This is a genomic window from Streptomyces zagrosensis (assembly GCF_014203645.1).
Taxonomy (GTDB): domain Bacteria; phylum Actinomycetota; class Actinomycetes; order Streptomycetales; family Streptomycetaceae; genus Streptomyces; species Streptomyces zagrosensis.
In genome coordinates this window covers 1-56,501 of the sequence record NZ_JACHJL010000020.1, presented here as the reverse complement: position 1 = coordinate 56,501, position 56,501 = coordinate 1, and the positions used below count along the sequence as shown (strand labels likewise).

The window sequence follows — 56,501 nt, the reverse complement described above, 5'->3', positions numbered from 1 at the left end:
GGCAGGCCCTCCAGAGCGCGCCGGATGGCGACGCCCAGCCGGCGGCAGCGCTGCGCGGTCGGCAGCGGCCCGACCATGCCGTTTATGTAGACCGGGACCACCGGGACCCGCTCCTGGTTGACGAAGTGCAGCGGTACGACGACGGAGTGGTCGACCGTGCAGCCCTGCGACAGCACCGGGTCGAACTCCTGGCGGACCAACTGCCGGTGCAGATGCCGGCCGACCCGGGCGTCCACCGGTAGCTCCGCCGTGGCGACGCCCGGCACCTCGTCATTGGGGCCGTTCACCACGTCGGCGGCGACGATGGCGAAGGTCGGCCAGGCGTCCAGGAAGAAGGTGTTGATGTGGTCGCAGCTCAGCACAACCACCACGTCCGGGTCCGCCCCGGCCACCACCCGCCGTACGGCCTCGTAGCGGGCGGCGATGTCCTGCCCGGCCGCGGTGTCCTGACGGGCGAGCGAGGGGAAGACCGGCGTGTGCGGCACTCCCGCCGCGGCGACGATGTGCGCCATGATGCGTCCTCCCCGTTCAGCCGGCCGTTGCCGGCTGCGGCACCACCGCGTGGCGCCGACCGGTGCGGTACAGGTCGGCCAGCAACCGCAGCGTCTCCAGCCCCTCTCGGCCACTCGCGGTCATCGGGCTTCCGGTACGCACCGCCCGGCAGAAGTCGGCCGCCTGCCGGCGGTGCGAGATGCCGTAGTAGTCGATGCCCGATGGCTCCTCGCGGGTGGTCCGCGCCCGCTCCGCCTCCGCCTCCCGCAGCAGCTCCGGACCGCCCTCCACGAAGTGCAGGGTGCCCGGGTGGTCCAGGTCGAAGACCACGGTGCCCGCCGTGCCGACCACGGTGACGCGGGTGCGCCAGGGCACCACGCTCGCCACCGTCACGCCGTACGTCACCAGGGCGCCGGAGGACCCGCTGAGTACCGCGGCGAGCGTGTCTTCGGTCTCCATCACCTCCCGCAGATGGGCGGTGCCGGTCATGGCGCCCACCACGCTCAGCCCGCCGCACAGCGAACGCACCACGTCCAGCGCGTGGTAGCCCTGGTTGACCAGGGCCGATCCGCCCTCTCCCGACCAGGTCCCACGCCAGTAGCTGTCCCGGTAGTACGTTGTGGTGCGCCCACACTGCAACACCGCGTGCACCGACACCAGCCGGCCGAGCAGCCCGCTGTCGAGCCAGTCGTGCACCGCCCGCACCAGCGGGTCGTACCGGTGCTGGGAGACCACGGAGAGCACCCGGCCGGCGCGCTCGCTCAACTCGATCAGCTCGGTGCCATCGGCCACGGTCATCGCCAGTGGCTTCTCCACCAGCACGTGCTTGCCCGCGCGCAGCGCCGCGGCGGCCAACTCGGCGTGCTGCGCGTGGTCCACGGCCAGCGACACGCTGTCCACCTCGGCGTCGGCGAGCACCTCGGCGACGCTGGTGGTGACCGCGGGGACGTCGTAGGCCAGGGCCAGCGACCGGGCCTTGGCGGCGTCCCGGTCGCAGGCCCACCTGACCGAGATGCCCGGCTGCGCCGCGAAGGCGTCCACATGGTTTGGGGCCACTCGGCCGCAGCCGATGATGGCGTGAATGAGAGGCGACGTCATTTCTTTATCCCTCACTGCTCGGACGGAAATTCCGTGGCGGTAGGTCAGTCGCCTTTCGAAAGTAACGCAGTGCGGCGCGTGTGCGCACCGACGTACTTCGGAGTGCGTTTCGCCGCCGTTCGCGCATTCACCCACGAACTTCAAAGTACATACTTGTGGGCGCCGTTCGCGGAATTCCACACTGATGCTGCACTCAAGGTTGGGGCCTGTCTGAGGAGTCACGGTGTCTTCGTCCGCCGAGCAGCCTTCCCGTCATTCACCGTCAGCGGAACACCGACCGGTTGGGCCAGCCGACGTCCTCGCGTTCGCTGACCGCGCCCGCCTGCGGGTGCTGCGGCTGGCGGCGGCCAAGCCGCTCCACGTCGGCCCGGCGCTGTCCGTCATCGATCTGCTGGCCACACTCCGGCTGACGGTGCTGCGCGACCGCCCGGGCCGGCCCGACTGGCCGGACCGGGACCGCCTGCTGCTGAGCAAGGGCCACGGCGCCTACGGGCTGTACGCCGTGCTCGCCGAATCTGGCGTGCTTACCGGCGACCTGGACCGGCTGCCGGGGCACCCGGCCGACGGACTGCCCGGCGTCGAGGCCGCGACCGGGGCGCTGGGCCACGGCCTCTCCTTGGGCTGCGGCATGGCGCTGGGCACCCGGCTCGCCGGCCGGCCCGGCCGGGTCGTGGTCGTCACCGGCGACGGCGAGCTGGACGAGGGCACCAACTGGGAGGCCGCCCAGTTCGCGGCGCACCACCGACTGGCGAACCTGGTGGCCGTCGTGGACCGCAACGGCCTTCAACAGGAGGGCTGGACCGAGGACGTGCTGCGGCTCGAACCCCTGGCCGACAAGTGGCGGGCGTTCGGCTGGTCCGTGGCGGAGGCCGACGGCCACGACCCGGCCGCCGTGCGGTCCTCCGTCACCGCTCTTCTCGACGGCCCCGGACCGGGGGTGCTGCTGGCGCACACCGTCAAGGGCCGGGGGGTGTCTTTTATGGAGAACGACCCCGGATGGCACATGGGGCGGCTGACCGCCGAGCAACTGAGCACGGCGACAAAGGAGTTGGTCGCGCGCGCTGCAGCCCGTCCGCAGGTGGTGGGGGCGTGAGCGCGCGCGGCGCGGCCGGTGCCCGGCCGGCGTCGATGCGCGCGGCGTGCGCGCCCGTCATTGCGGCGGCGGTGCGCTCGCACCCCGACGTCATCACCGCCGGCGCCGACGGGCAGGCCCTCTTCGGCCCCGTCATCTGCGCCGACCCGCGGCGGTACGTCGAGGCGGGCATCGCGGAGACCAACCTCGTGGCGATGGCGGCCGGGCTGGCCCGCACCGGCTGGCGCCCGGTGGTGGGCGCGATGGCCCCGTTCCTTATCCGGCGCGCCTACGAGCAACTCCGGCTAGACGTGTCGCTGCCCGGCCTGCCGATAGTGCTGCTCGGCGTCGGCGGAGGGCTGAGCTATGGCCCGCTCGGCCCCACCCACCACGCGGTCGACGACATCGCCCTGATGTCCGCGCTGCCGCGGATGGACATCTACTGCCCGGCCGACGCGACCGACGCCGCGCACGTGCTGCGCGCCTGCCTGCCACCGGGCCGGCCGGCCTACATCCGGCTCACCGCGCGCGAGGACCCTCCGGTCATCGACCCCGGGGAACCGGGTGACGTGCGCGCCGTCCGCACTCTGCGCGCCGGGAGGGACGCCCTGGTGCTGGCCACCGGGCGGTGCGTCGCCGAGGCCCTGGCGGCGGCGGAGCACTGCGCCGGCGCCGGCCTGGACGTCGCAGTGGCCGCCGTCACCTGCCTGCGCCCCTTCCCGGTCGAGCAGGTGCACAAGCTCGCCCGGGACTACCCGCTCGTCGTCACCGCCGAGGAGGCGGCGGGCCCGGGCGGGCTCGGGGACCGGGTGGCCACCGCGGTGGGCGGCCCGCCGGCCCGGGTGACCCGACTGTGCGTAGACAACCGCTACCCGCCGGTGGGGACGCACGAGGAACTACTCGCCTTCTACGGCGTGGACCGGAGCGCGATCACGTCCGCCCTCACGCGGACCCTCATCCGGAAAGGTGACCATGAAGATCCTGTCTAGCGCCCAGGCCTGCGGGTTCGGGCCGGTGTCCAAACTCGTGGCGGTCACCACCATGGTGGGCGGCGGCACGGTCGACTTCGTCGGCCAGGGGGTCGCCCTGGACTTCGTCCGACGACACGCGGACCGCTTCGGCCGCGTCACCGCCGGCGACACCGCGCACGGCACGGAGATCTCCCACCGACTGGTCGACGCCGACTTGGTGCTCAGCGTTATGGACGCCGACCTGGTGTTCTGGGCGGTACGCCAGCAGCGCCGGGTGGTGTTCTTCGACAGCCTGCTGCACTTCTGGGCCACCCGGCTCACCTTCGCCGAACTCGCCCGGTGCGCCCGACTGGTGCGCCAGGCCGACACCGCCACCGCCTGGAGTGCCTACCAGCGCTTGGCCCCGCACGAGCGCATCCTCGTCGCCCACCTGCTGGCCACCAGATCCTTGGTGCAGAACTTCCCCGGCGTGCGCGAGCGCATCGCCGAACTGGCCGCCGTCGGGGCCGACCACGTCCGGCTGTGCGGTCCCATCGTGGACACCACCACCCTGCGCGCCCTGCGGACCGTGCCCCCGCGCGGCGACGGTGCGGGACTGCTGATCAACCTCGGCGGCTTCAAGAACTTCTACCTCGACTACGAGTCGCGCAACGCCTACCTGGACCTGGTCCAGCGCTGGGTGGTCGACCTCGCCCGGGACATGCCCGAACTCGGCCACATTCTGGCGTGCTGCGGCGCGTTCGCCCGGCCGGAGACGATCCGCGTCGGCGACGTACGGGTGGAGTTCCGGTTCCTGCCGCACCGGGAGTTCCTGGACCAACTGGCCGCCACGGCGCTGTACGCGGTGCCGCCGAGCCTGACGTCGCTGCACGAGGCAGTCATCGTCCGCCGCATGCCCTTCCTGCTGCCCGAGCAGCACTACGGCCACATCGTCAACCGGCGCATGGTCGCCGACACGGCCGTGGGGCGGCACGCCGCGAGCCTGCGCCGGTGTGGCCCGGAGTTCGAGGTCCCCGAGGACGACCTGGAGGGCACCCGCGAGCTGGACCGGCTTACCCGCGAGCTGGTCGATGACGAGCCTCGCTACCAGCGGCTGCGCGCCCATCTGGGTGACCGGTTCGGTGCCTACCGGGCCCTGACCGCTAGCCAGCGCGACGATGCGATGGACGAACTGGCCGACCTGCTCGACGGGCCTCCATTGACCTCGCTGTTGGCGGACCTGGACATGACACTGCTGGAGGCGGCGGAGCGATGACCGACACCACCCACCCGAGCGCCGAACGGGCCGAGGCCGAGCGCCACGGCATCGACATCGACACCGTGGCCGGTCAGATGCTCCGCGCCCATCGGGCCCGTACCGGCGCGCCGGCGCCCGCACCACACGACCTGGATGTGCGCGTCTGGATTCCGGCCGGGGCGCGCAAGTCCCGGCGCCGGCTGTTCGTACGGCTAGATGTGGCCGGTACCCCGGCCGCTGTGGCCAAGGTGCCGCTGTCCGCCCACGATCCCAAACTGGCCTACGAGTTCGAGGTGCTGAGCGGGCTGCACCCCTCGTTCCCCCTGGCCCACCCCGCGCCGCTGGACCGGCTCGGCGGCGGGTTCACCATGACCTACCTCGGCGGCAGCGACCTGCCTGCCGTGCCAGGCCTCACCGCGGGACCCGACGCGTGCTGGCGGGTGCTGCGGCCGGTGGTGGACAGCGTGGCAACCCTGCACCTGGCCCCGCTGGACGACAACGCCCCGGCGCTGACTCCGCACCAGGCGGCGGCCCAGTACGTGCGGCGGCCCGAGTTCGGCGCGGCCCACGCCGACCGCGCGCTGCGCGCAGCCCTGCTCGCCCGCACCCACGGCGACCTCGGGCCGTGGAACGTGCGCTACGACGTGGACGACGGGACGGTGCGGCTCCTGGACTTCGAGGACTACCGGCCGGTGGGCGTCGCCGGCATCGACGTGGTCAACCTACTCCTCACCTGCGGACTGCTGGTCTTCCCCGACTACCCGGAGCGCGGCTTCGACTGGCTGTACGACCAGGTCTTCGAGAGCGACCACTGGTTTCGCGCGGTGCTGGGCCGGGCCCTGACCCACTACGCCACCGCCACCGGACAGCGCCCCGCCAGCGTCGCCGACCTCACACCCCTGATGTGCCAGTGGCTCATCGAGCGGATCACCGCGGAGGGGCGCGACACCTCCGGCATGTTCTACCGCACGTTCGCCGACCGCTACCTGAGCACCCGTCCGTCCCTGACGAGGAGCCTCGATGCCTGACCCGACCTCACACGACACGGATGTCCTGGTCATCGGCGGCGGCCCGGCCGGCCTCTTCGCCGCGCTGCGGGTGGCCAGGGCCGGCCACCGGGCCGTCGTCCTGGAGGCCGGCGGCGACATGGGCGAGAGCCTGTGCCCGCGGGTCAGCGCCCGGCTGCGCGGCCGTACCGTGCGGGACGCGGAGAAGTTCCGCCTGCAGTGCCCGCGCTGCGACTGCCTGACCGGACTGGGCGGCGCCGCCTTCCACTTCGACACCAATCTCGGCTACATCTCCGCGCTGACCCGGTCCAAGATCGAGGCCGCCGAGGACGGCACCTCCCGCTCCTACAGCGGACTCGAACGCGCCCTCGGCTCCTTCGACCGCGCCCGCCGACTCGTCGCCGAGGTGTACGACATCCTTTTCGGGCTCGGGCTGCCCAGGGCCGAGGCGTCCGAGGCCGCGCGGCCGTCGGCCACCGCCGGCGACCCGGCAGCCTCCGGCGCGCCGGAGGTCTTCCAGCACGTCGACACCGCGCCCTCGCAGAGCGTTACCGTCGACGTCGCCCTGACCGTCATCGCCAATCTCCGCGCCGAGTTGGAGGCCGCCGGCAGCCGGGTGCTGCTGCGCCACACCGCGACGCGGGTGCGCCCGCTACCCGACGGCGGGTTCGAGGTGGCCGCGACCACCCCGGGGGGCGGGGCGCGCCTGCGGGCCGCCGCCGTGGTGGTGGCCACCGGCAAGCTCGGCCTGCCCTGGGTCGGTGACCTGGTGCGCGACCAGCGCGTCGCCCACCGCCCGACACGCCGGGTGGACGTCGGGGTCCGGCTGGAGACCGGCCGCGCCGACATGGCCGCGCTCCTGGACGGGTGCCACAACCCCAAGCTGTCCTTCCTCAACGACCGCGGCGAGTCGGTGCGCACGTTCTGCGTGTGCGAGGGCGGCCGGGTGATGCAGTACGCCTTCCTGGACGCCGTGGCCCTCGATGGCCAGCACTGCCTCAACCAGCCGACGTCTCGGTCCAACATGGGCATCCTCACCACCGTCGACGTCCCCGAGGGAGAGGACGGCACCGCCTACGCCCGCCGGTTCGCCCGCCGGGTGGCCGAGCGCGGCGGCGGCCGGCCCGTGGTGTGCACGGTGGACGAGCTGGCCGGTCGCCCGGCGCCACCGGGCCCGCCGTCCACCAGCCTCATCGACTACACCCACGCCCCGCTGCGCGGCTGCCTGCCCGAGCCGATCGTGCGCGACGTGCTGGAGATGGTCCAGCGGCTCAACGCGCTGCACCCGGGCATGATCCCCGGCTCCGCGACGGTCGCGGCTCCGGTGGTCGAGCGACTCTTCCCGGACCTGGCCCTCACTCACGACATGGAGTCCTCCGTCCCCGGCCTCTACTTCACCGGCGACTCCTCCTCGAAGATCATCGGCATCACCTACGGGGCGGCCACCGGCATCGCCGCTGCCGACTCGGCCATCACCCGCCACGTGCCGCTCACCGCGGGAGGCCGGCGGTGACGCTCACCCTGCCGCGCGTGCGCCCCGCCGGCCCCGCGCGCCTCCGCACCCTCACCCTGCCGCTGTCCGCCGGGCCCGCCGGCCTGCTCGCCGGGCGTCCGGACACCGCGCCGCTGCTGGTGAACTTCCTGGCCGCCCTCCAGGAGGGCTACCAGATCGCCTGGCCCGTGCTCGGCATCGCCGGCGGTACCGCGGTGCGGTACACGATCGCGCCCCGCACCGCGCACACCACCTTCGCCGACCTAATCCGCACCCCGCCGCACACCGGCGGGAGCCGGACCGACTTCCCCCACCAACCGTGCCTCGCCGTCCTCCTCGCCGATGCCGCAAACCCGCCGACGGCCCCGGACGGGGTCGTGTGGGCGGTCGCCGCCGACGGCGGAACGCTCCGCGTCCACCACGACCACCGCGCCGTCGACACGCCGACCGCCCGCCGCATGGCCGAACACCTGCTGCTCCTGCTCGGCGCGGCCGCCCGGCGCCCCGAGGCCCCGGTGGTCTCCTGCGAACTACTGCTGCCCGCTGAACGGGAGGCGCTGGAGGCATACCAACCGCCCGCACCCCGCTGGCCGGACACCACCGTGCACCGGATGTTCCGCGAGCAGGCGGCTCACACACCGGGCCACACCGCACTCGTGCACGGCGGGCGCTCCCTGACCTACGCGACCCTAGACCGTTTCTCCGACACACTCGCCCGACGCTTGCGCCCCGCGGTCTGTGTCCCCGGCGATCTGGTGGTGCTCTCCGGCGAGCGGGGCTTGGAGTTGTTCGCCGCGATCCTCGGCGTGTTCAAGGCCGGCGCCGGCTTCGTCTACCTCGACCCCGCCCTGCCAGCGCCCCGCGCCGCGACCATGCTCCGCCAGACCGGGCCCGTGGCCGTGCTGCGCACCGCGTCGGGCCACCCCGGTACCGCCGGGCCGCACGCGCTGTCGGTGGAGGCGCTGCTGGCCCACCCGGACGAGGACACCGAGCCACCCGACGACATCGCCCACGCGGGCTCCACCGCGTACGTCATCTTCACCTCGGGATCCACCGGCGAGCCCAAGGGCGTCCTGCGCCCGCACCGGATGCATACCTCGCGGATCTTCCTCGAACAACGGCTGTACGACATGGGGCCGGACGACCGGCACCTGCTGAAGTCACCTGTCAGTTTCCGCGAGTTCATCTGGCCGCTGGCGAGCGGCGGGACCGCAGTCGTCGTCGACCCCGGCGCCGAGCGCGACGACCGCGCACTGGCCCGGCTCATCGACCAGGAGGGCGTCACCACCGTCAGCTTCGTACCGTCCATGCTGCGCCTGCTGCTGGAGCAGCCGGAGTTCCGTCGGGCGTCCCGGCTGCGGCACGTGTTCGTCGGCGGCGAGGCGCTCGGCGCCGACCTGGAGGCCCGGCTGCGCGACTGCGGCTTCGCGGTGCACAACACCTACACACTCACCGAGGCCGACTACGTCAGCCACCGGCAGGGGCCGGTCACCACCCAGGCGCAGGGCAGCGACGGCGGCACGGTGATCGGCCGGCCACTGGACATGCGGGTCCACCTGTGCGACCGGCACGGCCGCCGGGTACCGCCCGGCGTGATCGGCGAGATCCACACCGGCGGCCCCGGACTGGCCGACGGCTACCTGGGCCGACCGGACCTGACGGCCGACCGCTTCGTGCCCAACACCCTCGACGCGGACGGCCCGCCGCGGCTGTTCCGCACCGGGGACTTGGCCCGGCACCGCCCCGACGGCCAACTGGAGTACCTGGGCCGCGACGACGCCCAGGTTAAGGTGCGCGGGCAGCGCGTGGAGCCCGCCGAGGTGGAAATCGTGCTGCGCACGCACCCCGCGGTCGCCAACGCCGCCGTTACCGGGATCGCCGACCCGGACCAGGGCGCCACGCTGGTCGCCTACGTGGTGGCCCGGGACGGTGAGCCCGGCATGCGGGAGCTGCGCGAGTTCATCGCCGGGCGACTGCCGGACTTCATGGTGCCCGGCTACCTCACGCTCGTCCCCGCGCTACCCCTGCTCGACAGCGGCAAGGTCGACCGCGCGGCACTGCGCGTAGACCACCGCCGGCGCCCGGACCTGGCAGTGCCCTACGCACCGGCCGGCACCGCCCGCGAACGTCGGATCACCGAGCTGTTCGCGCGGGTGTTGGGCCTGGACACGGTGGGACTCGACGACGACTTCTTCGCACTCGGCGGGGACTCGCTGCGCCTGATGCTGCTGCGCGGCGCCGTTGAGGCCGACGCCGGTGGGGAGGTCGACCTGGCCGACGTGCTGCGCGCGGCCACCCCGCGCGGCGTCGCCGCCCTGCTGGCCGACGACGGCACCGAGCCCGGCCAGTCGGCGCCGCCCCAGAAGGCGGCGACGGAGCGCAGGTCGGCGCTGCTGCGGCAGCGCGCCGCCCTGCGGGACCGGCGTGCCGGCGCGGGCGCCGAGCCCGGAGCGGAGGAGGCCCGGTGAGCGCCGACGACCTGGCCGTCGCCATCGTCGGCATGGCCGTTCGGCTGCCCGGCAGCGACGACATCGACCAGTACTGGGACGGGCTGCGCGCCGGCACCACCTGGATCACCCGGCGCGGTCCGGTCAGCGGCGCGTACGTGCCCGCCTACGGGGCACTGGCCGCCGCCGGCCACTTCGACCCCGACCGCTTCGGCATCTCGGAGGCCGAGGCGCTGCTCATCGACCCGCAGCAGCGGCTGCTCCTCGAGACCGTGGACGAGGCGCTGGCCGCGGCCCACCTGGACCCGGCCCGCACCGGCCCGGTCAGCGTGTACGCCGGCGTCGGCCGCAACGACTACGAGCGCTGGGTGGCACACGCCCTGGCCGGCCGGCCGGGAGTGGACGAGATGGCACTGGAGATCACCAACGGGCGCGACTACGCCGCCACCCGCGTCGCCTACCGGCTGGGCCTGACCGGCACCGCGCTCACCGTGCAGTCGGCCTGCTCCACCTCGCTGGTCGCGGTGCACCTGGCCTGCCAGGACTTGCTGACCTACGGCTGCGACGCGGCGATCGCGGGCACCGCGGCGGTGCGGGTGCCAACCCCACGCGGCTACGCGGCGCCCAGCGGCGGCATCGGCTCCCCGGACGGTGTCTGCCGGCCCTTCGACCGGGGCGCCAACGGCACCGTGCCCGGCGACGGCGCCGGGGCCGTGGTCCTCAAGCGCCTGGCCGACGCCCGGGCCGACGGCGACGACATCTGGGCCGTGGTGCGGGGCTCGGCGGTCAACAACGACGGGGCCGCCAAGTCCGGCTTCGCCAATGTTTCCTCCGCCGCCCAGCGCGATGTCGTCCGGGCCGCCCTCCAGGTCGCGGGCTTGGCGCCGGAGCAGATCGACTACGTGGAGGCGCACGGCAGCGGCACCCTGCTCGGTGACGCCGCCGAGTGGGCGGCGTTGGCGGAGGTCTTCGCACCCGCCGGCCACCGGCTGCGGGTCGGGGCCGTCAAGGCCAACGTGGGCCACCTCAGGGAGGCCGCCGGCCTCGCCGGCCTCGCCAAGGCCGTGCTGTGCCTGCGGCACCGGCAGTGGGTGCCCACCCCGCACTTCGAGGCGCTCCCGGCCGACCTGGCCCGCCGCTCATCGACCCTCACCCCGTTGAACCGGGGCAGGGAGTGGACGGCGCGGCCGGACGGGGTGCGCCGCGCGGGCGTGAGCGCCTTCGGGCTCGGCGGCACCAACTGCCACCTGGTGCTGGAGGCCGCGCCGAGCACCGAGTGCGCTCCCGCACCCGTACGCGAGCAACTGCTGCTGCTCTCCAGCCACCGCGAGGAGACCCTGGAGAAGGACGCCGACGCCCTCGGCCGGGCCGTCGCCGCGGTGCCCCCGGACCACCTGGCCGACCTGGCCCTCACCACGCAGGTGGGCCGTCGCAGGCTCAGCCGGCGCCGCTTCGCCGTCGTCCACGACCCCGCCGCCCCGCAGGCCGCGTTCGGGTCCGACCGGACCCGGGGGCAGAGCGCCACGGCTCCGGCACACCCCCCGCAGGTCGGCTTCCTGCTGCCCGGCATCGGCAGCCACTACCCGCGCATGGGCGCCGGGCTCGCGGCCACCGAACCGCTCTTCGCCCGCCGTCTGGCCCCCCTGCTGGACATCGCCGATGAACTCACCGGCGGCGCGGTCGGCGTGCAGTTCGCCGGGACCGGCGCCGCGCCGCCAGCCCCGGCACACCCCGGAGTGGACCGGGTGGACCTGCGGGCGCTGCTGCGCCGCCGCACCCCGGTCGGCCCCGACCACCGCCGGCTGCGCGAGGTGCACCTCGGCCTCTTCTGCTTCGAGCACGCGTTGGCCGCCACCTTGATGGACCTCGGCATCCGGCCGGCCGTCCTGGTCGGGCACAGCCTGGGGGAGTGGGTCGGCTCCGCGCTGGCCGGCGTCATCGGTGTGGAGGACGCCATGGCGGCGGTGGCCAGGCGGGCGGACCTGGTCACCCTCGCCGGCCCCGGCGCGATGCTCGCGGTGCTGGCGTCGGCCGCTCAGGTGGCGCACCTCGCCACCGACGGCGTCTGGCTCGCTGCGGACAATGGCCCCATGCACTGCGTGTTCTCCGGCCGACCCGAGCGCGTCGACGCACTGGCCGACACGCTGCGCCGGGAGGGGTTCTCCGTACTACCGGTCGACACCTCGCACCCCTTCCACACCCCGCAACTGGAGGAGGCGGCCCGGCGGCTGGGGGACGACCTGCGCGGCGTCGACCTGCGGGCGCCCAGCATTCCGCTGGCCTCCAGCGTGCTGGGCCGGTGGCTGGACGAGCAGGTGATCGACCCCGAGTACTGGCGCCGGCACCTGGTCAGCACGGTCCGCTTCCGCGACGCCGCCGCCCTCGCGCTGAGCCGCGTGCGAGTGCTGATCGAGGTTGGACCCGGCACCGCGCGCCCCTGGGTGCTACAGGCCGACCCGGACGCCGTCGTGGTACGCACCGTACGCCAGTCCTACGAGCAGGTCACGGACCGGCAGACGCTGTTGGAGGCGCTGGGGCGGCTGTGGCTGCAGGGTGTGGAGACGCGGTGGACCGCACTGCACGGCCCCGGCCGCGCCAAGCACGCGCTGCCGAGGCCGCAGCTGAACCGGCGCCGGTTCCTGCCCGACACCGCGCCCCCCGCCACGGACCTTGCACTTGCGGCCCCCGAGACCGCGCCGCTCCCCACCGGCGCCGCCCCCGGGGCCGCACCGCCAGCGGATTCGGGCCCCGGCCCGCACCGGGCGTCGGCCATCGCGGGCACGCTGGAGGAGCACCTGCGTGAGCAGTGGCGAGCCCTGCTCGGCCTGCGCGAGGTCCACCCCGACGACCACTTCTTCCATCTGGGCGGCGACTCCCTGATGGGCGTTCATCTGATTTCCAGCCTCCAGCGGCTGACCGGTCGGTCGGTGCCCTCACCGGTGGTGTTCGCCTCGGCGCGGTTCGCCGGGATGGTCCGAGAAGTCGCGCGGTGGCTGTCCGAAGACGATGCCACCACCACCCCTGGCGCACCCCTCACGGAAGGAGGAGAAGCCCGTGTCTGAGCACACCCCCGAGCGGAGCCGGCCCGGCGCCGGCGACGAGCCGATCCGTACGGTCGGCGTGGTGGGAGCCGGCGTCATCGGCTCCAGCGTGGCCCACGCCGTCGCAGCGTCCACCGGCCTGCCGGTGACGCTGGTCGACTCCGAGGCCGAAGCCCTGCGCGGCGCCGCGGACAGCGTTCGCAGGCACCAGCGGCTGGCCCGGCTGACCGGCGGCCGGGGCCCCGCGAGCCCGCTGGACCTGACCATGACCACCGACCTCGACGCACTGGCCGACGCCGACCTCGTGGTGGAGAACATCACCGAGTCCCAGACCGCCAAGTCCGCCCTGTACCGGGAGCTCGACCGGGTGCTGCGGCCCGAGGTCGCCATCGCGGCGAACACCTCGGCGATCCCCATCGGCCTGTTGGCCCCGGCGCTGGCCGATCCCGGCCGGCTGGTCGGCGCGCACTTCATGAACCCCGTGGACCGCATCGGCACGGTCGAGATCGTCCGCGGACCGCTCAGCTCGCCCTCGGCCATGGCCGCCATCACCGGACTCCTCCGCGCTATGGGCAAGGAGTGGTTCGTCGTGCAGGACGCCGCCGGTTTCGTCGTCAACCGGGTGCTCATGGTGATGGTCAACTTGGCTGCCGCCCTCGTGCACGAGGAGGTCGCCACCCCGCAGCAGGTCGACGGGTTGTTCAGGGGCTGCCTCGGACACACCTCCGGACCGCTGCGCACGGCCGACCTCATCGGCCTGGACACTGTCGTCCGCACCCTCGACGTGCTGCGCGAGCACCACGGGACCGCCGAGTACGCGGCCCACCCAGCGCTGCGCGAACGCGTCACCCGGGGCGAGCTGGGCTGCAAGAGCGGCGCCGGATTCTTCTCGTACGGCAGGAGTTCAGCATGACCGACATCCAGCAGACCGCGACGTACAACCAGGTCCGCACGCGCATCCGGGAGCATGTTCTCGCCCTGGTCGGCCTGCCCGACATCGCGGACGACCAGCCGCTGATCACCGACCACGTCATGGACTCCATCGCGGCCGTCCAGATGGTCGCCTTCGTGGAGGGGGCCTTCGGGCTTCAGGTGGAGGACGAGGACCTGGAGCTGCGCCACTTCGACACCATCGACGGGCTCGTCGGCCTGGTCACCGGAAAGCTGGGGCTGCGATGACCGGCGCCTCCCGCGACCGCTCGCATCACCGGCTGCCCGACGACCTACCCGCCGCGGCCGACACCTGGGAGCGGGCCGGCGCCGTGGACCGGGCGGGGGTGCGCGCGGTGGCCGCACACGGCTTGCTCGGCCTCACGGTGCCCGCCGGCTACGGCGGCGGCGGGCTGTCCCTGCGGGAGAGTGTGGAGGCACACCGCGAGGTGGCGGGGCACTCACCCAGCCTACAGAGCCTGCTGGTGGTGCATGGCATGGTGTGCCACGCGGTGCGCCGCTGGGGACGGCCGGAGCTGCGCGAGGACCTGCTGCCCCGGCTGGCCCGCGGCGAACTGCTCGGTGCCTTCGCCCTCACCGAGCAGGAGGCCGGCAGCGATCTGCGCGCCCTGCGCACCCGGCTGCGGGAGCAGGACGGCCAGTTCCTGGTCACCGGACGCAAGCGCTGGGTCAGCTTCGGTCAACTCGCCGATGTCTTGCTGGTGTTCGGGGTCGGTGCGGGTGGCGGGACAAGCGTCCTGGTGCCGGTCGGCGCGGGGGCACGGGTCCGCCCGGAGCAGGTCACCACCGGGCTGCGCGCCTCCCGGCTCGCCGACGTCGTCTTCCACGACACCCCCGTACCGCCGTCCGCCATGGTCGGACGGCCGGGGTTCGGCGTCCCGCACGTGGCGACCGACTGCCTGACCGTGGGGCGGCTATTCGTCGCTGCGGCGGCGGTCGGGGTGGCCGAAGCGGCGATCGGGCTGGCCGCCGCGCACGCCGCCGCGCGCGTGGTGGGCGGTAAACCGCTCGGCTGCCGCCAGTTGGTGCGCGCCCTGCTCGCCGAGGCGTCCGTCGCCGCCGAGGCCGCCTGGCACACGGTGTGCTCGGCCGCCGACACCCTGGACCGCGCGGAGCCCGCGGCGGCCCTGGCCGCAAGTCGGGCCAAGTTCGGGGCCGCTCAGGCGGCGTCGCTGGCCACCGCCCACGCCTCCCGGGTGCTGGGCGCCGGCGGTCTGACCGAGGAGCACCGGCTGACCCGGCTGGACCAGGCCGCCCGCACCTATCAGGTAATCGAGGGGCCGACCGAGGTGCTCAAGGACCTGATCGGCGCCGCCGTGGTGAACCAGGCCCGCGGGGCCGCCCCGCACGCCGATGGCGCGGTGCGCGCCCAGGAGGAAGACGACCGTGCCCGAACTGCCTGAGCTGGTCAAGTGCGTGATCTGGGACCTCGACGACACCCTGTGGGACGGTACGTTGATCGAAGGCGACACGCTGAGCGTCCCGCGGCGCAACCGCGACCTCGTCCGCCGCCTGGACACCCACGGCATCCTCCAGTCGGTGGCCAGCCGCAACGACGAGGAACCAGCCCTGGCCGTGCTGGAGGAGACCGGCCTCGCCGAGTATTTCCTGTACCCGCAGATCGGCTGGGCCGCGAAGTCCGCGTCGGTGGGCGCGGTCGTACGGGCCCTGGACATCGCACCCTCGGCCGTGCTGTTCGTGGACGACTCGGACTTCGAGCGCGCCGAGGTCGCCAGCGAACTGCCCGAGGTCGGTTGCGTGACTCCGGGGCGGCTGCACGAGCTGGTCGACCAGGGCCGGGTGCTGCCCGCCAGCGTGACCCCCGACGCCGCGCGCCGCCGTCAGCTTTACCGGGCCGAGCAGTGCCGCCGAGACCACGAGGCCGCGTTCACCGGCCCGGCCGAGGAGTTCCTGCGCTCGCTGCGCATGCGGCTCACCATCCGCCCCGCCACCGCGCCCGACTTGGTGCGGGCGGCCGAACTGACGCAGCGCACGCACCAACTGAACACCACCGGCATCACCTTCAACAAAGCGGAACTGGCCGCGCTGTGCCGGGACGGCAGCCACCGGGTGCTGGTGGCGGAGCTGGAGGACGCCTTCGGGACGTACGGCACCATCGGGCTCGCGGTGATCGACGCCGCGCCGCCGGACTGGACCGTCCGGTTGCTGCTGATGTCCTGCCGGGTTCTGGGCCGCAACATCGGCACTGCCGTGCTCGCCGCCGTCGGCCAGCTGGCCGCGGCAGACGGGGCCGGGCTGCGCGCCCATTTCCGGCCCACCGAGCGCAACCGGCAGATGCGCCTCACCTACCGCTTCCTCGGCTTCCGGACCACCGAGACCACGGCCGACGGGCTCGTCGTCCTTGAACTGCCCGACCCGGCCGAACTGACCCCGCCTGCCTATGTCGACCTGCGCGTCGAGGCGGCGCCGGAAACCCCCACCACCGAAGGCATGGAGGTCCCCTCATGAAGGCGTTCACCGACAGTTGGGTCGACCGCTTCTCCACCATTTACGCCGAAGCACCCCTGGCCGAGTTGTCATGGTTCACCGCGGCGCCCGGCCCGGAACTGGTCAAGCTGGTCATCGACGGCGTGATCCGGCGCGGCGACTGCGTCGTGGACCTGGGTAGCGGCCCCGGCGTCGACGCCGTCTTCCTCGCCGCCCAGGGCATGAAGGTCACCGGCGTCGACCTGTCGGCGGCGGCCTTGGAGCGAGCGCGCGCCTGGGCCGCGCTGGCCGGCGTGGAGGTCGACTTCGTCCACGGTGACGTACTGGACGTGCCGCTGCTCGACGGGCTGGCCGACGTCGTCACCGACTCGTTCGTCTTCCACAACATGCGCGACGAGGCCCGGGCCGCCTACGCGGGGCAGGTGCACCGCCTGCTGCGGCCGGGCGGCCTGTTCGTCCTCAACTCCTTCTCCGACCACATGGTCGCCGGCACCGGGCCGCGCCGAGTGACCAGCGCCGAGATCCTGGCCACCTTCGACTCCGGGCGTTTCGACTGCGTCGACCTGCGTCTGTACCGCAACCTGCCCACCGCCGACAAGCCCGACCAGATCCACTGGATCGGCCAGTTCCGGGCCCGCCGATGAGCGAGCGGTTCGCCGGCGCCCGCGTCGTGGTCACCGGCGGTGGGCGCGGTATCGGCCGGCAGGTGGCCCTCGGCTTTGCCGCCGAGGGCGCGGACGTGGCCATCATCGCCCGCACCACCTCCCAACTGGGCGCCGTGCACGCCGAACTCGCCGAGACGGGCGGCAAGCACCTGGCGGTCACCTGCGATGTGGCGGACGAGGCGCAGGTGGCCGACGCCCAGCGGTGCGTCGCCGACGCCTTCGGTACGGCCGACGTCCTGGTCAACGCGGCCGGCGTGTTCACGATGGGTGCCTCGGCCGACTACGCGCCGGCAGAAGCCCGCGCCCTGCTTGCGACCAACGTGCTCGGCACCCTCCAGTGCTGCCAGAGCTTCGGGCGTCCGATGCTGGCCAGGGGCCGCGGCAAGATCGTCAACTTCGCCTCGCTGCTGTCCTTCACCGCCTTCCCTGAGCGGGCCGCCTACGCCGCCAGCAAGGCGGGGGTCACCCAGCTCACCCGGGTGCTCGGGGTGGAGTGGGCCGCGGCCGGGGTCAACGTCAACGCGGTGGCTCCCGGCATGATCAGGATCGAGACGCCGCACCCCGCGGCCCTGGCGGAGGACGACATCATCCGGCGCATCCCCGCCGGCCGTCGCGGCAGGCCTCAGGACGTCACGGGCGCGGTCCGCTTCCTGGCCTCCCCGGACGCCGACTACATCAACGGCCAGACCATCGTGGTCGACGGAGGGTGGCTCAGCTATGGATATCTCTGACGCCGGCCGCCCCGGCGGCCCCCGCGTCTCCCTGTGCGTCTTCTGCGGTGTCTCCGGCGGGCGCACCCCCCGCTACGCGCGGGCTGCGGACGAACTGGGGGAGCTGATCGCGCGCCGGGGCCACCGGCTGGTCTACGGCGCGGGCGGCATCGGGCTGATGGGCGCGCTCGCGCACGGCGCCGCCCGCCACCGGGGCGACATCCTCGGTGTCATCCCGAAGTTCCTGCGCGCGCGGGAGATGGGTGACGAACTGCCCCGGCAGCAGGTCTGGCTCACCGAGGACCTGCTGGAGCGCAAGCGCGTCATGATCGACCGCTCGGACGCCTTCATCGCCCTGCCCGGCGGCTACGGCACGCTGGACGAGGTGCTGGAGGTGATCTCCATGGCAGCGCTGGGGCTGCCGGTCGGACCACTGGTTCTGGTGGACGTGGACGATGACTGGCGGGTGTTCACCACCCTGGTGGAGGACCTGTTCCGGCGGGACTTCACCCGCCGCACGGACCTGTTCCAGCGGGCCGCGACGCCCGCCGAAGCCCTCGACCTCGCGGAGGCCGGGCTCGCGCCCGGTCTGGCCGCGACCACCACGGGCTGAGGCGGGACATGGACAGCGATACCACGAAGCCGGCCGCGCGCCGCCGCTACCTGGTCGGCTGGGGGATCAACACCCTCGGCGCGGGGCTGGTCTTCCCGCTGACCGCCGTCTACCTGCGTGACCATCTCGACCTGTCAGTCTTCGGCGTATCGCTGTACTTCGGCCTGTTCGCCGTCTCCGGCCTGGTGGTGAACCCGGTGGCCGGCGCGCTGTGCGACCGCGGCAGGCCGGACTGGATCGCGCTGCTGGCCACGGTGTTCCAGGGGGTGGGCCCCGCCGTGCTGGTGCTGCCGGTGCCGGGCGCCCACGTGGCCGCCGCGCTGGTCTCCGGCGCCGGCACCGGCATTTTCTACGCGGTGCTGACGCCACTGCTGATCACGCTGTTCGGCAGGGACGGGCTCAGCCCCATGCTGGCGGCCCAGTACCGCGTCAGCGCGGGCACGGTGGGCGCCGGGGCCCTGGTCGGCGGCGTGCTCGTCGGTTCGCTCGGGGTGTCCGGGTACCGGGTGTGCTTTCTCGTCAACGGCCTGAGCTTCCTGCTCTTCGGACTCGTCCTGCACGGTGTCGTACGCCGCAGCCGGACGGCCGTTCGGCCGCTGCCCGCCCCACCGGCGTCCCCTGCCGACTCCCCGGCCACCGACGCCGGGCCGGCCTGGGCCCGCGTCCTGGCCCCCTTCACCGACCGGGTGTTCCTATGGGTGCTGCTCATGCAGGGCATGGTGGTCACCTTCGGCCTCGGGCAGGTCGAGTCCGTCACTCCTATCGTGCTGCACGACAGCGCGGACCTGACCGTGACAGGCATCGGCGTGGTGCTGACGGTGAACTCGCTCGCGGTCGTCGTGCTCCAGGGACGGGTGCTCAGGGCGGTCAAGCGCCTAGGCCACCTGCGCTCGGTTCAGGTGGCCGTCGCCTTCTGGGCCCTGAGCCTGGTGGTGCTCTGGCTGTCGACGGCCGTCACACCCTGGCAGGGCCGGCTCGCGCTGGCGGCCGGCTACGCGGCGGTGTTCGCCGTCGGCGAGTGCCTGGTGTCACCCAGCATCCAACCCATCGTGGTGGACAACGCCCCGCCGGGCAAAGTGGCCTCGTACTCCGCGTCCACCTCGCTCATCCACGGCATCAGCAACCTGACCGCACCCTCGGTGTGCCTGCCGGTGTTCTCGGTGCTCGGCTTCGCCGGCTACCTCGGGCTTCAACTGCTGGGTTACGCGGCCGCCGCCTTGGCGGCCCTCGTCTTGGCCGCCCACGGGCGCCGTCCGAGGCCGCCGGCCCGCGAGACCGCGTCCGGGATATCCCGCTGACCTGCCGCCCCGCGCCCGGGCGGGGGCGGCCGGGCCGACCCCCAAGAAACCGGTTCTACGAAAGTGACGGTGTTCCGCGATGTCTGGTACGACCGAGACGGGCCGACGCGAGACCCTCCTCATCATCGGCTCGGGCTACCGGATCGGCCACGAACGGCTGCTGGCCCAGATGGCCACCGAGGCCGACCTCGTCCTGCTCAACCCCGAACCGGTCACTTGGCAGACCCGCTGGGTGCGCGACGCCGAGGTGTTCGACCCCGGTGACGAGAGCGAGGCGCTGCGCCTGGCCAAGGGCCTCGCCACCCGCCACCGCGTCGCCGCCGTCGCCACCCATGAGGAACCCCTGGTGGTCACGGCCGCCCGGCTGGCACACGGGCTCGGATTGCCGGGGGTGCCCGTCGCCGCGGCCGAACTGGCCCGCGACAAGCACCGGCAGCGTCGGCTACTGACCGGGACCGGCATCTCCCCGACCCGCTCCCTTCTGGTCCACCGGGCCGACGAGGCGCGCCGCGCCGCACGGAAGATCGGCTTCCCGCTGATGGTCAAGCCCCGCAGCCTCTCCGGCAGCGCCGGCGTGCGCCGGGTCGACGACCCCGCCGACCTCGACGCCGCCTTCGACACCGCCGTGCACGTCGACAAGCAGGGCATGACCAGCGACGGCATCCTGATCGAGGAGTTTTTGCACGGCTACGAGTTCGACGTGGACTGCCTGGTGGTGGACGGTACGGCCATCCCGGTCTCCTGGGCCCGGAAGATCTGGGCGTACGACCCATACCCCATCGAGGCCGGCTTCGTCGTCGGCAACGGCGCCCTAGGCAGGGAGATCATGACCGAGGGCTTCGACCTGGCCTGCCGGAGCGTGGTCGCCGCCGGTATGGACCGCACCGTCGCCCACGTCGAGGTCAAGATGACCCCGAACGGGCCGCGGATCATCGAGCTCAACGCCCGGCCCGGCGGCGACATCGCCTCCCGCGTCGTCGAACTCGGCCGTGGCGTGCGCCTGGGCGCGCTGCTGGCCGCCGCCGCCCTGGGGCGCCGCCCCGAACCGGAGTCCTTCGCCGACCGGGCGGCCGGCATCAGGTTTCTCTACCCGCGCACCACCCAGCGCTTCGCGGGCCTGGCGGAGGCGGGCGAACTGCGTGCCCGACCCTGGGTCCACGAGATCCGCGAACTGCGCCCGCACGGCACCACGGTGACCCCGCCGCCGGAGGACCTGTGGGGCCGGGTCGGCTACGTCATGGCGACCGGCACGCACGCCGACGAGGTCGCCGACCGGCTGCTGCTGGCCCACCACGAACTGCGCGTCCTCGGTCCGGCCGTCGGTTGACCCACCCGAAGGCCACCGCACGCAACCCAACCTCCTTTCGCAGAAAGGCAGTCCCATGACGGAATGGAAACCGGGAACTTACGGTCCGCGCTGGAAGACGGTGTACGACCAGGTCGACTGGCCCGAGCCGGAGGGCGCGGTGAACTTCCTCGCCGAGCGCCGCGGCACCGGCCGGGCCCTCGAACTGGCCATCGGCACCGGCCGCGTGGCGATTCCGCTGGCCCGGCGTGGCGTCGAACTGGACGGGCTGGACGCGTCACCGGAGATCGTGGAGGTGATGCGGGGCAAGCCGGGCGGCGAGTCCATCGAGGTCACCATCGGCAACATCGCCGACTTCACGCTGGAACGCCGCTACTCGCTGATCTTCCTGCTGCTCAACTCCCTCTACGCGCTACAGACGCAAGAGGAGCAGATCCAGTGCTTCCAGACGGTGGCCGAACACCTCGATCCTGGCGGTCTCTTCGTCGTTGAGGGGTTCATGCCCGACCCCACCCGCTTCCACTTCAACGGCCGGGCGCACGTCTACGAGGTCGGCATCGACCACGTCCGCATCGAGGCCGACACCTTCGACCGGGCCACCCAGCACATCAAGGAGAACCACGTCGAGATCCGCGAGGAGGGCATCAGGCTCTACCCGGCGTTCCTGCGCTACGCCTGGCCATCCGAGCTGGACCTGATGGCTCGCATCGCTGGCCTCCGACTCGGCGAGCGCTGGGGCGACTGGGGCAACGTCCCCTTCGACGCCTGGTCCGAGAACCACATCGCCGTGTATCGGAAGGCGGGGTGACGGTGGTGGCGCATGGCACGCCGGCACCGGCGCGCCCCCACCCGGCGGCGGGGTGGGCGCGATGACCACGGCACGGCCCCGGCCCCCGTGCGCGGGGGCCGCGTCGGGCCGGCCCGCCCCCGCGCCCGGGCAGCAGACGCCGGCGCTGCGGCCCACTCCCGAAGTGGCGGCGGCCCGTTGCGATCCGGGACTGCCGCCGGCCGGGCCCAGGATCGGGCGCCCGCACCCGGTGTCGGCCCTGGCGGACCGCGTCAGCGACCTGTACGTGCGGCTTGGCTTCGACGTAGTGCGCCTGCCCCTACTGGAGCACGAGGAGGACAACTTCGACCTGCTCGGCTACCCACCGGACCATCCGACGCGCACCCGGCTCACGTTCTTCCCCGCCCCCGGCATCGTCCTGCGCAGCCACGCCTCATCCGGCATCCTCGGCGTGCTGCGCCGGGCCGCGCCGGGGCCGGCCCGCGCGCTGCTGGTCGCCACCTGCTTCCGCAACGAACTCGCCTCGCCGTACTCCACCCCCCAGTTCACCCAGATCGACGGCGTGGTCGTCCAGCCGGACCTGGGCCTGCCCGATCTGGTGGGCCTGTTCGACACGCTCGTGGCGGGACTGTTCGGGCCGGAACACCCGCGCTGGCTCAGGCGCGGCCGACAACCCTACAACGCCCCCGGCTTCGCCCTCGACATCGCCTGCCCCCGCTGCGCGGACGGGTGCGACGAGTGCTCGGGACGCGGGCGGGTGGAGATCGCCGCCGGCGGCGTGCTGCGGGACGAGGTCCTCACCGCCGGCGGTTACCGCGCCGGCCACTTGATGGGATTGAGCTTCGGTTGCTCACTGGAGCGCCTGCTGCGCCTGCGGCACGGCATCGACGACATCCGGGAGTTGCTGGTCAACGACACGCGGGTGCTGGAGCAGTTCGACTAACCACACGAAAGAGGTGCAAGCCGATGAGATTGCCCCTGTCCTGGTCGGAGGGCGCGTGCGGTTTCCGGCCGGACGCCGCGACGCTGCTGGCCTGGCTGCGCGAGGCCGGGGCCGACGCGCGATCCGGCGGGGCGGACGCCATCGAGGTCGACCTCGACTCCGGCCCCGCCCACCTGGCCTCGCTCGACGGGCTGGCCACCGAGCTGCGGAGCAGGGCGGGCCTGCCGCCCCGCCCCGCGCCCCGGCTCCCGGCCGGCCCCGCACTGCGGATCGAGATCGCCGACGGACTGAGCGCACGGGTGGCGGCGATCGCCCTGACCGAGCCGGACGGTATCCGCCTCCCCGCCCCGCACACCCGGCTGCTGGTCGACGCGGGCATCGAGGTCACCGGCACGGTCGCCGACCTGCTGCGCTACGTTGAGTTGGAGACCGGGCAACCCGTCGGCGCCGTCGACGCCCGCTTGGTGTCGGCCGGCGTCCTGCGGCTGCGCCCCGCCACCCCGAGCGAGGCGGCGGCGGCCGGCCGCACCCCGCACGGCGCCCCCCGCCTCCCCGCCGGCTCCCCGCTGCTGGCCAGCGGGGACCGCCCGCTGGCCCTGCCCTGCCGACGCGAGCAACCCGCCCCCGTACCGCCGCTTGGTCGCGAGGTCTTGTTGTTCGCCTGGTGGCTGGCACCGCGCGCGATGCGGGCGGCCGGCGCGGCGTACGGCCCGGAGGCGGCCGACGGCGATATCGCGACCAGGCTCACGCGCGGCCTCCATCCCGCAGCCTGCGACCTCTCCGTCGCCAGGGCGGCCGAACTGGCGGCCGGCGGCGCCCCTGGCGCGGTGACGGCGGTGGGTGCCGGGGGACGGGCGGAACCCGCGCCGCGCACCTGGCTGGTGCACACCGACGAGCTGCGGCACGCGGTCGACCCGGGCCTGAGCGCGGGGCGGATCGCGGACCTGCTGCGGACGGTGGGCGTGCGCGTCGAAGCGGCGCCCGACGGCGCACTGTGGCTGACCGCGCCGCCGTCGCGGCCCGACCTGGACCGGGTCGCCATGGTGGCGGCGGAGATCGCCAGGGTGCACGGGCACCACGCCGTACCGGCCCGGCTGCCACCGCCCGTCCGCCCTCCGGCGCCCGCGGTCGATCTGGCACTGCGCCGCACGGTCCGGGACGCCGCCGTACGCGCCGGGCTGTACGAGGTCATCACGCCGGTGCTCACCCAGGCGCCGCGGGCGGCCCCCTCGCACGCCCGAGAGGCCGGGTCCGCCGCGCCGGCCATTGAGGTCAGGGGGCGCGCCGGGATGCGCAACCTGCTGCTGCGCGACTCGCTGCTGCCGGGCGTGCTGAAGGTCGCTGCGCGGTCGCTCCGGCACACCGGCGCCGCCCACCACTTCGAGATCGGCGCGGTCCCAATCTCCACCCGCCCCGGAGCCGAGCGTTGGCGGTTCACCGCGGTGCTCGGCGGCCCCCTCGCCCCGTCCTCGCTCAACGACCCCGCCCCGCGGTTGGCCGCCTTCGCCGATCTCCTGGCCCTCCTGCACGTGCTGGGCAGCGCGACCGAGCGGGGCGAACCCGAGCTGGCCCCGGCCGGACATCCCGCGTTTGACGCCTCGGCCTCCTTCGCCGTCAGGCTGGGCGGCCGTGAGGTGGGTTGGGCGGGCCGGATAGCGGCGAAGCCGGCCGAGCACTCCGAGGCGACGGGCGCCGTGCTGTTCGGCGCCGACCTGGACCTGGGCGCCCTGCGCGAGCTGCCACTGAGCCGGAGGGCGGTGCGACTGCCTGAGCGGCTGCCGCTGCCCGCCTTCAATGTCACCGTCGTCACCCCCGAGGAGACGTCGGCCGCTGACGTGCTCGGCCTGGTGGCCGAGGCAGGCGGCACCACACAGCAGCTGGTGCGCGTGAAGGACCTAGGCCAGGGCGAGCGAATCGGTAGCGGACTGCTTTCCCTGACCGTCCGCGCGGAGTTTTGCTGGGACGGCGGGGGCGGGCTGCGCGCCGAGCGCCGGAGGCGGCGCGAGACGGTGCTGAGCGCCGTGCGCGCCCGGGGATGGGAAGGCCTATGAGGGACCCCGAACGGCGCGCCGAGGCCCCTCGGCGAGCAGCCGAGCGGTTCACCGCCTGGCTGGAGAGCGACCGGTTCACTTGCCTGGGGGCTCTGGCGGCGCTGCACCGCGGCGAACTGGTCGTCCGCGATTACGGGCGACTCACCGGCGAGACCGAGGTCCGCGCGCTCCACGCCGACCTGACCGCCTTCGTGGAACGCCGCCTCGCGCCCGGCACGGACCCCGGCTTCCATTCCTTCGCCGCGCTTTTCGCCGCCTCCACCGTGCGGGACGAGGCAGAGTTCGAGCGCGTCCTGTGGGGCCTCCTGCAGGCACTGCACGAGCGCGACCGCACCCGGCACGAATACGCGCCGGACGTGTCCAGCGACCCGGGCAGCCCGTCCTTCGGCTTCAGCGTCGCGGGCCATCCCTTCTTCGTGGTCGGCCTGCACCCCGGCGCCACCCGGATATCGCGCCGGTCCCCGATTCCGACCGTGGTGTTCAACTCGCACCGCCAGTTCGCCAGGTTGAAGGAGTCGGGCGTCTACCAGGGCCTGCGGACCCGCATCAGGGCCCGCGAGGTCAGGCTCCAGGGCTCGGTGAATCCCATGCTGGCCGAGCACGGCGAGCGGTCGGAGGCGCCCCAGTACTCCGGCAGATTCCAGAGCCCACACTGGTCGTGTCCCTTCCGCCCGCACGCGGAGGACTGACACCCGGCTCCCTTGCCCGGCCCCGCCCATCCGCCACCACCGAACCCCGCCCGCCCCACCCGCAGGAGACCGGAGGGGACCGCCCGGCCCCCAGCGTCGGGGCCGGGACCCACCCGACACGACGACCAACCGAGGAGCCCCGACGTCATGGACCACTTCCAGCAGGGCGCGCTCCAACGCCTCAGCGCTCGCGAGCGGGAGGTCCTGGTGTACCTCGCGGCGGGCCACACCTATGCGGCCATCGCCCACTGCATGGAGGTGAGTCCGCACACCGTGGACACCTATCTGCGCCGCATCCGGGGGAAGACGGGCGCGCGCCACCGCATGCACCTGCTGCTGCTCGCCATGGGAGTGACGGCGCCGAAGGGCACGCGCCTGCCACCAGTCCCGGCCCCACCGGCCTCCGCTCCCCGTACCGGCCTCGCCGTAGAAGCGTCGTGACCACCTCCACGCAGCCCGTCCTTCGTCCGGGGGCGGGGCCGTTCACGTCCCGACCGCAAGGCGAACCTTGGCGCCCGCCCGCCCGCGGCCGGGTACCTGGTCACACGCGAGGTGCTCCGGCGCGTGCTCCACGACGCGGGGGCGACGTGACCGCACTCGGAGTCGTCGGTCCCCCGCGGCGGCGCGGATGCTCCCCGTCCCGCCGGCCGAGGAACGCGGGCCCGCCGGGTCGTTCGCGCGCGTCGGCACGCCCTCCACCGGGGGTGGCCATGCCGGGGGTAGGGGACCACAGTTCTCGGTGCTCGAACCATGCTGTGGAGACTCGGGAGGACACAGTGTCCGTACGACCGTAGGCGACCGCGATCGCCGCACTCGGGCTGCTGGGTGCCGCGGCCGGTGCCACAGTGGCCGCGCCGACCCAGGAGAAGGCGTCGACCAGCACCGCCAAGCCGCCCAGCGCGACACGTGGCATCGACGACGGGAGCTTCAAGGACCCCAGGGTTCCCGCCTACGCCCTCACCACCGTGCGGGCGGGCCAGTCGATAGGCCCGTGGACCGCGGGCCAGAAGAACGTGGAGCACATCGGCCGCGGCTTCTGGCAGGCCGCGGACCGCGACCAGTCCGCGACCTCAACGGCGGCCAGCCGGGCACGTCACCCCCGGCAGGACCTACGCCCTCACCTACGCCCTCGTCGGCAACCCCGGGGGCGGACCGGCGGTCAAGTCCGGCCACGTGCTCGTGGACGGGCAGAACTTCCACGAGTTCACCTTCGATATCACCGGCAAGAGCCGGACCAACGTGGGGTACGCGGGACGCCAGGTGTTCTTCGTCGCCCGGTCCGCCTCCACCACCGTGACGTACGTCAGCACCACGCCCAACTCTGCCTACGGGCCGACCATCGGGCCGACCATCGACGACGTGGTGGTCAAGGCCGCCTGTTGCTCCTGCGGCTGCCACCGGAGCACCGACGCCAAACACTGACCGCGACCGCGCGCCTCCCACCACCGGCAGGGGCCGCGCGCCCACCCGGCACAAGCACCAAGCAGCAAAGCCCCGACCATCGGCGAATTCGAAAGGGCCTTCCCGTGCGGCCCCGGAGACCAACGCCGCCGCTGAACCGGGGTGTTGGAGCGCACTCCGGTGGCCGCGCGACCCTGCGGCCACCGGAGTCGCCCGACGGGGCACCAGGGGGCAGGGCGGTCGCGACCAGTAGACCGAGGCGACCGGCGCCGCACCGGCCCGGGGCACAGAAGCGCCGGCGTGCCCGCCGCGCCCGCGCCCCGCGCGCACCACCCCGCCGGACCCGCCGGGTCGCGACACACTCGACCCCCCGCCCAGGAGCGACGTGACGGCCGCCTCCTGAGACCCGATCTGTGCCCCGACCGTCCGCACGGCGCCCGCGTCCGGAACCACTGGCTCGACGGGAGGGCCACTACGGCCGGGGGCCCGGCCCGCGGCCGGCCGGTGCGCGGGGCCGCGTACCGGCCATGTTCGGCAGGCCGCCTTTCTGGCCGGGTGGGAACGCAGCGCGTGCGCGGTGTTCACTCCATGGCGGACGGCGGGTAGATCCGGTCTACGCAGACGCGGTACGCGTTCTCGGTAGGGGTGATGCCGAGGCGCTCGGCCTCCGCGAGGTTGTGTTGTGTCCTGGCCGGCACGGTGCGCTCAATCCTCTCGCGCAGCCGGTCGTAGCTGGCGTCGGCCCCGTGCAGGTACTCCTCGGCGCCGCACATGACTCCGGCGGTGTTGTGCCACCACTCGGTCTGAAAGAGGATGCCGCGCTCAGCCAACAGGCGGGCCAGGCGGATCTCCTCGCGCTGGTCGGTGGCGGCCAGTTGGTTGTTGGCCGGGCCGAAGACGTATTGGAAGCGAAGCTGCGCGATGGCCTCCTCGCTCAAAATGCCACCGACGGCGCAGGGGCAGAGCACGTCGGCTTCCAGGTCCAGGACTCGCGCGGCCGGTACGGCGTGGACGGCGCCGCGCGACGCCCCGCTCCCACCGCCGGTCCGCCCGCCCGCGTGCGCGGCCAGGAACCGCCCGACCTTGTCCTCGTCGGTGTCGGCGACATAGAGGCACGCTCCCGCGTCGAGCAGGTGCTCGGCCATGTGCCAGCCGACCGCGCCCAGGCCCATCACGGCCACGCTCTTGCCGGCGAGCGAGGCGCGGCCCTCGCGGAAGCGCACCGCCTCCCGCAGCGCGAGGAAGGTGCCGTAGGCGGTGGGCCGGCCCGTCTCGCCCAGGGGCGAGCCGGGGCCGCTGGTGAACGAGGCCGAGAAGTGGGCGTTGACCACGTCTGACATCCCGGTCGGGAAGTTCATGTCCGGCCCGGTCATGGTCCGGCATCGGTCGAGCGCGTAGGCGAGGAACCCGACGGCCGCCAGGTCAGCCAGGTACAGCGGCGCCATCTGCACGGTGGTCTTGCAGCCACCGAAGTCGATCCCGGCGGCGACGTTCTTGAAGCTCATGGCACGCCCGAGGTTCAATCCGTCCACGATGACGTCCAGTTCGCGCTCGGTGGGCGCGTGGCGCCGGATGCCGCCAGCCATGATCGCGTGCCGTCGGTTCATCACCCCCTGGCGCCTGCTGTGCTGGTGGCACAGGAAGCGGATGTCCTTGCCGGCGTGGAAGTACGCCTCGATCCCGACGTGCCGGCCCGCCCTCACCAGGTCCAGCACGGTCGACAGGTAGCCAGACAGGCCATGCTCGGCGAACAACCGCTCCACCTGGCGGTGGTTGAGGTAGATCCCGTCCGGGGTGAGCAGCGTCTCGGCGTCGAACTCCGCGCGGTAGCGCGCGAAATCCAGGTCCGGCTCCCACTCCCGGGCAGCGAACAGCCGGTGCCGGTCGGTGCGCCAGTCGTACTGCACCGTGAGGCTCGTCAGGCCGGCGGCGGCCAGTGGGGTGAACAGGCTGTCGTCCACGCAGTGCCCCCTTGTCAGCCGGGCTCGGTGCCCATGCTCGCGGAACACCCCGATGGTGGGGCACCGCCGGCCGGCTTGTCCCGCGACAGACAGCTCGACTAGGTTCGACAGGTGTCGCAACCGAACGGCTTCGAGATGGCCCAACTGGGCCGCGTGCAGGCACTCGTGGACGACCTGGCGAGGGCCATCGGGCGCTCGGTCGCGGTGGATGACCCGCAACTCGGGCTGCTGTGCGCCAGCGCGCAGACCGGCCCCATCGACCAGGTCCGCATCGACGCCATCATCGACCGCGCCCCGCCCCCGGGGCCCGTCCCGTGGATGCTGGACCGGAACATCGCCATCTCGACGCGGCCGGTGCGGCTGCCCGCCCACCCCGGCTTCGGCATGCTGCCGCGGATCTGCTTCCCCATCCGGCGCGACGGGCGACTCCTGGGCTACCTGTGGCTGTTCGACGAGCCACCCGCCCCACTCGGCGCCACGGCCCGGGCCTGCCGGGTCGCTGCCGACCTCGCTGACCTGATGTGGGCCGACGACACGGTGCTGCGGGCCCGCGCTGAAACGATAGCCACCCTGCTGGCCGCCGCGACGTGCGAGGAGACGGCGGCGAACGCCGTTCGCGAGGCGATCGGGCTCGGGCGTCTGCCGGGCGACGGGACGTTCACCGTGCACGCCGTCCAGGCCGCCACCCCGCGACCGGATGCCGCGATGGACCGGGCGCGGCTGAGGGACCCGCTGCCGGACCTCGCGCGCCGGCAGTTCGGCCGGCCGTTCCTAGCCGGGCTGGCCGGGGAAACCCTGCTCACGCTCTCCCGCAACCGCACCGCAGGGGACGCCGAGGTCGTCGAGGCGTCGCTGTGCCACGTCGCACCTACCGCCGGATATCGGACGGCGATGGGGACCACGAGCGCCGACGCGGCCGAGGACCTGCCCGAGGCCGCGCGCCGGGCCCGCTTCACCGCCGAGGTCGCCGCGCTGCGCGGCGCGCCCGGTGCGCCGCTGCGCTGGCGGGAACTGGGCCCATGGCGCCTGCTGTACGGCCTGACGCTGACCCCCGCCACCGTGCGCGAGATCAGCGAGGACGCGTATGTGCTGCTCCGCGACGGCGGCCCGGAGCACTGGCGGACCGCGCTCGCCTACCTGGACGCCGGTCGCGGTGCCCCGGCCGCGTGCGCCCACCTCGCCATCCACCGCGCCACGCTGTACTACCGGCTCAACCGGGTCAGGCAACTCATCGGTTCCCCGGCGCTCGACGACGGCTGGCGCGCGGTCGCGCTCCACGTGGCGCTCACCCTGCACGCGTGCCTGGCGCGTACGGCCGACACGGCGTGACGGCGCGCTCCGGCACGTCCCGCGCCGGACCGGCCGCCGCGGCGCGCCGAGCGACGCCGGCGACCCCGTATCGCCGCGCCGGCACCGGCCCACCCGCCGCCGCGCCCCGGGCCACCCACCACTCGCGGGGTACACGGGACCAGATCAAGGCACTCCAGCTCGCCCGCGCCGAGCTGGTCGAGAAGCAGAACAGCCACAAGACCGCCTAAGGCCCCGCCAACCGCCCGGCGGCCTCCAACCCCACCAGGGGCCGCCGGGCCCTAGGCGCAACCTTCGCCCGCCGCCATGTCCTGCACACCGACACCTGCTAGTCGTACCAGTCCTCGCCGGTCTCCATCCAGTGCAGCCCGTCCGAGGTTCACGCCGCCACCGAAATCGCTACGGCCGCCGACCCTCAACGCCCCGGCCGCCGGTGTCCGGTGGGCGAGGGGGACCACCGGCCTTGCCCCGTGCAGCTCGGCGGCGGGGTAGGGGACGTGTTACCGGAAGCGCCAGTCAGTGAAGACGCGCTCGATGTCGGCTTCGACGACATCCAGCAGATCTTCGTCGGCGTCTGGGGCGTCCAGCCCCAGCGGGGCGAGAACGCGCCGGTAGTACTGGTACGCGAAGTGCGGATCGCCTGCGGCCGGCAGGGACGACAGGAGTGGTCGTCGCCGACCGTGCACTGGTCGTCGATCGACCTGGGTCAGCACCCTGATGCGTTCGTCGCTGCTGAGGGAGGGGAGCGCGGAGCCGAGCTGGTGCTCCAGTCGCTTCCGACTCGCCGTGGTCCCTAGAACCTCAGACCAGCCAGAAAGAACGGAATAAACCCCTATGCCGGCACGGGCCACCGTGCTGCGCAGCACGGCGTGGGCGACCACGGCCCCGTGACATCCGATCGGGAAACAACCTGCGGCCCTGGGCGGACCGCGGGTAGGACTGGACGCCATCGACCGGAGAGGAACCTGATGGCGCAACAGGAACTACGCGCCGGTGCACAGCCGGTACCGACCTGCCCGCCTCACCAGTTCGGTGAAGACGAGGGCCCGCAAAACGTCGTCGCGCTGTGGGCCGCTCTCGCCCCATGGCCACAGCACCTGATGGCCGACACCGCAAAACTGGAAGCCGCCCCGTTCGCCGAGGTGATGAACGTCGTCACCGAGTACCGGGGGGTGTGGAAGGCCCTCGTCCACTCGGACTTGCATGCGGCGATCCCGACTACCACCCGAGCTGCGACTGCTCGGCCGTCCCGCGCCGGTTGTGCGAGTTGCACGGACGGTGCCGCCTGCCGACCATGCACATGCCCGCCGTGGGATCACCTCATTGACCTCTGACTGGTGATCTTGATCGATTGACAGGTGAGTGTGACACGTCGGCTCAGGCGTCGTTGTCCTTAGGAGGCATATACCAAACCCGTTCGTCGGCACGTGTCGGCGGTGAGGAGATCTGTTGTGTCAGCGAGCAAACGAGGGACCGCGGTAGCTGTAGCTGCGGTCGGCCTGGTGGCGTTCACCGCCACCGCGGCGGATGCCACGTCGGTCATCGGCTTTGGCAACAGCACGAACGACAACCAGTGTGCCAACAGCGGCTCGGCCCACGTCGCCAGCGCACAGCACGCGTCCGGCGGTGTGGTGTCCAATCTCCTCGCCCTGCCGTTTTCCGCGCCGGCCAATCAGTGCGGCGACCTGGGCTTGCCCAAGGAAGACAAGGCTGAACAACCTGCGGAGAACGCCCACATCGACATTGCTGAATGAGCGACCCGCCTGGCGGCTTTGCTCGCGCCCGTACGTCATCTCGGTGACGTACGGAGTGAGTGTTTTTGATCCCTCTCCTCGAATCGGAGCCGGGCATAGCGCGGAGGGGGGCCAGCTTGGTGTTCCACGAAGGCGCGACGCTGGGTGGAACGGGAGAACGATGACTTCGCGTGTTACCGACGCCAGTTGTCTCCTGCGAAGGGGTGGAATTCAGTTCGGCCGGGGTGTGCGCGGTGGCTGTTGCGGTGGGCGTGAACACAGGCTCAGGGCGGCGTATACCAGGGAGTTCGGTGTAGCAGCGGTGCGGGCTGCGAGGTTCTCAAAGTAGATCCAGAAGTGGTTGTCGTGCGTGCGCCGCTGTTGGTAGACGTACGGGGCCAGGGCGTCCCACATGCAGACGATTCCCTCCACGCCGTAGGACCCGACAATCAGATTTTGATCGATTACGTCGTGGGCGACGAGCTTGCCGAGGTCGTCGAAGTACATTCCTATGGTCAACGCGTGGGTTCGCGCTGGCTCGGGGAGGCCGGTGCAGCCGCAGTCGGCGGAGTGCTCCTGGGCTAGTTCGTGCAGGAGGTACTTCTCAGCCTCAAGGTATGCCGGGTTGTGGTGCATCTTGAAGGCTTCGAGAATCACTGGCAGGTGGTTCCCGCCGTTGCTGAGGCGGATCTGCCGCTGGGTCAGCAGTATGGAAACGATCAGTGCCGCGAGGGAGATGAACAAAGCGGCGAGGTTCAGCGTTATGGTCGCGTCCACGGACGAAATCTCCTCGGGTGGGCTACGACTCCTTAGCCCAGCCGGTGGCGGACTTCCTCCATGTGAGTCGCTTGATCATGAGAGTGATGAGCGACCAGTTCAGATGGGCTTCGGAGTGCTGCGGGAGGCGCTCGTAATCCCGGGCATTGCGAAGGGCGTTCATGATCGATCCCAGTGTGCGCTCAACACGCCAGCGACGCGGGAGGACGACGAACCCTTTGGCAACCCTGGGGCGGGGGACGGTCTTGAGGGTGATGTGGAGGAAGTCCTCCGCCCGGCCGACGAGCTTGCCGGCGTAGGCGGAGTCGGCCGAGACCTGGGTGATCCGCGGGTGGGTGAGACGCAGTCGCCAGAGCATTTCGCGTGCGGCGTCTCGCGAGCCACGGGTGGGTGAAGGCCCACGTCGCCGGCAGCGTGAGCAGGCCGCCGACCAGCGCGCCGGACAACGCCGCCTCCGCCGCCCGCGCGTACGTGGGCTTTTCCGGATCAAAGCTCTGGTCGATCACGGTGGGAAGCACCCGCCAGACCCGCCGGGGTTCTCCGGATCGGCCAGCCGGATCAACGGCTCCAGCGGGTCCGCGTCGGCGCGGATCGCGTCTCGGATCACGATGCCGTCAGGTAGTACCGGGGTGTTCACCGGGATGACGTCCCCCGGCTGCACCGCTGACCGATTGGCCGTCCTAGGGGCGGCGTACATGCGCTCGCCCAGTACGTTCCCCGACAACAGGCGCTCCACCTCGCGGCGCGCTGGGTTCCTTGATCGCCGAGCACCCTTGCGTGCCCCGTTCCGCTTTTCCACGGTGTCCTTCCCCTATCACCGAGACTCTCCCCCGGCCAACTCGGGCCTGGACACGCGACGCTGGCCTATGACCTGGGCGCGAAATTCAAGCGCTGTCTACACCAGCCGCTGGGCCTACCCGACGCCGACCGCGGTGATGTTCCTGCTCGCCTCCAATAGCCATGAAGAGATCGCCGGCCACTTCGCCGCCCGGTACGGCATTGGCGCCGAGCAGGCCGCCAACGACGTCCGCACGGTCGCCGACCCCCTGCCGCGCAGGGTCTGGCCTACGACGGCCCGGCGCCGGCTCGGATCGACCACCTCCTGGCCTCAGCCGCCTTCGACTGGCCAGCCAGCCGCGCCACACTGCCCGGGCGTCGCTCCCCGCTGGCCGCCCTACCTACCCACCAGGAGCCCCACGCCGCATAACCAAAACCCGCCGGTGCCCGGGTTCCGACTGAACGCCGGCCGTGCCCGAGCGTGGCGGCATAGCGAGCGGGCCAGGCTTCACCCCTTCATCTGGCCCGCCCCAACCTGATGCGACTGTAAGCTCAACTCGTGTTTGTGTTTGAGGAGTTCACATGTCTCGGACCGCCCGCCGCGCCCCGACGCCACGCAGGCCCGCGAGGCTTTGCGCCGTGCTCTGCGGCTCCTGAAGGATCAGGACGACCGTTCACACTCGATCGCGCACGCGAAGCCGCCCAGACAGCCGCTGACGTCCTGCCCTACCGGTGGTGTCGGCCGACACGGAATTTGTCAGTGGTTCCGACATCACAAGTGTCAGTAGTCCGTGCGGCCGGCGTCCGCGCAGGCACTCTTTCAGAGGGCGGAATCTTCCCCAGGCTTCCATCCATGCCGGCGGGATGCCGAGGTAGGCCCCTGCTTCCTTCTAACGACATGCCCGTCGCGGCCTGGACGAGGTGTGCTGCGAGGCCCCTGCGGATCGCGACGTTCCCGGCGAGCGGCCCGAGTGGCCGAGCGGTGTCGTGATGATCTGCGTCTATTCCTCGGGGGAGTCGCTGAGGATCGCTTGCGGCGAGTAACTGCGCTGGCGGATCTGCAGGAACCCGGGCAGAGCAACCTGAGTGGGCAGCGGCCGGGGAAGTCGCTGGTCGAGCGATGCATCGTTCTGTCTCCCTGTCGGGCGAACGGCTGTCGGCTTCACCCGATCCGCGGGTCAGAATCGGGCGATCAACCATGAGTTTTCGAGTTCCAGGATAATCTCGCACGCCTGGTTATCGGACGCTGAGTCGAAGTCGTAATGTGCGACTCCCCAAACAATGACTGGAGAGCCCACCTGGGAGTCGCACACCCTGTATACGTGTTCGTATTCGATGCTTCCGTTGACACGCACGGCGTAGCGGAGATTCCCTGCCGTCTTCGGGACGAAGTGAATGTTGATGTTCGGATTCTTGACCGTCAGGGGTCCGGATTCAGGCAACTTGTGTTTTCCGGGCTCATGGGGGGTCTCCAGGAGTTGACGCGGAACCAGCCTGGAATTGTCTCCGCTGAATGTGAGGTCGCTCAGTTGCACAGGGCACCACCTTGGACGAGGGCGTAGTCGAAGCGGTCGGGGGCGAGGACGGATGGCGACGGGGACGTCGGAGATGCTGTCCCTTGTTCTCGAATGACGACGAACTTTCATGCGATAGCCCGTCGTCGTGGGCGGTGCCAGGACTGTCCACCGGGCACCGCCCACGATGCCGCTCTGCTGCCGCACGCTGACGACCTGCGAACCGACTGCGAAGTGGGTCTGAGCGCGTGCAGGCCCTTCTGCCCCTTGAGTTCTAGTGGTCGTCGCAACACCCCAGTTCAAGGGTGCGATGGATTCCGAGATCCGCAAGAACAGGAAGCCGGGGGCCGGGAAGCTGACCAGCGAGCGGGCCGCATACTTCCAGCTCATGGAGCAGGGTTACAGCACCCGGGTAGCGGCCCGCATCGTCGGGATCGACCTGCGCACGGGCAAGAAGTGGCGCAACGGCCACCACGCGCCCGGCAAGGGCCTCAAGGTGGTTTCTTCCGATCTACCAGGAGCCCGGGCAGACGCCCGGGCCACCGGAGCCGGAGGAACCGCCTCAGCCGTCGCGGTATCTCCCCCGCACACACAACTAAACTGGAACTCGGCTGCCGGTCTAGGTTCCCGTGAGCCGTGTCCACCTGCGCTTCGGTGACCTGCGTTTTTACGGCTCAATTCCGTGGTCGCGCCGGTGACGCAGTCCCGCCTTCGGGTCGTTTTCCTCAGCTCATTTCGATGACAGGACGTGACCTCCATCGGATCGTCGAGAAATCGTGTCGCTCAACCGGAAGGACGTGGAGAAGATCGTTTCCATGAGTCCTGCCGATCTTGTGATGCCGTCAATCGCTCCGACGTTCAGGGACGTGCGTCTCCGAGCTTTTGAGTACCGTGAGGTGGGTATGGTCACGGACCTGCCGACCGATCCGTACGTGCCGAACACCGGGTCGCTAGCTGGCAGCGCCAGCCGCGAGGATGCTCTCGCGTGCATCGAGCGACAGGTCAGCCATCTCGACACTGGAGTTGGTCACTCCTTCTGCGTGGCGGACAACGACACCGACGAGGCACTCGGCACGGCCGGTCTATGGCTCGCGCCTATCGCCGCAGGCCGGGCGACAGCGGGCTACTCCGTCGCCCCCGCAGCCGGGGCCGCGGGATCGCAGGTCAAGCACTCATCGCGCTGACTCGGTTTGCCTGGTCCATACCGGAGCTATGTCGAATCGAGCTCTACATAGAGGCATGGAATGTGGCCTCCGTGCGCACAGCGGAACTCGCGGGGTATGAGCGCGAGGGGCTCCTTAGGTGGCATCAGGAGATCGGCGGGAAGCGTGTGGACATGCTCTTGTATGCCGCGATGAGACAGGTTGGTTAGATCGCGTTCTTCAGGGTGGATTAATCACCACCCCATGCTGCTGACATGCCCCAGCCGTACGCATTGATGACGACAGGGGCGGTCCGGTACGCAAAGGGTGGAGCCAGCGATGCCGGGGGCATGATCCCGCTGCCGTGTCGTATCCGAAACGGCGACGACATCACGGCGCGGAAGAAGACACGGAGAACGGAAACCTACAGCCGGCCTCACGACCGCCGACCGAGGTCATCGGCATACAGCCCTCTTGCCTTTACTGTGAGCAAGGTCGCGCCAAAACCGTCGCAAGGATATTGGGATGAGAGCACTTCGCCCGACCGTCATCGCCGCCCTGAGTCTGGCCCTGATCACCCCGGGAACCATTTCCGCGTCAGCGGAAGAGGCCCCGGCCGGCCGACCCGTGAGGGAACTCGAAGCGTCACTGTCCCGGCTTGAAAAGAGCCTGACCTGGCGCGGGTCGATCGCTGCCACTTACCCGAGCGTCGACACCGCTGTACGCCGAGTCCTTAAATCCCTTCGGCGCGTCGCGCGCGAGCAGCCGTCGGCAGTGCCTCAAGCCCGTGCATTCACCCGGCAACTCACCCGGCTTGAGGCAGAAACCGGCTACTGGGTACGGGAGAGTTCGAAGCCCGGCTTCGAACCGAACCCCTTCCTTGCCACCGATCCCCTCATGCGAGCCGCGCTCGCCGAGTGGTCGACCGAGATCACAGAGATCCGACATGATCTGCGCAGGCCCGACCCGACCCGCCGACTTCACCTCGCTGCCCTCACCACCACCCCCGTGAGCGCCACGACCTCCCCGGGCACCCTCTTCACCGACACCCACGAACGCCACGCGATGACGATGGTCGTCATCCCGCGCGGCGCCTACACCGCCGGAGCCACCGCGCAGCAACAGCAGCAGTGGAAAGTACCGCAAGGCCGACGCAGCTTCGAACGGCCGCAACGCCACGTGACGGTCGCCCACTCGATCGCGGCCGGTCAGACCGAGGTGACCGTCGGCCAGTTCAAGCAGTTCGTGAAAGAGACCGGTCACAAGCCCGCTCAAGGCATGCGCGCCTGGCAGCCGCACCAGGACGGCTGGATGGACTTCCGGCCCCGCCTGAACTATCTCGATCCCGGTTTCCCCCAAAGTGACGCACACCCCGTGGTCGGCATCACCAAGTACGACGCCCAGGCCTTCACCGTATGGATGTCGCGGCGCACCGGACACACCTACCGACTCCCCACCGAAGGCGAATGGGAGTACCTCGCCCGTGCCGGTTCCACCACCGCCTTCTTCTGGGGCGACGACATCGAATCGGCCGGCGCCCATGCCAACACCTACGACGAAGACGCCTTCGCCGCCAACCGCTTCAGAGCAGGCAGCACCGTATGGGACCACGTACCGGACGTCCACGACGGCCATGCACACACCTCTCCCGCCGCGTCATTCAACCCCAACGCCTTCGGCCTGCACGACATGACCGGAAACGCACGAGAATTCGTTGCCGACACCTGGGTGAACAACCTCAAGGACGCGAGCACCGACGCCTCGGTGAGGCACGGCCAGGCACCCTTCATCGTGGTGCGCGGAGGCGCCTGGAACTACCGACCGCAGAACCTCCGCACCGCCTACCGCAACGGCTATCTCTCCTCCGAAGCCCGTACCAACATGTTCGGTTTCCGTCTCGTACGGGACCTGTGACGACTCCAAGGGCAGACGGATGGCACGGCGAGGCCTGCCACCACGGCGGACACGTCCAGCCGCACACGCCCGCCCGGCTCGACCAGGACCAGCACGTCGGCGACGTCTTCACCGTTCTGTCAGATCACCAGCTGGCCTACAGAGCCGCAGCCTCTGATCCAACTCATCGCTGCGCAGGCTCTACAACGCCAAGGAGCCCATGACCCTGTTCGAGCTGCAGGAATGGCCCAGGCATCGAACTCCCGAAGCCACCGCCCATTAAGCCAACATCACCCCGAACACGCTCGCCGAGGCCGACAACGACGCCGGATACTTCGCTGCCCGGAACGTCCGCGCCATGGAAGTCCTCGTCGGCCGAGATGCCGTCGCCTCCGGCGCCGCCCGAGGGCATGTTTGTCCAGCTCAATGGCCTGCTCCGGCGGCTTCTGCAGGAGAGGGAAGGCCGGGACGCTGAGTCGACGGCCTGCGTGATCGACGCTCAGAGCGTCAAGACCTTCACCAGCGTTCCCGCCACCGGCCAGAGCGCCGACGCCGGCAAGAAGATCGTCGACAGGAAGGTTGTCGGCAGGAAGCGGAGCATCGTTACCGACACCTTCGGCCTTTCCTCGCCGTGCTGGTGACCGCGGCCAGCGTGCAGGACTCCGTTGCCGGCACTGCGCTGCTCGACCAGGTCGCCGCTGACCATACGGGCATTCGCACGGTGCGGGTCGTGGCGGTTACCGCGGCACCTCGTTGAGCATGCCGCCACCTCGGTATCGATAGGGAGATCACTGCCCGCAGGCCTGGGAGCAGAGGCTTCACTTTTATCCCGAAGCGGTGGACGGTCGAGCAGACCTACGGCTGGCTCATGTTCCGCTGCCGCCTTGCCCGCGGACTACGAGCCCCTGCCAACCGCTCCGAAGCCGTGATTCACATTGCCACGACCGATCTCGTGGCCTGCCGCCTCACCAGCGAGAACGCCACTTCCTGACGCGACCCTAAGACGACCACAGAACATGTCATCTAGGGATGAAACATCGGACGAAAGCGACCTCTCAGCGCTACGGCAGCGTGCGGGGCCGGCAGCTGCCGGCCCGACCACGTCGGCGGGTCCTTGGGGTCGCTGGTCTCTCGGGCGGCTCTGCTGCGGCCTTCAGCAGGCGGGCGGCCAGTTCCGTGAAAGCCAGCAGCTCCGGGCTAGGTGTAGGGCCGCTGGTGTCGCGTACCAGCCGGTGCTGCCACGTGACCGGCAGCGCGTCCACCCCGGCCGCAAAGTGTCAACTCACCTTGCCACTTCCTCCCGTCGCTGGTCATCGCCGGCTGCGGTGGGGATGGCGTTGTCGATGAGGACGGTGGCGACGGCAGCGGCGGTGGGGAAGGCGTTGGCGTCGAGGACCCGGGTGCGGGCCGCGGCGCCGTCGATGAGCAGCGCGAGCTGCTCGCCGAGCTGTTCGGGGTCGGCGGCTCCGGCTTCGCGGGCGGTGTCGGCGAGCCGCGCGGCGACGGCTTTCTTGTAGTCGCGTGCGTACTGGGATGCGGGGTGCTGTGGGTCGTGGAGTTCGACGGCGGCGGCGATGTAGGGGCACAAGGGGGTGGTGGGGGGGATGTCGAAGACGGCCAGGAGCCGTTCGCGGGGCGTGAGGTCGGTGCGGTCGAACACGCCGGACAGTACGGAGGGGTCGAACCGGCGCAGGTACTCGGCGACGAGTTCGTCCTTGCCGGTGAAGTGCTGGTAGGCCGTGCGCTTGGACACCTCGGCCACCGCGCAGAGCTGATCCATGCCGGTGCGGTTGATGCCTTGCTCGCGGAACAGCTGCCGGGACGCACCGAGGATGCGCTCGCGGGCGCCCCGGCCGCGGCGGCTACCCGTGGGGCCCTTCTCCAACTCCGTCATGGGCCCAGCGTACCGCAACTGGGTAACGACCGGTGTACATAGCTTGCAACCCGGCCGCCCGCCGCGTACGTTAAGCACACAAGACGGTGTACTTAACGTCGTCGCCCCAGGCACACACGGCACCACCGACCCAAGGGAATGACTATGGGAAAACTCGACGGCAAGGTCGCGGTCATCACCGGCGGCACCACCGGCATGGCACTGGCCGGCGCGAAGCTGTTCGTCGCCGAGGGAGCACACGTCTTCATCACCGGCCGCCGCCAAGATGCTCTGGACGAGGCCGTGAAGCAGATCGGCCGCAACGTCACCGGCGTCCAGGGCGACGCCGCCGACCTGGACGACCTGGACCGCCTGTACGACACCGTCAAGCGGGAGAAGGGAAGCCTCGACGTGCTGTGGGCCAGCGCAGGCGGGGGCGAGCCCGCTCCGCTCGGCGAGATCACCGAGGCGCAGTTCGACACCTGGTTCGGGCTCAACGCCCGCGGCACCATGTTCACCGTCCAAAAGGCCCTGCCGCTCTTCAACGACGGCGGCTCCATCCTCATGACCGGCTCCAACGCCTCCCTCGGCGCCTTTCCCGGCTGGAGCGTCTACGCCGGCAGCAAGGCCGTCCAGCAGGCCTGGGCCCGAATCTGGCTCAACGAACTCAAGGACCGCCGCATCCGCGTCAACGTCCTGACCCCCGGCCAGGTGGCCACCGCCAAGCAGGCAGAACTCTTCGACGAGGCCACCAAGCGCCAGTTCGAGTCCCTCATCCCCCGCGGCCACATGGGCCGCCCCGACGAGATCGCCACTGCCGCCCTCTTCCTCGCCTCCGACGACTCCAGCTACGTCAACGGCATGGAACTCGTCGCCGACGGCGGCACCACCGCCATCTGAACCGAACAACTACAACCACAATCAGGACAGGACACCTCATGAGCAACATCAGCATCATCGGGACCGGGAACATGGCCCGAACCATCGGCGCGCGGGCGATAGCGGGCGGCAACACCGTCGAGGTCTTGGGGCGCGATCAGTCCAAAGCCGCTGACCTGGCCCAGGCTCTCGGCGGCGGCACCATGACGGGAGAATGGGGCACCGCCCCGGCCGGGGACATCGTCATCGTGGCCCTGTTGCACGACGGCGTCGTGCCGGTCGTCACCCAGTACGCAGACGCTCTCGCGGGCAAGGTCATCGTTGACATCAGCAACCCCTTCAACAGCACGTTCGACGGGCTGGCCCACCGCGAGGAGACCTCGATCGCGCAGGAAGTCGCCAAGGCGGCCCCGGCCAGCGCCAGCGTGGTGAAGGCGTTCAACACCGTCTTCCGCCATGTCCTGGAGAAGGGGCGGCCTGACGTCTTCATCGCCGGCGATAGTGCGCAGGCCAAGGCAAGTGTGGGGGTGTTCGTCGAGAGCCTCGGGCTGCGCCCGCTGGACGTCGGCAGCCTGAAAATGGCGCACTGGCTGGAAGGAGCGGGCGTGGTCACGGTGGGCCTCGCCAACCACGGGGTGGGGAACCTGGACTTCGCCCTCAGCATCACCGAACTTCCCGCCCGAGCGAACGGTTGACGGATCACCGAAAGCACGCCCAACGAAGGTTGGCGTCACACTTCCCGTAGTCGGGCCCGCTATTGAGGGAGGTGTTCGAAGCTAAAACCCACCGGCACAAGAGCCGCCGACATGGCCCTCCGCCCCCGGGTTGAAGTCCTTCGCAATTGCCCTGGGCGTGTGTCCCGTGTTGCTGTTGTCAGTCGGAGTGCTCAACTACGCTTTGAAACGGCATCGCTTCCAAGCTGCAGCTGCCACATTTCATAGTTCCCACATTCTGCCGTGATCTCGGCCGTCGCCTGAGCCGCGGTGACAAAGTCATCGACCACTGGCGAGGCGTGCGTTGCCGCCACCGCGAGGCATACCTGGTCGGGTGCCAGATCCGGGATGGGCACGTAGCTGATGTCTGGATGTGAGTAGAACACGGTCGCCGAACGGGCTAGGAATGAGATGCCTCGGCCGGCCGCGACATGCTCGAGCGTCTCGTCTACCCCGCGCACCAGGTAGCCGGCGTTAGGGTGCGGGCGTCTGGTGGGCTGTGTGCTGGGGTCGGCATGCCAGACCAGCGGTTCGTCGGCCAGGTCGGCTTCGGTGACCTCTTCCTTGCCGGCCAACCGGTGGCTGGCGGGCAGCACCGCCACCCGCGGCTCGGTGTACAGCGGGGTGACGCGCAAGCCGACCTCGTCGATGGGCAGCCGCACATAGCCGACGTCGATGCGGCCGTCGAGCAGCATCGTGGCCTGGTCGCCCCATTCGATCCGCTGCACGTCTACGACCACGTCCGGGTGCCGGGCTTCGAACGCCCGCGCCGCCGGGATGACTGGGATGCCTGCCCGGAAGCCGACCGTTAGCCGCTGGCTGCCGCGCGCGGCAGCGGTCACCCGGCGGCGGACCGCCTGCGCGGAGGCGAGCAGCGGACCGGAGTCGGCCAGCAGTTGTCGGCCCGCGTCGGTCAGTGCTACGCCGTGGCGATCCCGGGTGAACAGCGGGGCGCCGAGATCTTGCTCAAGCGCGCGGATCTGCCGGCTGAGCACCGGCTGGGCGATATGGAGCTCGTCGGCGGCGCGACTGAAGTGCAACTGGTCGGCCACGGCGACGAAGTAACGCAGTTTGCGCAGGTCCAGATCCATGGCGCCTCCCGGGCCGGTGATGCCTTCAGGGTATCACCACGGCTTAAGGAAGTATTGGACACTCATTCGGGCCAATGGCAGCCTAAAGAGGTACCCAGCGAGGTCGAAGCGAATTCAGCATAAGAATTCGACATCGGAACGTGCTGGCAGTATCCAGCCCAAAGTTGGCGAATCAGAAATAGAACGCCGCCCATTGCGTCATTCGACGGTATCGACGGTATCGACGAGACAACCGTTAACAACGGCGGGGCGGGCATGGCGTCTTGTTCAGCTTCAGAAAGCAGCAAAACCAATGAGTAGCATCAGCATTATCGGCCTGGGGAGCGTGGCCCGCGCCCTGGCCGCCCGGGCGCTCGCCGGCGGCAACGCCGTCGAGATCATCGGCCGCGAACCGGCCAAGGCCAAGGAATTGGCCGGCGTGCTCGGCGGCGCCACTGCCGGGGCGGCCGGCGCCGTCCCGGCCGGGGACATCGTCGTCCTCGCCGTGCCGTACGCCGGTGCGGTGGCGGTGGTGAGCGAGTACGGGGACGCGCTGCAAGGCAAGGTCATCATCGACGTCACCAACCCCGTCACCCCCGATTTCAAGGGCTTCGTCACCCCCGACGGCAGTTCCGGCGCGCAGGAGATCGCCAAGGCGGCCCCCGCAGGCGCGCATGTCGTCAAGGCGTTCAACACCCTGTTCTCCCATGTTCTGGCGGCGGGCCCGGCCGAGGGCCGCCCATTGGACGTGTTCATCGCCGGCGACGATGCGCAGGCAAAGGCACGCGTGTCGGCGTTCATCGAGAGCCTGGGTCTGCGCCCGATGGACACCGGGGAGCTGGCAATGGCACGGGCCCTGGAGAACGTCGGCCTTCTGGAGCTGGGCCTCATCACCCACTCCGTCAAGCACGCCAACTTCTCACTCGGCATCACGTTTCTCGGCTGAGCGCACCCGCACCACCGCTTCTCGCGTCACATCACGCCAGTCGATCTACGGCACGAGAAGAACAGCCCCTCTACCTACTCTTAGAAGGACAGCAAGATGCGCGTTTTCGTCGCTGGTGGGACCGGCCATTCCGGTTCGTACATCATCCCCGAGCTCATCGCCGCCGGGCACGAGGTCACGGGTTTGGCCCGGTCGGACACGGCCGCGGCGGCGGTGTCGGCGCTCGGCGCGAAGGTGCGGCGCGGCGACCTTCAAGATCTCGACGGGCTCAAGGAAGCGGCCGCGGACTCCGACGGCGTCATCCACGTCGCGCACAGGCAAGACCTGCTTCCCTCGGGCGGGATCGACGCTGTGGCCGCCGCTGAGCTCCCGATCATGCTCGCGTACGGCGAGGCACTGGCGGGAACCGGAAAGCCGCTGGTCACGGCGGGGAGCATGGGCTCGCCCGGGCAGCACCTGGGCCGGCCGGCCACCGAGGAGGACCCGGCCCTTCCCGTCTGCGATGAGCACAAGGGCACCCTGCGGGGTCGTAACGTCGTGGAAGCCGCCGTAGTCGGTCTCGCCGAGCGGGGAGTGCGGTCTTCGGTCGTGCGGATTGCCAACATCATGCACAGCACGACCGATCGTGCCGGCTTCCTCCCCACGCTGATCGCGCTCGCGAAAGAGAAAGGCTTCGCCGGCTACCCCGGAGACGGCGCGAACCTGTGGAACGCCGTGCACGTCCGCGATGTCGCCTCCTTGTTCCGCTTGGCGCTGGAAAAGGGTCCGGCTGGCGCATATTGGCACGCGGTTGAGGACGCGGGCATCCCGTTCCGCGAGATCGCCGAAGCCGTTGGCAACCGCCTGGGCCTGCCCGCGGTGAGCATTCCCGCGGATGAACTGATGGTGCCGGGATATTTCGGGTTCCTCGCGAACATAGTCACGCAGAACTACCCGGCGTCCAACCTTATTACCCGCCAAACCCTCGGCTGGGAACCCGCTCAACCCAACCTGCTCGCCGATTTGGACAACGGCCATTACTTCTCCGCCAGCTGACGGCAAGGACCCGAATCGCAATGAGTCCGGCAAATGGCAAGGGTTCGGCTCTTTTGGAGGGGCGCCGAGAATATGACGACTGTGGGATTCATCGGCAGCGGCTATATCGGCAGTACCATCGCGCGGCTCGCCATCGAGGCCGGGCACCAGGTCGTACTCAGCAACTCGCGCGGTCCCGAAACGCTCGCGGACACGGCCGCGGAACTGGGGCCGCGGGCGTCCGCGGCGACGAGCGGGGAGGCCGCGGCGGCCGGTGACATCGTCGTGGTCGCGGTGCCGGTCAAAGCCTTCCCCACCTTGACCGCCGCGCCACTGGCCGGCAAGACGGTCATCGACACGTGCAACTACGGCCCCGAGCGCGACGGGCACATTCCCGAGCTCGACAGCACGTCGCTCACCTCGAGCGAGCTGCTGCTGCGGTACGTCCCGGATGCCATGCTCGTGAAGGCGTTCAACAACATCTCCTTCAAGCACCTGCTGTCACTCGCCCGGCCGGCGGGGTCGGCCGACCGCTCGTACCTGCCGATCGCCGGGGATTGCGCGCCGGCGAAGGCAGCGGTGACCGAATTCATCGAATCCATCGGGTACAGCGTGGTGGACGCGGGACCGCTGGCCGATAGCTGGCGGCGGGCAACGGGCACGCCGGTGTGGGGGACCCCGTACGGGCCATTCTCGAACGAGAAGGGCCAGCCGGTCGGCGAGGACGGCATCCGCGCGGCGCTGGCCACCGCAACGCGGTAACCGCTGCGGAGTTGCGCCGCCGTATGCCGGGCACCTCCCAGAAGACCTCTCCGCTACTTCGCAGGGCCTGGCTCGCGACGGCCTGGCAGCTACCGCGGACACCTGCCGGGCCAGGGCCTCGCCGAGCCGCATCACCTGGGAAGCCGCCTGCTCGCGGTCCTTCGCCAGGCCACCGACAAGTACCAACGCGCCGCCGTGTGGAACCCACTGATGTGGCGGGCCAGTGGTGTTCAGGTGGTTGGGCTGTTCTGGCCTGGTGTTCTGTCTTTTGGGGTGGGATTCGGGACGGTTGAAGCGGTTGCGTTCGGGTGTGATGGGCGTGACTTGGGAACGTGTTTGGTTTGGTTGCTCGGGGGCTTGGCCTGCGGTTCAGTAGGTGTGTGGGATTGATCTTGGGTTTCTCGTAGGTGTGGTGGCACGTCTATAGGCGGCTGTGTTCTCTGTGGGCTTGGGGGTTCATTTTGGTGGGTGGGTGAGGAAGACGCGGAGGGGATCGTTGGCGTTGAGGGGCAGGTGTGGGAGCCCGAGTTGGTGGGCGATGAGGTTGAGGGTTTTGCCGGTGTCGTGGTGTGGCGGGTTCGGAAGGGCGGCGAGGGTGACGGTTTCCGGGTAGATCACCAGGTCGCGTGCGAGGAGCGTGGGGGAGGCGCTGCTGGGGGTTGGTCGCGCAGAGCTGGTGGAGGCGGGTGTGCCAGCGGTGGGTGAGGTGGTGCTGGTGGTCGTGCCAGCGGGTGGTGATGGCGCGTGCGGTGGTCCAGGTGGTGGTAGTCCGGGGGTGTCGTAGGAGTCGTTGGTGTGCGTGGTGTGCGGCGGCTAGTTCGGGCGCGGCCCAGGTGTGGATGGTGGTGGTGAGACGCGGGTCTGGAGCGGTCTGGTGGTGGCGCGGGCACATCAGCCGGTGTGGCGGCCGATAGGCCCAGGTGGTGTCGGTGGCGCTGCGGCTGCGGTGTCGGGTGCACAGGGTGCAGGCGCGGACGGGCTGCTGCTCGGCCTCCAGCCGCTTCCAGCGTGCGGCGGCTTCGGTGTGGTGGGCGTCGCCCCGTAGGGCGAGGTGGGACAGGGCGCGCGTCAGGTGGGGGAGCGGGATGCGGGTCAGGCCGGCTAGGTGCTGGGCCGCGTTGTGGTTGAGGTGGAGTTCGGCTGCTGGCAGGGTGCCGTGACGGTGGAGGGTGATGCCGATGCCGTCCAGGAGCTGGGGCAGCGCCAGCCGGTAGGCGTTGGCAAGGCGTTGCGTATATGAGGCGGTTGCTTCGCCGGTCAGTGGCCGTACGCGGAGCACGCCCGGCGCGGCTGACGGGGGCCGCAGCCATGCCTTTGTGGTGAGGACGCCGGGCTGTGCAGGGGCGGCTGCGGCCGAGCCACGGGTCGTGACGTCTGTCCGGGTCACGGGGTGCTGGCATTCTGGCTCCGGGGCCGGGTGCGGGGTTGGTAGTGCTGTTCGGCGAGGTGGCCGAGGCGGATGACAGCAAGGGTGGTTTTGGTGATGCGTTCGGTGCCGTCGATGAGGGCGGTGATGGCGGCCTGGCGGATGAGGCGGGCGAGGCTGCCGATGCGGCCGGCGGTGTGTTCGTGGAGGTAGGGGCCAGTTGGGGGAGGGTTCCGGGTCGGTGGTGGCGCAGGTCGAGTGCGCTTTCCATGGCGGTGATGAGGTTGCGGAAGGGCTCTTGGTCGCCGAGTCGGGTGGGGAAGGCGGCGCAGTCGATGAGGGAGGCGCGTGCGGCGAGCTGCGCGCCGCGTACCCCGGTGAATAGGGGTGTGGTGGTGACGTCAATGCCGGCGTAGACGAAGGTGGCGCCGATGCGTTCGGTGAGGTCTTTGATCAGGTCGGCGCTCCGGGCGCCGGTGGTGGTGCGGGGATTGAGCCGGTGGATCTCTCGATCATCACCACCTGGACGCCCGCAGCGGTGTAGGTGTAGCAGACGGAGTTGGTGATCCGGGCCTGGGACATGCCGGCGGCGACGGGGATGCCGGGGCAGCGGACGAACTCGGTGGCTAGGAGCAGTTGTTTGCCATCCGGCGTGGCTGGGCGCGTCTGCTGGCCCGCCTTCAGGGCCGGAACACGGCCGAGCTGGTGCTGATCGGGGCGCCCGCACGGATGGTAGAGGATTTCAGCCGGGTTCTGCACGAGCAGCAGTCACCCAACCACAACAGCAACATTCGCACCCTGAGCATCTACTTCTACTGGTGTGGCGTCCAAGCGGCCATCTTCGAGCGGGACATCCACGACCTGGCCCGGACCGGCCCGGATCTCAAGGCCAAGACCATCTGCCAGTTTCCGCGAGAGCGGGGCATCCTCCTCTAGGACCCCGACCTCCACCGCGGCGTCGATCTGACGTGGATCGACATCACCCTTGCCGCGCTGCCGGAGATCTTCGCCGACGAAGTGGGGCAGTGGGTGAAGGTGTTACGAAGCCAGGGGCGCTACGAGGGCGAGGTCCGCGACTACGACGGTATCCGCCCGTGCCTGGCCTCCCTCCAGCCTGTACTCACCGCGCGGGCAGAGGCCGATGTGCTCTCGCACCGAGAGATCACCGGCGCTGCGTCGACGCGGCCGTGGATGGCCATTTCGGACGTGGCCGCAGGCAGCTCGCCCTTTCCCTGCGCAGTCTGTTCAGGGCGCTGAAGCGGGAACGGGTGGTCTTCCGCGACCCCGCCCAGCACTTTCGCGACGGCAGCCCGACAGGGATTTCCAAGCCGGTCCCCAGCGACCTGCTGGTTAACGCGTTGCGGCAGACGAAGACCCCGCTGGGGCGTCTGGTCCTCGTGCTGGCCGCTGCCCACGCCGTGCCCGTCCACGAACTCCGCACGATCCTGACCTGCGACCTGCGACCTGCGTCCTTGCACGCGGCACCGGCACCCTCGTTATCCGCCGAGGCCTCCTACGGCACACCCTCTACCTAGAGGAACCCACCCACCAGCTTGCCGCCGACTGGACGACCTACCGCCACCACCGCTGGCCGGCTTCGACCAACTCACCTGCTGGTCAGCCAGAAGACCGCGGTCGGCCCCGACCACCCGGCCGTCGGCATCGGCACCCTGAGCGGAGCCCTTCCCCGCGGGCTAACGCTGAGCGGTCTGAGACAGGACCGCATTCGCAACGAGGCAGCCAAGAGCGCGGACCCGCTCAGGCTGATGCGGCTGTTCGGTATCACCGAGCAGACCGCCATGCGCTACGTCACCGCCGCCCACCTCGAACGCACCGCCAAGCTGCCTAGGTGAAACGTGCCCCGATCCTCGCAGACCGGTCTGCGAGAATGTGCGGCATGGACGTACGGAGCAGGAACCACGTGAGAGTGACCGGCCGGACCGGTGCGCCGGTGGTCATGCTGGCGCACGGGTTCGGATGCGACCAGAACATGTGGCGCCTGGTCGTACCGGAGCTGGAGCGCCACTTCACCGTGGTCCTTTTCGATCACGTGGGCGCCGGGAATTCGGATCTGACGGCGTGGAGCCGGGAGCGGTACTCGACCCTGGACGGGTACACCGATGATCTTCTGGAACTGTGCCGCGAGCTGGCACTGGGCCCGATAACGTTCGTCGGGCATTCGGTGAGCGCCATGATGGGCGTGCTGGCCGCCGCACGAGAGCCCGAGGCATTCGCCGGGCTGGTGCTGCTGGCGCCGTCGCCCTGCTTCATTGACGAACCTGACGCCGGTTACCGGGGCGGGTTCAGCGCTGAGGACATCGACGAGCTGCTGGAGTCGCTCGATGCGAACTATCTGGGCTGGTCGGGTGCGATGGCCCCGGTCGTCATGGGCAACCCGCAGCGGCCTGAGCTGGGCGAGGAGCTGACGAGCAGCTTCTGCCGTACCGATCCGGAGATCGCGCGAGTCTTCGCCCGGGTGACGTTCTTGTCCGACAACCGCGCCGACCTCGCCAGGGTGGCGGTTCCCGCCCTGGTTGCCCAGTGCTCCAGCGACGCGATCGCCCCGCCCGAAGTGGGTGCTTTCGTGCACGCGCGGATACCGGGCAGTCAGCTGGTCACGCTGAATGCCACCGGGCACTGCCCGCAGCTCGCCGCTCCCGAGGAGACCGCCGCGGCGATCGCCGCCTTCGCGGGAGCCATCCAGTAATGAGCAAGACGAACGACGAAGAACACGGTGGAGCGAGAGAAGACGAGGGGCCGGTGGATGACCGGGCGCAGTTCTCCGCGTTGCTCGAGGACAGCGCCGAGGACCTGTACGAGCACGCGCCGTGCGGCTACCTCTCCACCCAGCTCGACGGCCGGATCGCGAAGGTCAACACCACCCTGTTGGACTGGCTCGGCTACCAGCCCGAGGACCTGGTGGGCCGCAAGTACTTCTCCGAGCTACTCACGGTCGGCGGCCGGCTCTACCACGAGACCCACTTCGCCCCGATGCTGCGGATGCACGGAGAGATCAGTGGCATCGCCCTGGAGCTGAAGGCCACCGACGGCTCGCGCCTGCCGGTCCTGGTCACCTCCACAGTCAAGAAGGGCGGCGGCGGGCAGCCGCTGCTGATCCGCACCACGATCTTCGACGCCCGCGACCGCCGCGCCTACGAAACCGAGCTGCTGCGCGCCCGCCAGGCCGCCGACCGGGAACGCGACCGCCTCCAGGCCCTGACCACGACTCTGCAGAAGACCTTGCTGCCGCCGACCCTGGCGAACGTCCCCGGCCTGGACGTCTGCGCGCACTACCACGTCGCCTCCGTCGACGAGGTCGGCGGCGACTTCTACGACCTCTTTCCCCTCGCCGCCGGCACCTGGGGGATGTTCCTCGGCGACGTCTGCGGCAAGGGGGTCGCCGCGGCAGCCGTCACTTCTCTGGCCCGCTACACCCTGCGCGCCGCAGCCGTCTACCACCCCGACCCGGTCGCCGTACTCGGCAACCTCAACACCGTCCTCAACCACGAATACAACGGCGCCGACCCCCGGTTCTGCACCGTCGTCTTCGGTCTGCTCACCCCCGACCGCGTCCACGGCGGCTTCCAGATCACGCTGGCCAGCGGCGGCCACCCCCCGGCCCTGCTGATGCGCGCCGACGGCACCGCCGACATCCTGCCCACCCCCGGCGGCCAGCTCATCGGCGTCCTGCCCGACGCCCACATCTCCACCACCACGGTGCACCTTGCCCCCGGTGACACCCTCCTTTTGCACACCGACGGTCTTACCGAAGCCCACACCAACGCCGCCATCGGCGGCGGAGAACGCTACGGCGACGACGCGTTCCTCGACTTCGGCCGCGCGTTGGCCCCCACCACCGCTACGGGCACCATCAGCGCGGTCCGCGGCCTGCTCGACACCTTCGGCACTGGCGTCGACGACGACACCGCCGTCCTGGCCATCCACGTGCCCCGGCCCCACAGTGATGAGCAGCAGTGACCAAGCGCCTGTCCCTCCACACCCGCACCACCCCGGCCGGGCCGGTCATCGAACTCGTCGGAGAGCTCGACCACCACACCGCACCCGAGATCCGTGCCGCGTTGCCGGCTCTCAGCCTGAATCCCGGCCAGCAGCTCGTGCTCGACCTCGGCACCCTCACCTTTTGCGACTCCACCGGCATCACCGTGCTCATCGCCGCCCGGAACCACGCGCTCGCCGCCGAGGCGAGCATCGTCCTGGCAGCGGTCCCCGACCGCGTCAGCCGGATCTTCCGCATCGTCGGTCTGGAACAGGTCTTCCTCATCTACCTCACCGCCCAGGACGCCGAAGCCGCCTGGCGACCCACGGCCGGCTGACCCACCGACGCGCAGCCCGGCATCTGGACGCAGGCCGCCCCGGGGCTCCAGCTGGCCACCATGGCTGCCGACCCGTTCCCCCACGGCTCACCGCCGTGGGTTGGCGCCGAACTCGCGCCTCACACGCCCGCAAATGGCAGCCAGGGAGCGGGTTCGTCCCCTGAGGCGATCAGGAATCCACGAACCCACGCGCTTCGCGGAGGCCGGTGCGGAAGCGGCCATCGGCGCGCAGGTCGTGAACGAAGGCGGTGACGGCCCGGCGGAAACGTTGGCGTTGTTCGGGGGTGAGGCTGTTGCGGCCTTCCTCGAAGTGAGCAGTCCTTCGAGGCTGACCTGGGCGTTGCTCGGTTTGGTGAGGTGAACGCGCTGAGATTTACTGATGGGTGATGTTTCGCGTTGCGCGACTTAGGTCATTTGAGCTGCGGTTTTCTTGGCTCTGTTCAACATACGAGCGTGGGTTGCTCAGCGTTGCGGAGCCGCCGGTAATGATGATCGATGGAGTGCTGTGGTTGCGATCTTCCTCGCTGCGGCCGACGGCTTGGTGGGGTGCTATGGGTGCCGACGGTGTGTCTCCGCTGGTGTCGTCTCGTTGGCTGGGCCGCTGCCGTGCGGAGTTGCTGATCTGCACGGCGGTCGAATGGACGAGCTGGCAGATCCGGCGTCAAGTGACGGGCTCGGTATGCCGTGGCACTGGTGACGCGAACGACTCGGTCAAGAAGCGGATGCTCAGCCCAAAGGGGGACCAGCCCCAGCCCATGGTCTTGTTCGTCCCGTTTCTCGGTGGGATGTCAGTGCCTGCTCCTAGTCTTTCTGCCATGACATCAGCGATGCCTAAACGGGTGGTTACTGAACTCCCGGGCGACCCCGCCCGTCTTCACCTCCATTACGGCCATGAACATCCCGCGGTGCCTTACAACTACGAGGACACCCTGGAACCCTGGCGTGTCGCGGTCACTTATGGGGCAGCGGGCGACGAGGAGTGGGAAGTCGTAGAAGGGGACGGGGGCGGTCGCGCCCCGGCAGCGGACTCCAAGATCGGGCACCTTATCCTGTGGAGGCTGCGTGACTACACCGGCGACAACCGGTGGGAGGCGGTGGACGCCGAGTCCGGCGATCTTGAGGTCATTGTCTCCGCCGTCCTTGGCCGTTCCGGACGCACCGGCTACAGCGCCGCGTTCGAGAAAGCGGTCACGCATCCCGTTGGTGATCTGTTGATCCTCGACCGCGTCAGCCTCGACTAGGCGTGGAGGTGTTTCGGGCTGGGCCCGGCTCTGGCCGCTGAGGCGATCCGCCGCCTGTCCGGGGGCTGTTGCGCGGTAGCGGTGTTTCCCGGTATGGGCGAGTACCCCGAGGACTGTGAGCAAGTCACCGAGACCTATCGGCTCCAGGCGAAGAAGAAGATCGCCGCACTGTGGGAGAGCATTGGCTTCCAGTCGTTCCGCCGCGGAGTGTGGCTCCTGGACACCGCCCTGCGCCAGCCGGAGGAGCTCATGCAGGCCCGCCGCGCTGAACTGCGCGCGCTCGGCACGGCCTTCCAACTGCCTCCATCCGCCTGAGAGCGGCCTGCCGGACGCCACGGCTGCCGCGGAAGGGGCACCGGAGTGAGTCGGCGAGGCCCGCGTATGTTCTGGTCTCAACTTCGGGCGCCACATCGCGGATGACACGAACACCGAAGAAAGAGAGGGAAGTGGGGAGCCGTGGGGGAGAGCGAGCCGGTGGGCGAGGACATTCAGGATGCGCTGGACTGGGCGCGACAGCGCCTTGAGGAGATGGGCGTCTTCATGACGCAGGACGGACTGCGGTGGGCGGCGGCTCATGGGCTCGTCCTGCCCGTGTGGCGCAACGGTCCGATCGAGGACGCGCACGCCTCCCGGCCGACCAGCCGTCGCACTGCGTGACGGGACGATGTTCGCCCGCAACACCTGGCTCACCCGGCAGGCCTTCGACGTCCTGGGCTCTGACGACCAGTTCCGTCTCTACGCGCTGGAGGGCCTGGTCCTGGACATGGCCTGGCCGGGATGCGAGGGGACCTTGACGTACTTCGGCTGGGGATTCCTCGGGGAGATCAAGAAGCAGGTGAAACAGCGCATCGACATGTTCAGGCACTTCGAGAAGATCCTGCCGGCGGACGACTTCCTCGTCTTCGCTGGCGCTCCCCGGATCGGGACCCACGACGATCACTACGGTATGCCGAAATGGCCTGCCTGCGTGGACGCGGCGATACCCCGACTGCGCGGCGAGGACGAGGAGTTTGGCACGCGCGGGGCGACTTGATGACCCGTATCGGTTCCGCTCCTGCTCCCGTCACCGCGGACCTTGAGGCAACCCGGAAACTGCTGCTGGAGTCCCCGTGGGAACTGGGCGCCGGAAACCTGGGCTGGTTCGCCTGGAAACCGATCCTGAGATCACCGCACCCGACACTCTAAGCCTAGGTGGGAAACAGCCGCTATGCCCACGCGGTGGGCGCCACCGTCCGTGGTGCACCAGCCCGCCGTAGCCTGGGGTGGACTGCCCGGTAGGACGGAGAAGAGGAGCGGCACCCGGGGGTGTGGCCTGGGTGAACCGCTGTGGTCAGTGGGAGTTGTCGGCTGTTCCCGGTCGCAGCAATTCCGACATGCGGTTGAGTGCTTCGGCGGTCCGGGCCTCCTGTTCCTCTTTCGGCAGTCTGACGAGGGCCAGCTCGGATGTGCACCGTTCACGCAGATCGTCCCGGTCGAACCAGCGAAGAGGGTGACGGGGGTCGCCGGGGTCGTAGACGCCTTGTCCGTACGCCTCCATGAGTGTCAGGTCATACCGCCGGTGGCCGTGGCTTTCGTCCGGCGGCAGGAGGCCGCCCACCATGCGGTTCATCCAGTCCTCCCGGATCGCGTGCTCGTCATCGGGTTCGTCGGCATCGGGGTCGTAGCCGAACACGTCATCCGCGTTCCGAAGTCCGGGGAACATGTCAAGGACGTCGCCGATCTGAGGCGGGTCGGTGTTCTGGATGACGATCCACAGGGCGTACTCGTCGGCCAGGCACTGAGGACGCGGGACACGCCCTTTCCCCAGTTCGCTGCCGATCCGCATAATGCGCTCACCCATGCGCACCAGCCAGTGGTTGTTGACCTGGGTGAGAGCCAGCTCAGGCAGGTCGCGCAACAGGCCGACGTCCCGGATCGTCGCCTCGCCTTTCAGGTAAGCGGCGAACTCGTAGCTGAACGAGGTGTCCAGGTGCAGCTTGCCGTCCCGGGTGGGGGCGAAATCGGAGAAGTCGACGGTGTTGGCCAGGGCCATGGCGTCTGCCGGGGTGAGCGGCTCACCGGTGAAAGACCTGTTGAACAACTGCACGACATCGCTGACCGACTGGTCGATCTCGACGCGATCTTCGGCCTCCGGAGTGGCCTCGGCATCAGTCAGTTGCCTCAGCGCTGTGACGCTGAGCTTCAGCGCCCGGGCGAATCCTTGCAGGTTGTCCGTCCGGAACCCGTCCAGTGCGCTGGCACTGTCCGCGCTGTTCTCGAAGCGCCGCCAGGTCGCCAGAGATACGTCAGCGCGCCGAGCCGTCTCCTGCTGTGTGAGGTTCAGCTGGGCACGGCGCCGCTTCACCGCGTTGTTCGCCGATTCCTTGACCATGATCGCCCCTTCGCGTGTCCGACAGGTAGTCTCCATTGAGATTAGCACTCATTGAGTGCTCATTTGATGTTGGGTGTGAGTTGGTTGTGGAGCAGGACAGGGACGGCCGGCTGCCGAACGGAACACCGAGCTGGCACGGAATCTCGGGCAGGGGCTGGACCTGAATCTCAGCGCGCGCAGGACGGGAGAGGGGGGTGTCGCTGTCCGGTGCTCTTCCGAGGGCGCCGCGGACACGATGCGGTGCGCAGGGAAAAAGGGGAAGCTCGGCACGTACCAATCCGAACCAGGCAGGCCACGTACCGGCTATCTGACGAGAAGAACTGCCGACGTCCGGTGGTCGGCAACCCGGTGGGGAAAACCTGCGTGTGCTCTTCAGCCTCCGTGCGCCGCGGACAGGGCTGTTACTTCGGCCTCCGCATGACGCTCAGTTGGGCAGCCCAGCAGACTGCGGGCCGGATGTCCGAGCCCTGGTGCAGGATGAGGGCACTGCGCTCCACGGCCCTGCGGGGAGCCAGGGCCGGGGTCTGCTGCGTCAATGGGGGAGCGTTCGTGTTCCAGCGTCATCTTCACCGTCACGATGACGTCAATCTGGTGATGTCCGCGCTGGGGAACGATCCCCAGTGCCTGCCGGTCCTGATCGCCTTGGGTGCGGCCCTGCGCCGGGACGTGGCCTCGGCGCTGCGGGAGGTCATCGCGACCGGAGCGTGGCAGGGCGACGTGCGCGTCCGCAGTGCTGCGGCCCACTGGCGTGAGGAACCCCGCTTCCAGGTCTTCCTCGAGCACGGGCTCGAAAAGCGCCGCGACCGCGGCCCCAAGTACGAGCACCTGAATACCGCCCTGCTGACGTTCTCCGAGACCCGTGCCGCTCTCTACCGGGTGCATGCGGCGCGATGCCCGCAGCACTGCCGTACGCGGACCGGCACCTTCGGCGAGGTCCAGCACATCGACGACTACCGGGAGGCACTGTCCGGCTGGTACGCCGTCATTCAGCACGCGCACGCCTGCGTGGTGCGGGCCGCACAGTGGTTCGGGGACACGGATCTTCACGACCCCCGGCGCCCGCAGACGTTCACCGACTGGCTGGCCCCCACCGGGTCCCGGCACGGCTGGCGGGGCGGCGGCGACATACTGCCCACCGCCCGCACCGAGGCACTGCGGGAAATCCTCCTGATGATGCAGACCTGGAGCCCCCACACCTTCGAAGCCATCGACGTGGCGTTCCAGAAGGCGGAGGGAGAGCACGCATCCCATGCCTGGGGCGGCAGCTTCGAGCCCGCCGGCCGGCCCGAAGCCCAGGCCGCCGCCGAAGCCCTCGCGAGCGTCCTCTCCCCGCAGGAACGCCGGCAGGTTCGGGACGTCATCGACGAGATCGAGACCGACGACGAGTTCCGCGACATGGACCTCGCGAAGGACAGCACGCTGCCCTGCACCAGCGACCAGCACCGCGGCTATGGCGCAGGCGCCGACGAGCGCGAGGACTGCGCTACGGCCCGAGGCCGCGTGTACGAAGAGGCCTCCCGGCTCTGGAGCGAGGGTATCGACCGTGAGGCTGACGCTGTCCGGCTCGCCCGGTTCCTGCTCGGCCCCCGTACCGACCGAATCCAGGCTGCCCTCGCCACGGCCCGCGCAGCCGTCGCCCGGGACGCCACCGAGAGAGCACCGCAGATCTGGCACGACAACGCCGAACCCCTCCGGGAGGCCCGAGAAGCCGCAGGACTCGACCTTCACGACGCCGCCGGGCACCTGGGCATCAAACCCGCCACACTCCAGCGCTTCGAACAGGCAACCGGCAAACTCCCCGGACGTCCGGTCTCTCTCGGTTACCTTCAACTCCTCGTCCTGACCTGTGCCCAGGCGGGCCACGCCGCTCCCGTGTGCATCCCGCAGGCCATCTCCCAGCCGGTGAACTCGCTGCCGATCACCCTGTAGTACGCCACCGCGCCCACACCTCTGCTATACACCATCACCGTGTGAGGAATCCCCGTGTTCGAAGAGGTACATCACCTTCCCCCGTTCGCTACCCCCAGGTGATTGTTCGCTCTCATCTGCGCGGGATCAATGGCCTGACCGGCTGCTTCGTTCGCCTCCGTCATGGAGCCGACGGTGGG

Annotated in this window: 54 protein-coding genes and 5 pseudogenes (1 of these 59 running past the window's edge); 46 read left to right on the top strand and 13 right to left on the bottom strand. The window is 70.5% G+C overall.

Translation table 11 applies throughout. From position 1 onward, the window contains the following. Both FHS42_RS29080 and FHS42_RS29075 read right to left on the bottom strand, forming a co-directional pair. Positions 1–512, bottom strand: partial view of a DODA-type extradiol aromatic ring-opening family dioxygenase gene (locus FHS42_RS29080; protein WP_184577387.1) — the 5' portion only. 307 nt of this gene lie to the left of the window's left edge; only the first 512 of its 819 coding nucleotides appear in the window; the start codon lies at positions 510–512; its stop codon lies beyond the left edge, outside the window. Between the two features lie 16 nt (positions 513–528). Further along, positions 529–1,590 (bottom strand): Gfo/Idh/MocA family protein, encoded by a 1,062-nt coding sequence (locus tag FHS42_RS29075; RefSeq protein ID WP_184577384.1) that lies wholly within the window; start codon positions 1,588–1,590, stop codon positions 529–531. Between the two features lie 223 nt (positions 1,591–1,813). Between FHS42_RS29075 and FHS42_RS29070 the strand changes: the two genes are divergently transcribed. The 22 genes and pseudogenes from FHS42_RS29070 to FHS42_RS37640 form a co-directional block, all read left to right on the top strand. Continuing rightward, the gene (locus FHS42_RS29070) at positions 1,814–2,683 is read left to right on the top strand and encodes a transketolase (protein ID WP_312867083.1); all 870 of its coding nucleotides are present in this window, start codon (positions 1,814–1,816) and stop codon (positions 2,681–2,683) included. Further along, positions 2,680–3,651, top strand: a complete 972-nt coding sequence (locus FHS42_RS29065) for a transketolase family protein (RefSeq protein ID WP_184577381.1) — start codon at positions 2,680–2,682, stop codon at positions 3,649–3,651. Before FHS42_RS29070 ends, FHS42_RS29065 begins: the two co-directional genes overlap by 4 nt. Continuing rightward, positions 3,635–4,888, top strand: a complete 1,254-nt coding sequence (locus FHS42_RS29060) for a hypothetical protein (protein ID WP_184577378.1) — start codon at positions 3,635–3,637, stop codon at positions 4,886–4,888. The genes FHS42_RS29065 and FHS42_RS29060 overlap by 17 nt, the downstream gene beginning before the upstream one ends. Then, positions 4,885–5,898, top strand: coding sequence for a phosphotransferase (locus FHS42_RS29055; RefSeq protein WP_184577375.1), 1,014 nt, complete (start codon positions 4,885–4,887; stop codon positions 5,896–5,898). The genes FHS42_RS29060 and FHS42_RS29055 overlap by 4 nt, the downstream gene beginning before the upstream one ends. Next, positions 5,891–7,390 (top strand): FAD-binding protein, encoded by a 1,500-nt coding sequence (locus tag FHS42_RS29050; protein WP_184577372.1) that lies wholly within the window; start codon positions 5,891–5,893, stop codon positions 7,388–7,390. Before FHS42_RS29055 ends, FHS42_RS29050 begins: the two co-directional genes overlap by 8 nt. Further along, positions 7,387–9,837 (top strand): non-ribosomal peptide synthetase, encoded by a 2,451-nt coding sequence (locus FHS42_RS29045; RefSeq protein ID WP_184577369.1) that lies wholly within the window; start codon positions 7,387–7,389, stop codon positions 9,835–9,837. Before FHS42_RS29050 ends, FHS42_RS29045 begins: the two co-directional genes overlap by 4 nt. After that, a complete protein-coding gene (locus FHS42_RS29040) occupies positions 9,834–12,878 on the top strand; it encodes a type I polyketide synthase (protein ID WP_184577366.1) in 3,045 nt (1,014 codons plus the stop codon). The genes FHS42_RS29045 and FHS42_RS29040 overlap by 4 nt, the downstream gene beginning before the upstream one ends. Further along, positions 12,871–13,770 (top strand): 3-hydroxyacyl-CoA dehydrogenase family protein, encoded by a 900-nt coding sequence (locus FHS42_RS29035; protein ID WP_184577363.1) that lies wholly within the window; start codon positions 12,871–12,873, stop codon positions 13,768–13,770. The genes FHS42_RS29040 and FHS42_RS29035 overlap by 8 nt, the downstream gene beginning before the upstream one ends. Next, positions 13,767–14,036, top strand: coding sequence for an acyl carrier protein (locus FHS42_RS29030; protein ID WP_184577360.1), 270 nt, complete (start codon positions 13,767–13,769; stop codon positions 14,034–14,036). Before FHS42_RS29035 ends, FHS42_RS29030 begins: the two co-directional genes overlap by 4 nt. Next, on the top strand, positions 14,033–15,211 hold the full coding sequence (locus tag FHS42_RS29025) for an acyl-CoA dehydrogenase family protein (RefSeq protein WP_184577357.1): 1,179 nt from the start codon (positions 14,033–14,035) through the stop codon (positions 15,209–15,211). The genes FHS42_RS29030 and FHS42_RS29025 overlap by 4 nt, the downstream gene beginning before the upstream one ends. Further along, positions 15,195–16,277, top strand: coding sequence for an HAD-IIIC family phosphatase (locus tag FHS42_RS29020; protein ID WP_312867081.1), 1,083 nt, complete (start codon positions 15,195–15,197; stop codon positions 16,275–16,277). Before FHS42_RS29025 ends, FHS42_RS29020 begins: the two co-directional genes overlap by 17 nt. Next, complete coding sequence (locus FHS42_RS29015) at positions 16,274–16,900, top strand: class I SAM-dependent methyltransferase (RefSeq protein WP_184577351.1); 627 nt, start codon at positions 16,274–16,276, stop codon at positions 16,898–16,900. Before FHS42_RS29020 ends, FHS42_RS29015 begins: the two co-directional genes overlap by 4 nt. Continuing rightward, the gene (locus FHS42_RS29010; RefSeq protein WP_184577349.1) at positions 16,897–17,652 is read left to right on the top strand and encodes an SDR family NAD(P)-dependent oxidoreductase; all 756 of its coding nucleotides are present in this window, start codon (positions 16,897–16,899) and stop codon (positions 17,650–17,652) included. The genes FHS42_RS29015 and FHS42_RS29010 overlap by 4 nt, the downstream gene beginning before the upstream one ends. Further along, positions 17,639–18,244, top strand: a complete 606-nt coding sequence (locus tag FHS42_RS29005) for an LOG family protein (protein WP_184577345.1) — start codon at positions 17,639–17,641, stop codon at positions 18,242–18,244. The genes FHS42_RS29010 and FHS42_RS29005 overlap by 14 nt, the downstream gene beginning before the upstream one ends. 8 nt (positions 18,245–18,252) lie before the next feature. Then, a complete protein-coding gene (locus FHS42_RS29000) occupies positions 18,253–19,542 on the top strand; it encodes an MFS transporter (protein ID WP_184577342.1) in 1,290 nt (429 codons plus the stop codon). Positions 19,543–19,621: 79 nt separating this feature from the next. Further along, positions 19,622–20,869 carry an ATP-grasp domain-containing protein gene (locus FHS42_RS28995; RefSeq protein WP_184577339.1) on the top strand — a complete coding sequence of 416 codons (1,248 nt, stop codon included), beginning with the start codon at positions 19,622–19,624 and terminating at the stop codon, positions 20,867–20,869. Between the two features lie 55 nt (positions 20,870–20,924). Further along, positions 20,925–21,656 carry a class I SAM-dependent DNA methyltransferase gene (locus FHS42_RS28990; RefSeq protein WP_184577336.1) on the top strand — a complete coding sequence of 244 codons (732 nt, stop codon included), beginning with the start codon at positions 20,925–20,927 and terminating at the stop codon, positions 21,654–21,656. A 61-nt stretch (positions 21,657–21,717) separates the two neighbouring features. Beyond that, positions 21,718–22,578 carry a tRNA ligase subunit PheS family protein gene (locus tag FHS42_RS28985; protein WP_184577333.1) on the top strand — a complete coding sequence of 287 codons (861 nt, stop codon included), beginning with the start codon at positions 21,718–21,720 and terminating at the stop codon, positions 22,576–22,578. A 23-nt stretch (positions 22,579–22,601) separates the two neighbouring features. Beyond that, the gene (locus FHS42_RS28980) at positions 22,602–24,629 is read left to right on the top strand and encodes a phenylalanine--tRNA ligase subunit beta (protein ID WP_184577330.1); all 2,028 of its coding nucleotides are present in this window, start codon (positions 22,602–22,604) and stop codon (positions 24,627–24,629) included. Then, positions 24,626–25,318: a guanitoxin biosynthesis heme-dependent pre-guanitoxin N-hydroxylase GntA gene (gntA, locus tag FHS42_RS28975; RefSeq protein ID WP_184577326.1), complete on the top strand. Its 693-nt coding sequence runs from the start codon at positions 24,626–24,628 to the stop codon at positions 25,316–25,318. The genes FHS42_RS28980 and gntA overlap by 4 nt, the downstream gene beginning before the upstream one ends. Positions 25,319–25,465: 147 nt before the next feature. Continuing rightward, positions 25,466–25,759 carry a response regulator transcription factor gene (locus FHS42_RS28970; protein WP_184577323.1) on the top strand — a complete coding sequence of 98 codons (294 nt, stop codon included), beginning with the start codon at positions 25,466–25,468 and terminating at the stop codon, positions 25,757–25,759. A gap of 711 nt (positions 25,760–26,470) precedes the next feature. Next, positions 26,471–26,740: pseudogene (locus FHS42_RS37640) on the top strand (carbohydrate binding domain-containing protein); the annotation flags it as partial. Positions 26,741–27,300: 560 nt separating this feature from the next. Here the strand turns inward: FHS42_RS37640 and FHS42_RS38770 are convergent. After that, on the bottom strand, positions 27,301–28,680 hold the full coding sequence (locus FHS42_RS38770; RefSeq protein WP_184577320.1) for a Glu/Leu/Phe/Val dehydrogenase family protein: 1,380 nt from the start codon (positions 28,678–28,680) through the stop codon (positions 27,301–27,303). A gap of 111 nt (positions 28,681–28,791) precedes the next feature. Between FHS42_RS38770 and FHS42_RS38765 the strand changes: the two genes are divergently transcribed. Next, positions 28,792–30,009 (top strand): PucR family transcriptional regulator, encoded by a 1,218-nt coding sequence (locus tag FHS42_RS38765; RefSeq protein ID WP_184577317.1) that lies wholly within the window; start codon positions 28,792–28,794, stop codon positions 30,007–30,009. After that, on the top strand, positions 29,979–30,218 hold the full coding sequence (locus tag FHS42_RS28950) for a hypothetical protein (protein WP_184577314.1): 240 nt from the start codon (positions 29,979–29,981) through the stop codon (positions 30,216–30,218). The genes FHS42_RS38765 and FHS42_RS28950 overlap by 31 nt, the downstream gene beginning before the upstream one ends. A gap of 270 nt (positions 30,219–30,488) precedes the next feature. On the opposite strand, the gene FHS42_RS28945 is transcribed toward FHS42_RS28950, so the two are convergent. After that, a complete protein-coding gene (locus FHS42_RS28945; RefSeq protein ID WP_184577311.1) occupies positions 30,489–30,869 on the bottom strand; it encodes a hypothetical protein in 381 nt (126 codons plus the stop codon). A 102-nt stretch (positions 30,870–30,971) separates the two neighbouring features. Further along, positions 30,972–31,193, bottom strand: coding sequence for a hypothetical protein (locus FHS42_RS28940; protein ID WP_184577308.1), 222 nt, complete (start codon positions 31,191–31,193; stop codon positions 30,972–30,974). 297 nt (positions 31,194–31,490) lie between these two features. Between FHS42_RS28940 and FHS42_RS28935 the strand changes: the two genes are divergently transcribed. Further along, entirely contained in the window at positions 31,491–31,742 is a 252-nt protein-coding gene (locus tag FHS42_RS28935) for a hypothetical protein (RefSeq protein ID WP_184577305.1), read from the top strand. Between the two features lie 210 nt (positions 31,743–31,952). On the opposite strand, the gene FHS42_RS28930 is transcribed toward FHS42_RS28935, so the two are convergent. The 3 genes and pseudogenes from FHS42_RS28930 to FHS42_RS28920 form a co-directional block, all read right to left on the bottom strand. Next, positions 31,953–32,498, bottom strand: a complete 546-nt coding sequence (locus tag FHS42_RS28930; protein WP_184577302.1) for a DUF4760 domain-containing protein — start codon at positions 32,496–32,498, stop codon at positions 31,953–31,955. 28 nt (positions 32,499–32,526) lie between these two features. After that, positions 32,527–32,865, bottom strand: a pseudogene (locus tag FHS42_RS28925) (transposase); the annotation flags it as partial. Between the two features lie 135 nt (positions 32,866–33,000). Beyond that, positions 33,001–33,222 carry a hypothetical protein gene (locus FHS42_RS28920; protein WP_184577296.1) on the bottom strand — a complete coding sequence of 74 codons (222 nt, stop codon included), beginning with the start codon at positions 33,220–33,222 and terminating at the stop codon, positions 33,001–33,003. Between the two features lie 1,877 nt (positions 33,223–35,099). On the opposite strand from FHS42_RS28920, the pseudogene FHS42_RS39435 reads away from it, so the two are divergent. The 4 genes and pseudogenes from FHS42_RS39435 to FHS42_RS38760 all read left to right on the top strand — a co-directional run. After that, positions 35,100–35,276 (top strand): annotated as a pseudogene (locus FHS42_RS39435) (IS30 family transposase); the annotation flags it as partial. A 498-nt stretch (positions 35,277–35,774) separates the two neighbouring features. Continuing rightward, the gene (locus FHS42_RS39255) at positions 35,775–36,161 is read left to right on the top strand and encodes a GNAT family N-acetyltransferase (protein WP_184577291.1); all 387 of its coding nucleotides are present in this window, start codon (positions 35,775–35,777) and stop codon (positions 36,159–36,161) included. A gap of 295 nt (positions 36,162–36,456) precedes the next feature. After that, positions 36,457–37,845: a formylglycine-generating enzyme family protein gene (locus tag FHS42_RS28905; RefSeq protein WP_184577288.1), complete on the top strand. Its 1,389-nt coding sequence runs from the start codon at positions 36,457–36,459 to the stop codon at positions 37,843–37,845. A 383-nt stretch (positions 37,846–38,228) separates the two neighbouring features. Continuing rightward, a pseudogene (locus FHS42_RS38760) lies at positions 38,229–38,815 on the top strand (transposase); the annotation flags it as partial. Positions 38,816–39,106: 291 nt separating this feature from the next. Here the strand turns inward: FHS42_RS38760 and FHS42_RS28895 are convergent. After that, positions 39,107–39,718 (bottom strand): TetR/AcrR family transcriptional regulator, encoded by a 612-nt coding sequence (locus tag FHS42_RS28895; RefSeq protein ID WP_184577284.1) that lies wholly within the window; start codon positions 39,716–39,718, stop codon positions 39,107–39,109. A gap of 144 nt (positions 39,719–39,862) precedes the next feature. On the opposite strand from FHS42_RS28895, the gene FHS42_RS28890 reads away from it, so the two are divergent. Together FHS42_RS28890 and FHS42_RS28885 are read left to right on the top strand one after the other, a co-directional pair. After that, positions 39,863–40,597, top strand: coding sequence for an SDR family NAD(P)-dependent oxidoreductase (locus FHS42_RS28890; RefSeq protein WP_184577281.1), 735 nt, complete (start codon positions 39,863–39,865; stop codon positions 40,595–40,597). Positions 40,598–40,635: 38 nt separating this feature from the next. Next, positions 40,636–41,271, top strand: a complete 636-nt coding sequence (locus FHS42_RS28885) for an NADPH-dependent F420 reductase (protein ID WP_184577278.1) — start codon at positions 40,636–40,638, stop codon at positions 41,269–41,271. 191 nt (positions 41,272–41,462) lie between these two features. Here the strand turns inward: FHS42_RS28885 and FHS42_RS28880 are convergent, their stop codons facing one another. Then, positions 41,463–42,380 (bottom strand): LysR family transcriptional regulator, encoded by a 918-nt coding sequence (locus FHS42_RS28880; protein ID WP_184577275.1) that lies wholly within the window; start codon positions 42,378–42,380, stop codon positions 41,463–41,465. A gap of 292 nt (positions 42,381–42,672) precedes the next feature. Here FHS42_RS28880 and FHS42_RS28875 point away from each other — a divergent pair, with 292 nt between their 5' ends. The 3 genes from FHS42_RS28875 (at position 42,673) to FHS42_RS28865 (ending at position 45,081) form a co-directional block, all read left to right on the top strand. Continuing rightward, complete coding sequence (locus FHS42_RS28875) at positions 42,673–43,305, top strand: NADPH-dependent F420 reductase (protein ID WP_184577272.1); 633 nt, start codon at positions 42,673–42,675, stop codon at positions 43,303–43,305. Between the two features lie 96 nt (positions 43,306–43,401). Continuing rightward, on the top strand, positions 43,402–44,340 hold the full coding sequence (locus FHS42_RS28870; protein WP_184577269.1) for an SDR family oxidoreductase: 939 nt from the start codon (positions 43,402–43,404) through the stop codon (positions 44,338–44,340). An 81-nt stretch (positions 44,341–44,421) separates the two neighbouring features. Beyond that, a complete protein-coding gene (locus FHS42_RS28865; protein ID WP_184577512.1) occupies positions 44,422–45,081 on the top strand; it encodes an NADPH-dependent F420 reductase in 660 nt (219 codons plus the stop codon). A gap of 421 nt (positions 45,082–45,502) precedes the next feature. Here FHS42_RS28865 and FHS42_RS28860 read toward each other — a convergent pair whose 3' ends face one another. Continuing rightward, the gene (locus FHS42_RS28860; protein ID WP_184577266.1) at positions 45,503–46,468 is read right to left on the bottom strand and encodes a TniQ family protein; all 966 of its coding nucleotides are present in this window, start codon (positions 46,466–46,468) and stop codon (positions 45,503–45,505) included. Further along, positions 46,465–47,077, bottom strand: a pseudogene (locus tag FHS42_RS28855) (TniB family NTP-binding protein); the annotation flags it as partial. The pseudogene FHS42_RS28855 and the gene FHS42_RS28860, both read right to left, overlap by 4 nt. Before the next feature lie 99 nt (positions 47,078–47,176). On the opposite strand from FHS42_RS28855, the gene FHS42_RS28850 reads away from it, so the two are divergent. The 11 genes from FHS42_RS28850 (at position 47,177) to FHS42_RS37605 (ending at position 53,207) form a co-directional block, all read left to right on the top strand. Further along, positions 47,177–47,383, top strand: a complete 207-nt coding sequence (locus tag FHS42_RS28850) for a hypothetical protein (protein ID WP_184577263.1) — start codon at positions 47,177–47,179, stop codon at positions 47,381–47,383. Between the two features lie 251 nt (positions 47,384–47,634). Continuing rightward, positions 47,635–47,982, top strand: a complete 348-nt coding sequence (locus tag FHS42_RS28845) for a hypothetical protein (RefSeq protein WP_184577260.1) — start codon at positions 47,635–47,637, stop codon at positions 47,980–47,982. An 18-nt stretch (positions 47,983–48,000) separates the two neighbouring features. Next, complete coding sequence (locus FHS42_RS37620; RefSeq protein ID WP_246495562.1) at positions 48,001–48,300, top strand: hypothetical protein; 300 nt, start codon at positions 48,001–48,003, stop codon at positions 48,298–48,300. Between the two features lie 44 nt (positions 48,301–48,344). Beyond that, positions 48,345–49,154 carry an alpha/beta fold hydrolase gene (locus FHS42_RS28835; RefSeq protein ID WP_184577257.1) on the top strand — a complete coding sequence of 270 codons (810 nt, stop codon included), beginning with the start codon at positions 48,345–48,347 and terminating at the stop codon, positions 49,152–49,154. Beyond that, on the top strand, positions 49,154–50,425 hold the full coding sequence (locus FHS42_RS28830) for a SpoIIE family protein phosphatase (RefSeq protein ID WP_184577254.1): 1,272 nt from the start codon (positions 49,154–49,156) through the stop codon (positions 50,423–50,425). Before FHS42_RS28835 ends, FHS42_RS28830 begins: the two co-directional genes overlap by 1 nt. Beyond that, entirely contained in the window at positions 50,422–50,781 is a 360-nt protein-coding gene (locus FHS42_RS28825; RefSeq protein ID WP_184577251.1) for an STAS domain-containing protein, read from the top strand. The genes FHS42_RS28830 and FHS42_RS28825 overlap by 4 nt, the downstream gene beginning before the upstream one ends. A 905-nt stretch (positions 50,782–51,686) precedes the next feature. Beyond that, positions 51,687–52,022: a hypothetical protein gene (locus FHS42_RS28820; protein WP_184577248.1), complete on the top strand. Its 336-nt coding sequence runs from the start codon at positions 51,687–51,689 to the stop codon at positions 52,020–52,022. 93 nt (positions 52,023–52,115) lie between these two features. Next, the gene (locus FHS42_RS28815; protein ID WP_184577245.1) at positions 52,116–52,337 is read left to right on the top strand and encodes a hypothetical protein; all 222 of its coding nucleotides are present in this window, start codon (positions 52,116–52,118) and stop codon (positions 52,335–52,337) included. Between the two features lie 141 nt (positions 52,338–52,478). Further along, a complete protein-coding gene (locus FHS42_RS37615) occupies positions 52,479–52,679 on the top strand; it encodes a hypothetical protein (RefSeq protein ID WP_246495561.1) in 201 nt (66 codons plus the stop codon). A gap of 7 nt (positions 52,680–52,686) precedes the next feature. Further along, positions 52,687–53,055 (top strand): hypothetical protein, encoded by a 369-nt coding sequence (locus FHS42_RS37610; protein ID WP_246495559.1) that lies wholly within the window; start codon positions 52,687–52,689, stop codon positions 53,053–53,055. Beyond that, positions 53,055–53,207, top strand: coding sequence for a hypothetical protein (locus tag FHS42_RS37605; protein ID WP_246495557.1), 153 nt, complete (start codon positions 53,055–53,057; stop codon positions 53,205–53,207). Before FHS42_RS37610 ends, FHS42_RS37605 begins: the two co-directional genes overlap by 1 nt. A 145-nt stretch (positions 53,208–53,352) precedes the next feature. Here FHS42_RS37605 and FHS42_RS28805 read toward each other — a convergent pair whose 3' ends face one another. Then, positions 53,353–54,393 carry a helix-turn-helix domain-containing protein gene (locus FHS42_RS28805; protein ID WP_184577243.1) on the bottom strand — a complete coding sequence of 347 codons (1,041 nt, stop codon included), beginning with the start codon at positions 54,391–54,393 and terminating at the stop codon, positions 53,353–53,355. Positions 54,394–54,942: 549 nt separating this feature from the next. Here FHS42_RS28805 and FHS42_RS28800 point away from each other — a divergent pair. Beyond that, the gene (locus FHS42_RS28800) at positions 54,943–56,322 is read left to right on the top strand and encodes a helix-turn-helix domain-containing protein (RefSeq protein ID WP_184577240.1); all 1,380 of its coding nucleotides are present in this window, start codon (positions 54,943–54,945) and stop codon (positions 56,320–56,322) included. The last annotated feature ends 179 nt before the right edge of the window (positions 56,323–56,501 follow it).

Excerpts from the sequence above, each read along its gene's own strand:
- FHS42_RS28905 (WP_184577288.1), top strand. The coding sequence starts at position 36,457 with ATGAGAGCACTTCGCCCGACCGTCATCGCCGCCCTGAGTCTGGCCCTG.
- FHS42_RS28970 (WP_184577323.1), top strand. The coding sequence starts at position 25,466 with ATGGACCACTTCCAGCAGGGCGCGCTCCAACGCCTCAGCGCTCGCGAG.
- FHS42_RS29060 (WP_184577378.1), top strand. The coding sequence starts at position 3,635 with ATGAAGATCCTGTCTAGCGCCCAGGCCTGCGGGTTCGGGCCGGTGTCC.
- FHS42_RS29000 (WP_184577342.1), top strand. The coding sequence starts at position 18,253 with ATGGACAGCGATACCACGAAGCCGGCCGCGCGCCGCCGCTACCTGGTC.
- gntA (WP_184577326.1), top strand. The coding sequence starts at position 24,626 with ATGAGGGACCCCGAACGGCGCGCCGAGGCCCCTCGGCGAGCAGCCGAG.
- FHS42_RS28895 (WP_184577284.1), bottom strand. The coding sequence starts at position 39,718 with ATGACGGAGTTGGAGAAGGGCCCCACGGGTAGCCGCCGCGGCCGGGGC.
- FHS42_RS28850 (WP_184577263.1), top strand. The coding sequence starts at position 47,177 with ATGGTAGAGGATTTCAGCCGGGTTCTGCACGAGCAGCAGTCACCCAAC.
- FHS42_RS37610 (WP_246495559.1), top strand. The coding sequence starts at position 52,687 with ATGTTCGCCCGCAACACCTGGCTCACCCGGCAGGCCTTCGACGTCCTG.
- FHS42_RS28995 (WP_184577339.1), top strand. The coding sequence starts at position 19,622 with ATGTCTGGTACGACCGAGACGGGCCGACGCGAGACCCTCCTCATCATC.
- FHS42_RS28990 (WP_184577336.1), top strand. The coding sequence starts at position 20,925 with ATGACGGAATGGAAACCGGGAACTTACGGTCCGCGCTGGAAGACGGTG.
- FHS42_RS28830 (WP_184577254.1), top strand. The coding sequence starts at position 49,154 with ATGAGCAAGACGAACGACGAAGAACACGGTGGAGCGAGAGAAGACGAG.
- FHS42_RS28985 (WP_184577333.1), top strand. The coding sequence starts at position 21,718 with ATGACCACGGCACGGCCCCGGCCCCCGTGCGCGGGGGCCGCGTCGGGC.
- FHS42_RS28835 (WP_184577257.1), top strand. The coding sequence starts at position 48,345 with ATGGACGTACGGAGCAGGAACCACGTGAGAGTGACCGGCCGGACCGGT.
- FHS42_RS28875 (WP_184577272.1), top strand. The coding sequence starts at position 42,673 with ATGAGTAGCATCAGCATTATCGGCCTGGGGAGCGTGGCCCGCGCCCTG.
- FHS42_RS29055 (WP_184577375.1), top strand. The coding sequence starts at position 4,885 with ATGACCGACACCACCCACCCGAGCGCCGAACGGGCCGAGGCCGAGCGC.
- FHS42_RS29010 (WP_184577349.1), top strand. The coding sequence starts at position 16,897 with ATGAGCGAGCGGTTCGCCGGCGCCCGCGTCGTGGTCACCGGCGGTGGG.
- FHS42_RS29075 (WP_184577384.1), bottom strand. The coding sequence starts at position 1,590 with ATGACGTCGCCTCTCATTCACGCCATCATCGGCTGCGGCCGAGTGGCC.
- FHS42_RS37605 (WP_246495557.1), top strand. The coding sequence starts at position 53,055 with ATGACCCGTATCGGTTCCGCTCCTGCTCCCGTCACCGCGGACCTTGAG.
- FHS42_RS29025 (WP_184577357.1), top strand. The coding sequence starts at position 14,033 with ATGACCGGCGCCTCCCGCGACCGCTCGCATCACCGGCTGCCCGACGAC.
- FHS42_RS28940 (WP_184577308.1), bottom strand. The coding sequence starts at position 31,193 with ATGCAAGTCCGAGTGGACGAGGGCCTTCCACACCCCCCGGTACTCGGT.
- FHS42_RS28870 (WP_184577269.1), top strand. The coding sequence starts at position 43,402 with ATGCGCGTTTTCGTCGCTGGTGGGACCGGCCATTCCGGTTCGTACATC.
- FHS42_RS29005 (WP_184577345.1), top strand. The coding sequence starts at position 17,639 with ATGGATATCTCTGACGCCGGCCGCCCCGGCGGCCCCCGCGTCTCCCTG.
- FHS42_RS28805 (WP_184577243.1), bottom strand. The coding sequence starts at position 54,393 with ATGGTCAAGGAATCGGCGAACAACGCGGTGAAGCGGCGCCGTGCCCAG.
- FHS42_RS28885 (WP_184577278.1), top strand. The coding sequence starts at position 40,636 with ATGAGCAACATCAGCATCATCGGGACCGGGAACATGGCCCGAACCATC.
- FHS42_RS29015 (WP_184577351.1), top strand. The coding sequence starts at position 16,274 with ATGAAGGCGTTCACCGACAGTTGGGTCGACCGCTTCTCCACCATTTAC.
- FHS42_RS28980 (WP_184577330.1), top strand. The coding sequence starts at position 22,602 with ATGAGATTGCCCCTGTCCTGGTCGGAGGGCGCGTGCGGTTTCCGGCCG.
- FHS42_RS28890 (WP_184577281.1), top strand. The coding sequence starts at position 39,863 with ATGGGAAAACTCGACGGCAAGGTCGCGGTCATCACCGGCGGCACCACC.
- FHS42_RS29050 (WP_184577372.1), top strand. The coding sequence starts at position 5,891 with ATGCCTGACCCGACCTCACACGACACGGATGTCCTGGTCATCGGCGGC.
- FHS42_RS28880 (WP_184577275.1), bottom strand. The coding sequence starts at position 42,380 with ATGGATCTGGACCTGCGCAAACTGCGTTACTTCGTCGCCGTGGCCGAC.
- FHS42_RS29030 (WP_184577360.1), top strand. The coding sequence starts at position 13,767 with ATGACCGACATCCAGCAGACCGCGACGTACAACCAGGTCCGCACGCGC.
- FHS42_RS28815 (WP_184577245.1), top strand. The coding sequence starts at position 52,116 with ATGGGCGAGTACCCCGAGGACTGTGAGCAAGTCACCGAGACCTATCGG.